Raw genomic sequence first — 57,671 nt, 5'->3', positions numbered from 1 at the left:
CACCGTGGAGAAGAGCGTTCAGGTGAATTCAAACCGAAGTTGGCCCACGCCCAACTCGTCCATAATGAGTTCTTTTGTTCTTCCTGATCTGAAAATCCTATAGAAAGACTGAGACTGGTACTTGTCGGCGATCTTAGAGATTACTTCCTGAGATCTCTGAACAAGTTCTTCGAAGCGACCCTCATCTGGCACGTTTACGTCTGATCTCTCTGCCAGCAAAGCGACGCAGTACATTATGTACCACTGCGTATATGCAATGAATTCCACGCTGCTGTGGAAATTTTCTTGATTTCGTAGCCCAACTAACTGATGTTCCCTCATGGAATTGACGTACAAGTAAAGCCTAGCTAGGCGGACCAAATAATCTCCGTCCAACCGCTCGGAAAATATCCGCTCATACATCGTTCCAAAGATCTCGTCCGATTGCGTTTTGGCGAGATGTGGCTCATGGAGTCGATAGGCAAGAATGGCTTGCCCAAGTTTTAGAGAATCAATCCGCTCTCGCGTGTCATCATTGTCAAACTGGTTCTTTTTGCGCTCGTAAAGCAGGCCATTCGCTTCAAAGACGGCGGCAATCTTCTTTTGAATGGCATCATTAGCCTTAAGGTCACGGGGAGCAATACGGGCTTGACTGTTTGTCGCTATGGCAATTTGTTCGGCAATGTCCGGACGACTTGAAGCGAAGATCTTGACTAAGAGAACCACTTCCGAAACCTTCTCAGGGTTGCGCTTGTAAGCCTCCAGAAGCGAATAGGAGGTCTGCGCCCCATTGACTATTTGCAGGTCGGTGAGGTGGATCTTGGACCCTCTTACCTTTTGATGCGTAAAGTCTTTAGCTATGATGGTGATGCCGTTGTTTAGATACCAGAATAGGTGATTATCCTCGGACAACGCGCTGTGGTGGATCTGACGATTGTAGCCGCCATCTAGGCCAAGAAAGCCACGTATATTCTCATCAAAAAGGTGCCTCTTAATAGCGCCTGCATCTGTCGAGATCATTTGAATGTATGAACGTGCATCGATGTTGGCTACTAGCCCGCGGATGTCGCAGTCTGACCTTTCGTATTTCTGAACATCTACCGTGTCTAAGATTCCATTTTCTTTTGCCCTTCCATCGGACGAGAGAAGACTGACGATGCTCCGGTACGAAATCTCCTCAAGCGAGACGAAATCATACTGCTCGCAGAAGGCCTCAAAACGCTTACGCTCGTGAACTATTAATGGAAGGCCGTTAGACACTAAGAAAACATGCAAATATAAGAGCTTACCAGCATCAACTAAGCGCCATATATCAACTATCTTCTGTTTCAGGAGCGGATTTACCGTGTCGAGCAAACCCGGTGCTCGGTCAGCCACGTCTCTAATCAGCGAGACAAGCTTATCTACCTCGCCTCCAGGGAAGTGCCGCTTTGCATTCTTGATGCTCGCAGCATATTTGCTCTGCAGTATGCTCACATGAACTGCGCTTCCCGCTTCCTGAATGTATACCGCGTCAACCCCTCGATCATTACCTCCATCAGTGATTAGTGAGGAGATCTCCTCGCCGGCCCGCGGAAATAGCGCGTCGAGCATTAGATACAAGAAAGCTGTCGAACGATCATCCACTGCGACCCTGGCGGCAGCGTGGCTTATTTTGCTTTCTAGGAGTGAGTATTCGAGTTCGGTGATCGGACGCATTAAGACACCATGATGGGTTAGCGAGCAGAATAGGTGCAAACATAGGTTGTTCAACTCCAGAATCTTGGAAGTCACCTTTATGCACGATCTTTCCCAAGCCGCTCCGGGCTATGCGGTAGCCAGAGTTACGCTTTTCCGGCGACGCCTTCTCCCGTCATTCCTGTGCTTGTCACAGGAATCCAGTAGCGCCGCGTCTGCGGCGCAGGACTCATAGACATCCAATGCCCACGAATGGTTCTCTCGCCGCGCAGACGCACGGCGGCTGGATCCCGGCTCGGGGCCGGGATGACGGGAGGAGAGCCATCCACCCCCCCAACCCGCGCCCTCTCCACCAAAAATCAACCACTTAACCCCCGCCACATCCCCGTCCCCGAAACCCGTGCCCATACTTGCCCCGTTCCGCCCTCGGATACACCAGCAGGCGTGCTGGCGAGGCGGAGCCGGCGCTGGTGGTGGGGAAACGACGTAAGTCCTCATCATCGGGGTCCGCGGAAAATGGTCTCCCTCCGGCGACACGGGGAGAGGCGAAGGGTTACGGACCAGCCCTCGTCTCTTGATGCCCGAACAGCGCGCCGGGCGTGCCTGTGCGGCACACAAGGGGGTCGACGGAGATGGTGTCGCCGGATTTTCAAGTCCGACGAGAGACCGGGGCGGAAAGCCTCGGGACCCGGGAAACCGGCGGAAAGCACCTCCCCGCAAGACCTCGACAGAGAGACCCAAGTCGCGGGGCAAAAACCGCCGAACGGGGCGCTGAGAGGTGCCACATAAACTAACTTTACGAGGCAGCTTTCAGCGCCCCGTCCGACTTGAAAATTCTCGAGATCGCCAAGGGGTTACCATGCCTGAAAACAAGCCGCCTCCCATCAAGACCCACATCGCCGCCCGCGCCGCCGAGATGCTCGGCCTGCCGCAGCTGGTCTGCAGGCGCCGCGACTGCCGCCGCAACCACCTTTGTCGCTGGAACTTCCCCTCCACGGGCGAGCCGTGCTGCCTCCGGAACCTGACGGTCGAACAACGCCGGCTGTTCGACGTCGTCTATCATGACGCGAATGCCGCGTCGCATTTTCTCGGCACCGATCCGTACCGGTTCGAGGCGCTCGCGGGGGCGCGACGGGCGGCGGAGGACCTGGCGATCGCGATTGCCCGAACCGACCCCCATCGTCGGCAGTGGCAGCAGTGGGATGCGGCGCGACGGGCGCGGGAAAAGCGGCTGGCGCAGTTCGACACGGAGCGGACGTCGGGGAAGGACGGATGACGGGTCGCAAGCGGGTCGAGGATGAGGAGCCGCGATCCGCATTCGCGTGGGAAGAGGGTCGAGAAGGACGCGCCGCCTCCGGCCCTGCGCTTCGGGCTCAGGGCCACGCGCCTTGCCGGCCCTTCGCTTCGGGCTCAGGGCGTTCGGCGTGGCAGGAGGCCGAGCATGACGCACCGCCCCCCGGCCCTTCGCTTGCGCTTCGGGCGTTCGTCACTGCAATCGATTCACTGGATCGATTGCTCGGGCGCCAAAGCGCGCGACCGTTCCTCACCCCACAAACGCCCGTTCGATGACGAATTCGGCTGGCTTGTTGTTGGCGCCTTCGGTCAGCCCGGCGGCCTCCAGCAGCGCCTTGGTGTCCTTCAGCATCTCGGTGGAGCCGCAGATCATGCCGCGGTCGGTCGCCGGGTCGAGCGGCGGCACGCCGAGATCGGTGTAGAGCCTGCCGCTTTCCATCAGGTCGGTGATGCGGCCGCGGAAGGGATAGTCCTCGCGGGTCACGGTCGGGTAGTGCTTCAGCTTGTCGCCGACGATCTCGGAGAGGAATTCGTGGTTCCGGATCTCCTCCATCAGGTCGAAGCCGTATTTCAGCTCGGCCACCTCGCGGCAGGTATGGGTGAGGATGACCTCCTCGAACTTCTCGTAGGTCTCCGGGTCGCGGATGAGGCTCGCGAAGGGGGCAATCCCGGTGCCGGTCGAGAACATGTAGAGGCGTTTTCCGGGCGTCAGCGCATCGAGCACCAGCGTGCCGGTCGGCTTCTTGCGCATCAGCACCGTGTCGCCGGGCTGGATCTTCTGCAGATGCGAGGTCAGCGGCCCGTTCGGCACCTTGATGGAGAAGAATTCCAGTTCCTCGTCCCAGGCGGGGCTGGCGATCGAATAGGCGCGGTAGATCGGCTTGTCGCCGACCATCAGCCCGATCATTGCGAATTCGCCCGAGCGGAAGCGGTATCCGGCGGGGCGGGTCATGCGGAAGCGGAACAGCCGGTCGGTATAGTGCTCGACCGACAGCACCGTCTCGGCATAGACATTGTCCGGGATGGCGGCCGGCTTGGTCGCGGACCCGGGGGCGACGAAAACATCCGTCTTGGCTGGAGCGTTCATGCGGCTTACGTCTCGCTTGGCTGTCGATGTCCTGGCGGGCGAGATATACCATCCGCGCCCGGATTTGAAGGCGTCCGCGTGGAAATGCCGCGGGTGCCGGGGGTCTTCTGGAGTGCGCGCCTCAGTTCTCGGCGCCGGGACTGTCGGAGCGCCGGCGCCAGCTGTAGCCCTGGGGATGGGCCGCGGGACGCGCCGTCGGCTGGTAGTGGACGGGGATCGCCGGCAGCCGGCCCTCGGCAAGCCGCCGCAGCGCCGTCTCATTGGCGACCGCGAAGCTGTCGATCCCGACCCGCAGCATCAGCGGCACCTGGTCGATCAGCACGTCGCCGACCGCCCGAAGCTCGCCCTCGTAGCCGAGCCGCTCGCGCAGCAGCGAGGCATGGCTGAAGGCGCGGCCGTCGCTGAAGGCGGGGAAATCGACCGCGACGATCGCCAGCCGGTCGAGATGCGGTTGAAGCCGCTTGACGTCGTCGGCGGGGCGGATGAGCACGCCGAGCCCGACATCGTTGCTCGCCTCGGCCCGCTCCACCAGCTGGTCGAGCGTCAGGAGCGGCTTCTGCCCGTCCAAAGCCGGCGCCTCCTCGGTCTCGATCACCCAGGGGTCGTTCTCGACGAAGCCGGTTTCCTTCCAGATCCTTGTCATCATCCCGCCCCTCAAGCCGCTTCCGCCGCCGAGCCGTAGAGCGCATCCTTGAAAGGCTGCGGCCCGACGCGCCGGTAGGCTTCCAGGAAGGTCTCCTCCCTGCCGAGGCGAAGGCCGAGATAGGTGTCGACGATCGTCTCGACCGCGTCGGTCACCTTGTCCGGCTCGAAGCCGCGGCCGATGATCTCGCCGATCGAGGTGTTCTCGTCGCCCGATCCGCCGAGCGTGATCTGGTAGAGCTCGGCCCCCTTCTTCTCGACGCCGAGAAGGCCGATATGGCCGACATGGTGGTGGCCGCAGGCGTTGATGCAGCCGGAGATCTTGATCTTCAGCTCGCCGATCTCCGCCTGCCGCTCGGGCGAGCCGAAGCGGGTGGAGATTTCCTGCGCCACCGGGATCGAGCGGGCATTCGCCAGCGCGCAGTAGTCGAGGCCGGGACAGGCGATGATGTCGGTGATCAGCCCGGCATTGGCGGTCGCGAGGTTCTGCGCCACCAGCGCCCGGTAGACCGGCTCGAGGTCGGCCCGCGCCACATGCGGCAGGATGACGTTCTGCTCGTGGCTGATGCGGATCTCGTCGAAGGCATATTCCTCGGCGATGTCGGCGATCGCGTCCATCTGCTCGTGGTTGGCGTCGCCCGGAATGCCGCCGATCGGCTTCAGCGAGACGGTCACCATGGCATAGTCGGGATGCTTGTGCGGCGCGACGTTCTGGTCCACCCAGCGGGCAAAGCCGGCGTCCTGCTTCTTCCAGCCGGCAAGCTGCGCCCAGCCTTCGGGGCGATCCGGCAGGGCGGGCAGCGCGAAATAGCGGGCGATGGCCTCGATGTCGGCCTCCGGCAGGGTCAGCTCGCTGCCCCGAAGGTGGGAGAACTCCTCCTCCACCTGGCGGGTCATTTCCTCGACGCCGATCTCGTGCACGAGGATCTTGATGCGCGCCTTGTACTTGTTGTCGCGCCGGCCGAAGAGATTGTAAACGCGCACGATCGCCGTCGTGTAGGTCAGGAGATCCTCTTCCGGCAGGAAGTCGCGGATCTTCCTGCCGATCAGCGGGGTGCGGCCCTGCCCGCCGCCGACATAGACGGAAAAGCCGAGTTCGCCCTTGTCGTTGCGCTTCAGGTGCAGGCCGATGTCGTGGACCTGGATCGCCGCCCGGTCGCGCGGGGCGCCGGTGACGGCGATCTTGAACTTGCGCGGCAGGAAGGAGAATTCCGGGTGGACGGAGGACCACTGGCGCAGGATTTCCGCATAGGGCCGCGGATCGGCGACCTCGTCGGCGGCCGCGCCGGCGAAATGGTCGGCCGTGACGTTGCGGATGCAGTTGCCGGAGGTCTGCAGCGCATGCATCTCGACGGTCGCCAGCTCGTCGAGGATATCCGGCGTGTCGGAAAGCTTCGGCCAGTTGAACTGGATGTTCTGGCGGGTCGTGAAATGGCCATAGCCGCGATCGTACCTGCGCGCCACATGGGCCAGCATGCGCATCTGCCGGGCGTTCAGCGTGCCGTAGGGGATCGCCACCCGCAGCATGTAGGCATGCAGCTGGAGGTAGACGCCGTTCATCAGCCGGAGCGGCTTGAAGGCATCCTCGGCAAGTTCGCCGGAAAGGCGGCGGTTGACCTGGTCGCGGAACTGCTCGACGCGGCTCTTGACGAAGGCGTGGTCGAATTCGTCGTAACGGTACATGACTTCCTCAGACTGCGATAAAGGCTGCGTCGGCGGGGCGGTAGCCGGCCGCATATTCCATGGTCGGGCCGGCGGCGCGGATGCGCTCGCGAAGGCGCACGGGCCAGAGCTGGCCCTTCACCTCGGTCACGTCGATGACGTTGACGTCGACCACCCGGTTGGCGGCGAAGTCGCGCTTGCCGATCGCCTCGAGCGAGGCGACGGCTTCCGCATGGCGGGCCACCAGCGCGTCCTGCAGGTTTTCCACCCATTGGCCGTTAGCGTCGAGCCATACGGCAATGCCGTCCGTCAGCCGGTTTGCGGTCAAGACCTTGTCCGTCATGCTTCCATTCCCATCTCGGCGCGAGCCTTTCCGGTCCAGGCGGAAAGGGGCTCGGATCTTGCGAAATTCGCACCGGCGACTGCCTCGCCGATGATGACCATGACCGGACCGGCGAGATCCTCCCTCGCCTCCAGGTCCGGGAGTTCCTTGAGCACGCCGTGAAAGAGGCGGCGATCGGCGCGGCTGGCATTCTCGACGACAGCCACGGTGGTATCCGGCGAAAGGCCGGCGACGATCAGCCGCCCGGCGACGGAGGCGGCAACGGTGCGCCCCATGTAGACCGCGATCGTGGCGCCCGACACGGCAAGGCTCGCCCAGTCCGGCAGGACGTCGCCGGAAAGGTCGTGGCCGGTAGTGAAGACGAGCGAGGAGGCGACGCCGCGAAGCGTCAGCGGCAGGTCGAAATCGGCAGCGGCCGCAAAGGCAGACGTGATGCCGGGAACGATCTCGTAGGAGATGCCGGCTTCGCGCAGCGCCGCCATTTCCTCCCCTGCCCGGCCGTAGACGAGCGGATCGCCGGATTTCAGCCGGACGACGCGCTTGCCGTCCTCGCCCAGCTGCACCAGCAGCCGGTTGATCTCGGCCTGCGACTTCGAGTGGCAGTTCTTGCGCTTGCCGACAGAAAGGCGCTCTGCATCCCGGCGGCCCATGTCGACGATGGCCTGCGGCACGAGCGCGTCGTAGACGATGACGTCGGCCTCCATCAGCACCCGCTGGGCCCGCAGCGTCAACAGGTCCTCGGCACCGGGACCCGCGCCGACCAGCCAGACGTGGCCCCGGACGCGACCGGACGAGGAGAGGAGTTCGTCGGCCTCCCGGCGCGCGGCGGCGGTATCGCCGGCATCGATGTTCGCGGCGACCGGGCCGGAGAAGAAGCGGCGCCAGAAAACCCGGCGTGACACGCCCTTCGGCACGAGACGCTCCACCGACTCGCGGTAGTCGATCGCAAGCGACGCAAGCCCGCCGAGCGATGGCGAGAGCATCTGGTCGATGCGGGCACGGATCATCTGCGCGAGAACGGGTCCCGCGCCCTCCGTGCCGATCGCTACGGCAACAGGAGCACGGTTGACGAGCGCCGGCGTGAGGAAATCGCAATGTTCGGGCTGGTCCACTGCATTCGCCGGAATACGGGCGGCTCGGGCGGCCGCGACGATGACCCGGTCCTGCACAGGATCACCGGTGGCGGCAAAGACGAGAGCGGCGCCGGTCACCTGGGAGGCGTCGAAGGGCGCCGAAACGACCTCGATGCGATCTGCTGCAAGGAAATCCCGGTAGTCGGCTTCCGGATCGTCCGCATGGGCGACGATCACCGCATCCGTGTTCCGCAGCAGGCGAACCTTGGCGAAGGCTTCGGCCCCGTTTCCGAAAACGGCGACCACACGCCCGCGCACCTTGAAGAAGATGGGAAACGCGGAAAGGCGGCGGGACTCGCTCACGGTGGGTTCCTTGGTCATCGCATCCTTATGACAGACCGCAGGCGCTGCATGAAGGAACGGAAATCCCTGAGTGCAGGTCGAGGGGCATTTCTGTTTCAACTTTGCGTCGGCGGCGAGCAAAAGGGATCGTCATCTCCAGACGTAATAAAGGCAAGCCCTGCCGTTATCCGGCGCCGCCGGACAAAGCGCCGATTGAAAAGCACCGGCAAACCCCGTAAACGACCGGCATATCAATGAAGTGCCATCATGAACTCCCATACGCATAGCCTGCAATTCTGGAAATCCCGTGAAGATACAGCTCTTTCCTCCGCGAAGGACATGTTGGGCGAGGTTATCAGCGAAAACATCGAGCATCTTGTCTCTTACTTCTACGAAATCCTGCTCAAGCACGAGCGGGCATCGCAGTTCCTCAATCACGCGATGGTGCAGGAGCGCCTGGGCGGCGCACTGACGAAATGGCTGCTGACCCTCCTCGATTTCGACCCGAAGAGCGACGCGGATGGTTTTTCCGAAACGCAGCGAACGATCGGCAAGGTCCATGCGCGCATGAACATTCCGGTCAACCTGGTGCTGGAGGGCGCGAGCGGGCTGAAGACCGCGATCTCTGAAAAGGTGCTGACCGGCTACCACAACCGGGACACCGCCGAGGCGATCGTGCTTCTCAACGAGCTCATCGACTACGCGATGCTGCAGATGAGCGCGGCCTATGTCGAGGGCATATCGCAGCATGCCAAGGTGGAGGAAGCCTACCGGCTGTTCACGCTCGGCCAGGACGTCGGCGTAGAGCGTGAAAGCCAGCGTGCGGCGCTGATGGAATGGAGCCAGGCCGCAATCTTCGGCCTGTTCGGCAGCGAGGGCAGTCCGCGCCTCGATGCAATCGGCAAGTCCGAATTCGGGCTGTGGCTTCGCCACCGCGGCAGCGTCATGTTCCAGGGCGCGCTGATGCTTAAGAAGATCGAAAAGGCGATGGAGGAGATCGACGGCGAACTCATCCCGCAGATCGAGATGCTCGAAAACGCCCGCGTGGCGCAGGCGGCACCCCTCGTGGCACGGCTGCAGGCGCGCATCGAGGAGATCAAGTTCCTGCTGGCCGACCTCTTCCAGAGCCTGTCGGCCTCCGCCAATGCCCGCGACCCGCTCACCAGCGCGCTGAACCGCAAATTCCTGCCGTCGATCCTTGGCCGGGAGGTCATGCTGAGCCTCCAGCAGGGCACGCCGCTCTCGATCCTGATGATCGATGTCGATCACTTCAAGACGATCAACGACACATGGGGCCATTCCGCCGGCGATCTCGTTCTGCGCCAGGTGGCAGAGACGATCGCCGACAACAGCCGCGCGGCGGACATCATCTTCCGCTACGGTGGCGAGGAGTTCCTCGTCGCGCTCGTCGAGACCGGCATCAAGCAGGCGAACGAGGTCGCAGAGCGCATCCGCGATGCCTTCATGGGGCGCGAACTGAAGCTCGCCGACGGAACGACGATCAATGCCACGGTCTCCATCGGCCTGGCGGAACAGAGCGGCCATCCCGACTTCCAGCACCTGATCGACGATGCGGACCGGGCACTTTACCAGGCCAAGAAACAGGGGCGTAACCGCGTCCAGGTCGCCTGAATCCGCCTTTTGCATTCTCCGAATAGCGAACGACGGAAATACCGCTTCCGCGGCGGACGATCGAAAACTAAAGTTCGGCCACGATAGAGGAGTCGACACGTGACCAATGCCTCCCTCCCGCTTCGTCTCCTCGACGTCATGGAGCAGGACATCCTGCCGCTCACGCAGCGCGGCGTTGCCGCCGGCAACAAGGTCTTCGGCGCGGCGATCCTGCGCAAGTCCGACCTTTCGCTGGTCATCGCCGAAACCAACAACGAGCTGGAGAACCCGCTCTGGCACGGCGAGGTGCACACGCTGAAGCGCTTCTACGAGATGGGCGAGAAGCCCGACACGAAGGACCTCATCTTCCTGTCGACGCACGAGCCCTGCACGATGTGCATGTCGGCGATCACCTGGGCCGGCTTCGACAACTTCCATTACTTCTTCAGCCACGAGGATTCGCGCGACGCCTTCGCCATCCCGCACGACCTGAAGATCCTCAAGGAAGTATTCGGACTGGAGCCCGGCGGCTACCGTCGCCAAAATGCCTTCTGGCAATCGCATGCGCTGACGGAGATGATCGAGGCGGAAGCCGAGCCGCTGCGCACGCAGATGAAGGCGCAGACAGAGCGTATCCGCGACGCCTACGACCGCCTCTCGACCGCCTACCAGGCCGGCAAGGACGGCAACGCAATCCCGCTTCGCTGAAGAGGACGCAGGAACGACCATGGAAGCCTCACGAGACATTTCCCGGCTGATCGAGATCATGGCGGCGCTGCGCGACCCGCAGACCGGCTGCCCCTGGGACATCGTGCAGACCTTCGAGACCATAAAGCCCTATACGATCGAAGAGGCCTACGAGGTGGCCGATGCGATCGAGCGCAAGGACCCGGACGATCTCTGCGAGGAACTGGGTGACCTGCTCCTCCAGGTCGTCTACCACGCGCAGATGGCCGAGGAGGCCGGCGAATTCTCGTTCGGCGACGTCGTCCACGCCGTGACCCGCAAGATGATCCGCCGCCACCCGCACGTCTTTGCCGTCTCGGACGCCGCGACGCCCGATGCCGTCAAGGTGCAGTGGGACGAGATCAAGGCGGAGGAGAAGCGCGAGCGCGCCGAACGGCGGCGCCAGCGCGGGATTACGGAGGACTTCCGCGACGGGTTCCTCGGCGGCGTCCAGCGCAGCCAGCCGGCCCTGACCGAGGCGCTGAAGCTGCAACAGAAGGCCGCCCAGGTGGGCTTCGACTGGTCCGAGGCCGAGCCGATCCTCGACAAGATCGAGGAGGAAATCGGCGAGCTGCGGGAAGCCCTTCGCGACGGACGCAAGGACGAGGTGAAGGACGAACTGGGCGACCTGATCTTCGCGCTCGTCAACATCGGCCGCCATGTGGACGCCGATCCCGAGGATGCGCTGCGCGGCACGAACACGAAATTCCGCCGCCGTTTCCGCCATATAGAAGAAGAGCTTAATAAAGCAGGTGAAACATTAAAGGCCGCTACGCTGGAGCGGATGGAGGAACTCTGGCAGGCGGCGAAGAAGGACGAACGGTAGCCGTTCACGCCACCAGCGGCTGTTCTCCAACTTCCTTCTGCCGCTCCGCGTAGCGCGACGGCGGGACGCCGACCAGGCGCGTGAAGGCCGTGCTGAAGGCGCTGGCGGACCCATAGCCGATGCTGTCGGCGATTTCCTGCATGCCCGCCTGACCCGCTTCCAACATGTCCTTGGCAAGCGCCATCCGCCACGAGGTCAGGTATTCCATCGGCGCCACGCCGACCATCCTGCGGAAGCGGTTGAAGAAGGCCGACCGCGAAAGGGCGGCGTCCCGCGCCATCTCCTCGACGGTCCAAGGTCTTGCCGGGTCCCGGTGCAGGCCGCGGATCACCTCGGCCAGGCGCGGATCGGCAAGCCCCCGGGCGATCCCCGGCGATGCGATCCCGGAGTCGGCCGCGGTCGACCGCACGGCCTCGACGAGCAGGACCTCCAGGAGCCGGGCGAGGATCATCTCCCGCGCCGGTCTTGCGCCGCGCGCCTCGTCGGTGATCAGGCGGACCAGCATGGAGAGCCGCATGTCGCCTCGGACATGCAGGAATTGCGGCAGAAGCGAAACGAGGAGATCGCTGTCCGGCGAGCCGAAGACGAAATGGCCGATCAGCAACCGCACGTCGGCCGGACCCTGCGGATTTCCGTGGCGCGTCTCCGTGTCGCGAACGGTGATCGTCCATTGCCTGCCGTCATCGGGCGCGGCGGCGAGGCTCGACATGGTGAAGCCGCAGGATGCCGGGATCAGGGCGAAATCGCCTTGTTCGAGGGTGACGGCCGGACCGCCGCGAACCGACAGCCGGGCACTTCCCTCCACCACGACGCAGTAGAAGGGCTCTCCGCCCGCCGGGCGATCGACGCGCCAGACGCCGGAGCCGGTGACGACCTTCGAAAGCGGCGGGCCCGGCCTCATCACTGCAATGATTTCCGCCAAGGGATCGCTCAAGCGATACTCCCGATAACAAACCAAGGACGTTGCGTTATAGCAGATCGCCCTGCTCTCCTCCATGCTGATGCCGAGCAATGAAGGAGAAAAGCATGAAGACCATACTCATCACCGGCTGTTCGTCCGGTTTCGGCGTCGAGATCGCACGGTTCTTCGTCGAGAAGGGCTGGAGGGTCGTGGCGACGATGCGCACGCCCCGGGCGGATATCCTGCCCGTCTCCGACAACCTGACCGTCGTGAAGCTCGACGTTCGCGACCCCGCGAGCATCCGCGCCGCGCTCGACCAGGCCGGTCCGATCGACGTGCTGGTGAACAATGCCGGGATCGGCTGGATGAACGTCGTGGAGGGGACGCCGGCTGATACGCTGCGCGACCTCTTCGAGACCAACACGTTCGGCACGATCGCCATGATGCAGGCGGTGCTGCCGCAGTTTCGCGAACGCCGAGAGGGCGTCATCGTCAACGTGTCCTCCGGCGTGACGCTGAAGCCGCTGCCGCTGCTGGCCGCCTATACGGCGAGCAAGGCGGCGGTGAACGCCTTCACCGAATCCGCCGCCATCGAGCTTGCGCCTTACGGGATAAGGCTCCGGCTTGTCCTGCCCGGACGGGCTCCCGACACGTCCTTCAGCCGGACCGCACGCGGCCGGCTGCAGGACGAGGGCGGCTTTCCGGCGCCTTACGCGGATTTCGTCAAGGAGATCTTCGGGGCGCGGGAACGGCAGGGGGACGGGCTGGTGACCCACCCGTCCGACGTGGTGGCGGCGGTCTGGCGGGCGGCGACCGATCCCTCCTCGCCGATGCGGATCCCCGCCGGGGCGGACGCGGTCGCGCTCGCCGCCTGACCACCAAAAGGGAGGGGCGGAGGGATGCCCGCCCCTCGCCCTACCGGTCATGCATGCCCTTCCCGGCGAGAATCCTGTCGCGGTTCCTGTCGATCCGCGAACGACGGGTCTCGGCCTGTTTCGGCTGGGAGAAGTGGAGGAGATAGCCGCGCCGGCGGCCGGGCGTCAGCGCCTCGAAGGCAGCCCGCAGTTCCGGATCCTGCCCGAGCGCGCCGACGAGTTCGTCCGGATAGGCGAGATCGTCCTTCGGGAGATCGACCGTGGCGCCCGCTTCCTCGAGCGCGATCGCCTCAGCCACGAGGCCGCGGATCGCGGCCTCGCGCTCGGCTATTTCCGCGGTGCTGGTAAAGCGCATCACGCGGGAGGACCGGGAGTTTTCGCCGGGCGCGGCAAGCAGGCATTGCGGATCGGCAAGGAGGACGCCCTTGAAGAAGCCGAGCGTGGCGCTGTCCTTGAAGCCCCAGACCAGCGCGACATTGCCGCCGGTACCTGCCGTGTAGCAGGGCGAACTCCACTTGAAGGTTTCGACAAGGCCGCAGTCGAGGAGGATTTTCCGCAGCGCCAGAAGCTCGTCGCGCCAGCGCATCTCGCCGTCGTAGAAGGCGTCAATCCCGGCGCGGTCACTGCCGTGGTCCCTCCGGTGGTCCTTCCGGTGGCCCCTCTGGTGGCCCATGGGGGTCTCATCGTCCATGGCGCTCCTCCACACCAGGAAATGCGGGTCATGCCCGCCGCGCGCCGCCGGTTGCCCTCACGGCGCGCCTAGCGCTCCCATTCTTCCTTCACGGGCTTCGGGCCGTTGCCGAGCCTGCGCTCGAGCGCCGCCGCCTGGCTTTCGGACAGCCTGACGTCGAGCTCGACGGCACCATCCTCCCGGTCGCGCCGTTCGTCAACGATGGCGTTTTCGTAGATCCAGGAGACGAGCGAGAGCTTGGTCGCCGGGATGACGACGGTGGTTTCGGTCAGGACCCCGGAGAGCCGGCGGGCGATCTCGTCCAGGAGCGCCTCGACGCCCTCGCCGGTCACCGCCGAGACGGCCATGATGTTGTCGCGGCCTTTCGCCCGTTCCGCCAGCGCGTCATGGGCTTCGGGGTCGAGCCGGTCGATCTTGTTCCAGACCTCGATGATGCGGGCTTCCCGCTCCTTCTCGTCGATGCCGAGGTCGGAGAGGATGCGCATGACGTCGGCCGACTGGGCGGCGTTGTCGGGGTCGGACATGTCGCGGACATGCAGGATGAGGTCGGCCTCCAGCACTTCCTCCAGCGTGGCGCGGAAGGCCGCGACGAGGTGGGTGGGAAGATCGGAGATGAAGCCGACCGTATCCGACAGGATGACGGTGCGCCCGTGCGGGAGCTTCATGCGGCGAAGCGTCGGGTCGAGCGTCGCAAACAGCATGTCCTCGGCGAGCACGCCCGCACCGGTGATGCGGTTGAAGAGCGTCGACTTGCCGGCATTGGTATAGCCGACCAGCGCGACGATCGGATGCGGCACCTTGCGGCGCTTGGCCCGGTGAAGCTGGCGGGTGCGCACGACCTGCTCCAGCTCGCGCTCCAGCTTGACGATGCGTTCCTGCAGGAGCCGGCGGTCGGCCTCGATCTGGGTTTCGCCGGGACCGCCCATGAACCCGGCGCCGCCGCGCTGGCGTTCAAGGTGGGTCCAGCTGCGCACCAGCCGGCCCTTCTGATAGTTGAGATGCGCGAGATCGACCTGCAGCGTGCCTTCCTTGGTGGAGGCGCGGCGTCCGAAGATTTCCAGAATGAGGCCGGTGCGGTCGATGACCTTGGCGTTCCATTCCTTCTCGAGATTGCGCTGCTGGACCGGCGTCAGCGGGTGATCAACGATGACGAGGCCGGCGTCGTGCTCATCGAGCAGTGCCTTGATCTCGGCGATCTTGCCGGTGCCCATCAGGGTGGCCGGGCGCGGCTGGGAGACCTGGACGACGAGGCCCTGCACGACCTCGAGGTCGATGGCCCGGGCAAGGCCGATCGCTTCCTCCAGGCGCGCCTCTTCCGAGCGTTGCGGCGAGGGTGCGGCTTCAGGCTGTGCCGAACGGGAGGCACGCGTAGCCTTCAGCACCGGCACGAGCACCACGGCGCGCATATCGTCCCGGCGACGGTCTGTCTCCGGGATCATCGATTCATTCGAGGTATCGCGATGTTTAATCGGTTGCTGTCCTGTCAGGCGGCGTTTTCTTCGCTCTCGAACATCTGCATCGGCTGGCCGGGCATGATGGTCGAGATCGCGTGCTTATACACGAGTTGCGAGTGGCCGTCACGGCGAAGGAGTACGCAGAAATTGTCGAAGGAGGTGACAACGCCGGTCAGCTTCACGCCGTTGATAAGGAAAATAGTCAACGAAATCTTTTGCTTACGGACAGTATTGAGAAACAGGTCCTGCAAGTTCTGAGAACGTTCCGCCATGGCGCCGCTTCTTTCTTTTTTGCCGGCATCCTGCCGGGATGATCTGATGACATTTCAGAGAAATAAGGGAAGCGCCCTCGTGCTTCCCTCCCCCCAATGAATTCCTCGTTATCAAATCGTCGTCTTTTCCGCAATGTGCAAAAAGGCACTACGCAGGGCGGCCGCCACGCTGCCGGGATGCCCGTTGGCGATGGTCCTGCCGTCGATCTCGACGACCGGAACGCAGGAACCCGTGGCCGAAGTGAGGAAGACTTCGCGCGCCGCGAGCATCTCCTCCACCGAGAATTCCCGCTCCTCGACAGGGATCGCGAGGCTCGCTGCAACGTCGAGGAAGGTCGTGCGGGTCACGCCGCGCAGGATGCCGTGCTCGGCCGGGCGGGTGACGAGCCTGCCGTCGGCGCTGACGATCCAGACATTCGACGAGGCGGCCTCGGTGACGTTGCCGGCCGTATCCACGAAGATCGCGTCCTGGGCGCCGGCCTCCCTCGCCTGCTGCTTGACCAGCACGTTGGGGAGAAGACCGACCGTCTTGATGTCGACGCGGTTCCAGCGGTTTTCCGGCACGGTGATCGCCTTGATGCCGGTCTCGTAGCGGGCGAGCGCAGGACGCGGATCGGCGGACTTCGCGGTTATCGTCAGGGTCGGCGGGGTGCCGGCAGCCGGGAAATAATGGTCGCGACGAGCCACGCCGCGCGTCACCTGCAGGTAGAAGAGGCCGTTGCGGACCCGGTTGCGGCGCAGCACCTCGCGGATGACGAGCTTCAGCGGCTCGCGCGCCATCGGACTGGCCATGCGAAGCTCGCGGAGTGACCTGTCCAGCCTCTCGAGATGGCGGGTGAGGTCGATGATCTGTCCTTCGCGGACCTCGCAGACCTCGTAGACGCCATCGGCGAACTGGAAGCCGCGATCCTCGATGTGGATCGCCGCGTCCGCATGGGGAAGATAGCGACCGTTGACATAGGCAATTCTGGACATGGATTGGCCGATCAGGTTGGGGCTAGAAGTACTGGATGGAGACGCGGAACATCTGTTCCACGTTCTTGACCGCGGCCGCGGTGGAAAACAGCACGACGCGGTCGTGCGCCTTGATCCTGGTGTCGCCGCTCGGGCGGATCACGGCGCCGCCGCGGTAGATCGCACCGATGCGGATGCCGTCGGGAAGATCCAGCTCACGGAACGGCCTGCCGACCAGCGGCGACGTCTCCAGCGCCTCCGCCTCGATGACCTCGGCCGAGCCCTGCTGCACGGCGTAGACAGAGCGGATGCGCCCCTTGCGGACATGCTGGAGAACGCGGGAAATGGTCACGGCGCGCGGATTGATCTGCGCATCGATGCCGAGCGACTGGGTGACCTTGTTGAGCGAGGAGCTGTTGATCAGGACGAGGTTCGACTTGCACCCGAGCGACTTCGCCATCACCGCGCCGAGGATGTTGATCTGGTCGCTGTTGGTGAGACTGACGAAGAGGTCGGCATCCTGGACATCCGCCTGCTGGAGGATGTTCTGGTCGAGCGCCGAGCCGTGCAGGACGACCGTGTTGCGAAGCTGCTCGGAAATCGTGGCGGCGCGTTCGCGGTCGCTCTCGATGATCTTCAGTCGCGTCCTCGGCTGGAGCTCCTCGATGGTGCGGGCGACATACTGGCCGATATTGCCGCCGCCGGCGATGATGATGCGGCGCGCCTCCTGCTCCTCGTGGCCGAAGAGGCCGAGCGTGCGGCGGACGTGGTCGCGCTGGCAGATGACATAGGCGAGATCGCCCACCTCCAGCTGGTCGGCGGAGCGGGTGATCGCAAGCCTGCCGTTGCGGAAGACGCCCACCACGGTCGCCATGAGGTCCGGGAAAAGCTCGCTCAGCTGGTTGAGCGGCGTGTTCAGGACCGGGCAGTCCTCCATGCATTCGATGGCCAGCATGGCGATCGAATCGTCGGCGAAGCGGACGATGTCGGTCGCGCCGGGGAAGGAAATCCGCCGCAGCACCATCTTGCCGACCTCGATTTCCGGCGAGATCGTCACGTCGATCGACATGTTCTGGCGGCTGAAGAGGTCGGAATATTCCGGAGCCAGGTAGCTCTGGGCGCGGATCCGGGCGATCTTGGTGGGGACGCTGAACAGCGCGTGCGCCACTTCGCAGGCGACGATGTTGACCTCGTCGTAGAGCGTCACGGCGATGATCATGTCCGCCTGCTCGGCGCCCGCCTTGGACAGGACGTCGGGATGGGCGCCGTGCCCGACATAGCCCCTCACGTCCAGCGTCTCGGTGATCGCGTTCACCAGCGAGGCGGATGTATCAATGACCGAGACGTCATTGTCTTCCTGGGAAAGGCGTTCGGCGATGCCGTAGCCCACCTGTCCCGCACCGCAAATGATGACTTTCATGGGTTGCTTTCATGGCCGCCCGGCCGAAGCCAGGCTAGACGCCGAGGGACTTGAGTTTGCGATGCAGGGCCGACCGTTCCATGCCGACGAATTCCGCGGTGCGCGAAATGTTACCACCGAAGCGGTTGATCTGCGCGATCAGATAATCACGCTCGAACATTTCGCGGGCCTCGCGGAGAGGCAGCGTCATGATGTGATGGTCGCCCTGGGTGGAGATCTTCGGAAGCATGTCGCCGAGATCGGTGGGCAGCATGTCGGCGGAAATAACCGCGTCGTGGCTGTCGCCCCGCGCCAGGATCATCAGACGTTCGATGTTGTTGCGAAGCTGGCGGATATTGCCCGGCCAGTCGTGGGCCTGCAGGACCGCCATGGCATCCTCGCCGATGCGGCGGGTACGGATGCCTGCCTGCTCGGAAATCTGGCGCATGAACATGTCGACGAGGAAGGGGATATCCTCGCGCCGCTCGGCCAATGCAGGCACCTTGACGGGCACCACGGCGAGCCGGTGGTAGAGATCCTCGCGGAAGATGCTCTCGGCGATCAGGCTCTCCAGATTGTATGCCGTCGACGAGATGATCCGGACGTCCACCTTGACCCGCTTCGAACCGCCGACCCGCTCGAACTGCTGGTCGACGAGGACGCGAAGGATCTTGTTCTGGGTCTCGCGCGGCATTTCGCCTACCTCGTCGAGGTAGAGAATGCCGCGATGGGCCTCTTCCAGGGCGCCGATCTTGCGCGCCTGGCCGGGCCCGCCCTCGGTGCCGAACAGGGCGATCTCCATCCGGTCGGGCGTTATCGTCGCGGCGTTGAGGGCGACGAAGGGTCCGCTGGCGCGCGACGACTTGCGGTGGATCATCCGGGCAACGAGTTCCTTGCCGGACCCGGAAGGGCCGAGGATCATGATGCGGCTGTTGGTGGGCGCGACCTTGTCGATGGTCTGGCGCAGCTGCGAGACGGCGACCGAGGTGCCGACCAGCTCGACCGCATCGCCCGTTCGCCGCTTCAGTTCGCTCACCTCGCGCTTCAGCTTCGAATTTTCCAGAGCCCGCTCGGCGATCAGGATCAGCCGGTCGGCCTTGAACGGCTTTTCGATGAAATCGAACGCCCCGCGCTTGATCGCCGAAACGGCCGTCTCGATGTTTCCGTGGCCGGAAATCATCACGACGGGAAGGTCCGGATGCCGGCTCTTGATCTCGTCGAGCAGTGCAAGTCCGTCGAGCTTCGAGCCCTGCATCCAGATGTCGAGGAAGACCAGCCGCGGCACGCGGTCGGAGATGGCGGCAAGCGCGCTGTCGCTGTCGTGCGCCGTGCGTGTCTCGTGCCCCTCGTCGGACAGGATTCCGGAGACGATCTCGCGGATGTCGACCTCGTCGTCCACGACCAGAATATCAGACGCCATATGCGAGTTCCCTATCAGTTCCAGTTCCGGTCCCGCCTGCACCGATGTGCGGCAGCAGGACCCTGATCATGGCGCCGCGGCCATGATCGAATTCAGGGGGCGCGTCATGCAGTTCGAGCTGCCCCCCGTGCTCCTCGATGATCTTCTTGACGATGGCGAGCCCCAGGCCGGTGCCTTTCTCCCGCATCGTCATGTACGGCTCGAGAATCCGGTGGCGGTTTTCCGCCGGAAGCCCGCTGCCGTTGTCGATGATGTCGACCACGAATGTGTCGCGATCGCGGTCGTAATCGGCCCGTACCCAGACCTTTCGCCCGTCGCGCTCCTGATCGCCCGGCACCGCCTCGATGGCTTCCACCGCGTTCTTGACGAGGTTGCCGAAGGCCTGGCCGAGCATGCGCGCGTCGAACATTCCGACGAGCGGCTGATCCCCCAGTTCGCGCATGAACTCGACATGGGTCGTGCCCATTTCGCGCAGGAAGACGGCATCGCGCAGGATGTCGCGCAGGTCCGTCTCTTCCTTTGCGGGCTTGGGCATGCGGGCGAAGGCGGAGAATTCGTCCACCATGCGGCCGATATCTCCGACCTGCCGGACGATCGTGTCCGTACACTGGTCGAAGACCGCCCGGTCGTCGTCGGCGATCTGCTTGCCGTAGCGGCGCTTCAGCCGTTCGGCCGAGAGCTGGATCGGCGTCAGCGGGTTCTTGATCTCGTGGGCGATGCGGCGCGCAACGTCGGCCCAGGCCGTGGAGCGCTGGGCGATGACGAGGTCGGTGATGTCGTCGAGGGTGATGACGTAGGAATCGCGCGACGTGCTCTGCTCCTCGCGGGTCACCTGGACGCTCAGCGTCCGCTCCTTGCCGCCCCGCATCACGTTGACCTGCTTGCGGAAATCGTTGCGGGCACGGGACGCGGCCTCGGAGAGCACGCTGTCGATCTCCGGCACGACCTCGGAGAGGCTGCGGCCGATCAGCCGCTCGGCCGACAATCCGAGAAACGCCTCGGCGGAGGGATTGACGATGGTGATGCGCCGGTCATCCTCGACGCCGATGACGGCGGCGGTCACGCCGGAAAGCACCGCCTCGATGAAGCGGCGGCGGTCATCGACCTCGTCCTTGGCCTCGAGGATCTCGTCGCGCTGGCTGCGGATTTCCGAGATCATCTTGTTGAAGGTGCGCGACAGGCTGCCGACATCGCCGTCGGCCGCCCGCACCGGGACGACCACGTTGAGATCGCCGGAGGCGACGCTGTCGGCGGCGCTGATCAGGAGGCGGATCGGCCGGACGATACGGTCCGCGACGGCGATGGCCGTCCAGATCGCCGCCAGGAGAACGATCAGCGCGAAGCCGAGATAGACGACGGCGAACGCGAACTGCAGCGACATCCGCCCGGCCTCCATGGCCTGGTACTCGGCGGTATTGTCCTCCATCTGGCGCATCGCGGCCATGACCTTCGGATCGACCGCGCGGATGGTGTAGAGGAACGTTCCCGGAAGGGCGTCGAGCTTGATGATGGCGCCGACGAGATTGGTGACGCCCGGCGGGATCAGCGTCGGCTGCCCCGCGGCGGCCTTTTCCAGGGCGTCCCTGGGGATGGCCGGCAGCGGCCGCTCGGTCGCGATATCGGCCTGGGCGATCGCCGAACCGTCGGCCTGGACGAGGAAGGCGCCGAGCAATCCCCTGCCCCGCGCCTGGCGGGTCATCAGGTCGACGAAGCCTGTCCGGTCGAGGTAGAAGGTGGCCCGGTTGCGCTCCAGGTCGTTGGCCATCGACACCGTCTGGCCCTGCAGGTAGCTCGCATTCTCCATCATGTAGGCCTGCGCCACGTCGGTGGAGGAACGGACGATGGACTGCGTGCGGATGGAGAACCAGCGGTCGAGGCCGGCGCTCAGCGTGATGCTGGCGAAGAGCGCGACGAGGACCGCGGGCGTGATCGCCACGATCGAGAAGAGCGCCACGACGCGGATGTGAAGGCGCGCGGCCGCCCGGCCGCGGTTTCGTGCCTTCAGGAGCCGACTGAGTTCGCGCCCGATGAGATAGAGCAGGCCGACGACGAAGATGCCGTTGAGCACGGCCGAGGCGATGACCACGGGCGTCGTCGGCGCAACCGGGGTGAGGCCGAGCAGCACGAACAGCGTGAGGATGGCGCAGAGCAACGCGCCCCCGGCCAGGAGGAGACCCGGCAATGCGAAGGAGGCGCGACGATCCTGGGCTTCAAGATCCGATCCGGCTTCCTCCGCGGGCGAAAGGACGCCCTCGATCATTGCTAACTCCTCGCGCGCGGCAGATCAGGCCAGTTGCCCGCTGCGCCACGCCCCAATGTGTGTCAACCGCGAGCCCGGGCCCGCATCGGTGAGATCCGTTGCCAATAAGCAACGCATTGTGGCGAAAGTGCAACGGAACTGCGTGGGGTGTCAACGGGGCGTTGGTTTCGCCCCGTCACAATGGACCGATGTCCCGATCAACGCGACGCGTTGTCCCTGAACCGGCGGCCGCGATTCCAGAACCGATTGAGCGGCAATCGGTTTTAATTGTTAAGAGACTGACGAGACTGATCTTTTTCGATCCGGGATCTAACAGAGCTACGGAACCAGTCAGAAAGCTCAGACTGCTGTCTACCGATGGGGGCGGCGCCGTCCGGCCGTCGCTCTACAGCGATCGTCCCGCTGCCGGTGTGAAGCCGCGGCTGCCAGCAATCGGTCGATGTCGACTGCCAGCTTGTTCATTATTTTTTTGGACTACGGGTACTACTTCCCTCACCTGCGCATCGCCTAGACAAGGCGGCCGGCGGGAGAGCACGATGAATTACAAGCGCAAGCTGAACGAGCTTCAGGAGGGCAAGGTCCTGCTGATGACAGAGGATGCGGCCGCCACTATCGAGATGATACTCGGCTTCCCGGACGATATGGATTTTCTGGAAATGTGTCGGCGCCTAGGCTTCGACAAGGCGAAGGACTTCACCTATGCCAACCTCGCAGCCACCGACTTCAAGGATGCCGACCTCGCAGGCTATGACTTCACAGGTGCCGACCTGCGGTCCTGCGACTTCAGCCGTACAAAGGTAGAAGGCATGATCTACTGGGGAGCGGATATAGAGAACGCAAAGTGGCCTCCAGGATTTGTGCCGATAGCACGCTGAACGATCCTTACTGAACATTGCCGCTCTGGCCGTCCGCCTCCCGAGCCGATCAGGAGTGCGGTTGATAGTTTGGAGTGGATGGCAACTTGAGCTGCATTGGGTGATCTCCTGGAGGTTTGTACCGGTGACAACGACGCCGTCACACTGTTCGTTCGTGAGGCGTATTGACTTGGTCTCGGAGAGGTATCGAATGGACGCCTTGATCGTGATCCTTCGCCCTTCTGAGAACCTTTCTCCGGAACCATTGCCGCTCGGCCTCCGGCTCCGCAGTTTCCTCCATGCGTTCCTTGAGCTGGAACACGAAGGCCAGCGATCCAATTTTGACGATGCCATCCGCCAGTTCGACCTCCACCTTCGGCCGAGCAAACGCTCGACGTCGCCTGCCAGCTTGTTCAATGTTATTCGGACTACAGGTACTACTTCCCTCACCTGACCATCGCCTAGAAAACGCGGCTGACGGGAGAGCATCGAAGACTGACCGGCGGACGTGTGGTCTTATGCAGCAATAGCCACCAACTTTCACCTCAGCAGCATCGGTTCGTCTTCCAGGATGAAGTTCATGTGACCTAATCGATATGCTCGGTAGGCCACGTTGGCGAGTGCGTGGCCTAGATGGTGGCAAGAGGCACCTCCCTTTAGATCAGGGCTTCCGCCATCGGCTCTTGCCGCATGCTCCGGCCTCAGCCAGGATTGAGTGATGCAGACATCACCAGAAAATATGACCATGCCGCCGCCTCCGCCCGATATGACACGCATCGTCGTACTCAATAGCATATCTGTTGGGGACATCGAACCCACTGCCTCGACCCTCATTTTCCACTTGCGCACCGAGCAGGGCGAAGGTTTCAGCCTCGATCTCCACATGATGTTGCGCTCGCTTCTTCTGTGTTGCGAATTCGGTGGGCTTCCTCCATTGCCTTTGGACTGGACAGTTCAGGCAGCGGGGATACATGGCGAGGCGTTTCAGGAAAATGCGTGAGGACACGGCCGATTACGAGGTTTCCAAGGAGAACGCAGAGACCATCCTTGGCAGAAGCTTTCCCTGGTACCAACGCGCCGCCAGTACAGGAAAGCAAACCTATTTCGCTGTATGCCCCCGGTGCGAAAACCCGATCAAGCTTGTCGCAATATACACCATGGACATGACGGCGCACGGACGTCACGAGCCTGCTCCTGTGCCGGGATTCGATCATTTCGATCTCGATGACATGACATGGTGCGCGACGAGACTTCCTAGATCTCCCGTCAAAACTGAAAGACGGGCGCTCACTCCGCTTGCCAAGGCAATCATCCGCGTCATGATCCAGGACTTTGATCGAGCGATCCGCGTCCTCAGCGATAGCGTCGGTTTCAGAATTTCGGAGAAGCTCGCTAGAGAATTTCTTGCTAGCTGGTTTGATGCGGAAGGTTACCGATACGTCGGTGCCAACGTCATGAACATCCCTTGGATGCTCGCCTATTTCAGTCCGACAAAGTCCCTTGTCGGCCGCTATATCCATGACAATGAAGATCTTGTGGCTCACATCCGAGAACGGGTCGACGGCGCGGTGATTACCGATGATCGCAGACTAGAACAGGCCCCGAAGACATTCACCTCCATCACGTTCGAATTCATCGGTCATGAGGTCATCCGTGGTGACGACGGATCGGTTGCCGAATCCATGATCATGAGGGTTGCGCGTAATTCGCACGCGCGGAATAGACGAGAAATGGTTCCGTTGCTGCGCCAGACAATTGAGTTCGATGAAGCACGGTTTTCTGCTCTCCGTTCTGTGCCTGCTGAAAAGGCACGGAGAAACGAGGGCCTCTTGAAGATCGCCGAAGACATGGCAGTGGCACGAATGGGAGAGGATTGGAAGAATGAGTAGCCGGTCAACACTTGTGGAATTCGAAACGCCCTCCGGGAACCTGCTTGTGTCCTCAGCAACGCTTTTGCAGTGCCTGCAGATCGCGGTCGACGAATATCGGCTTCCACCCCTTGACGATGATTGGCTAGATCGAGCCACCAGGGCTGCAAGCACACTCGCTTCAACCGCCCTTAATCGAAAGGACGTGGTCGAAAATGGACCTCTCCACCCAGATTGCTTTCGTTGAACGACGAGCGAAGACCTCGCTTCATCCGGGACAAATCGCCTCAAAATCGCCCTCTCCGCCGCCATCGACCCCAGGCGCGGCAGCAACTCCGTGCCGTGCTGCGCGTCAATCCTTTGGAAACGCAGAAATGCTAAGCGGCTCGTTGTGTGTAGTTGAAATCCCCTCCATCATCTGCCTGTAGGACTCATACTTGGAACGCCCTCAATGCTGCGGCCGGACTGCTCACTCGATCAATATTTCACCATCGGTTCGGTAAGCGACCACCTCGTCAGTCTTTTCGACAGCCCCGTCGCCTCCAACATACTCGATCTTGGCGCGGGAGGAGGATCGCTAGCGGCCGCAGCGGTTCGCCGCTGGTCGGAAGCATCCGTCACAACCGTCGACATCGACCACCGGGTCACCAATCATCTCCATGCTAGCTTGCAGGCTACGGCAACCGCCCGCCACACGCATCATGTCGCCGACGCCCTTGATGCGGACCTGCCTGTCATGTTCCAAGGCAGGGCATTTGAACTTGCTGTCTGCAATCCCCCTTATAGCAGAATCCCTTGGCGCGACGGGTTCGCGCGAATCCTGTCCGAGGCAGGTCTGGACGATCTGCATGCCATTCCTCGGGAGGCCCTCACGTCCGACGTGCTGTTTCTAGCGCAGATACTCCGCCTCGCCAGACCCGGAGCGGAGATCGGCGTCATCGTTCCCGACGGCCTCGTATCCGGTCTGCGAACCAGACCGATACGCGAAGCCCTGATGCGCAGAACGGAAATCATGCGGGTTGTCGAGCTACCTAACGGATCCTTCAAGGGAACTGAAGCCAAGGCCCATGTCGTCGTACTCCGGAACAGGCCACCTTCGGATCGGCCAATCCTGGTCGGACGGTTGGACAAGGGCGCCGTCGGGTCGATGGTCCGGGTCCGTCCGACACAAGCCGTAGAGCGCCTTGATTGGACGCACTACTCGGTAACCGTGGGGCGGAGCCGTCCGACGTTGAGGGAACTCGGGGCGAACGTAGCACGCGGCAACCTATCCTCCGTCGAGATCAAGGATGCGAAGGGGCCGGTTTTTCACACAACCGACTTTCACGCAGTTGCCGACAAGATGTGCAGGCTTGCCGAGAGCGAGGTTTTCGAGACACGTCACGTGACGGCTTCCCCAGGCGATATTTTGCTGGCGAGAGTCGACAGGAAGCTGCAGGAGAAGGTCTGTATGGTTTATTCCGGATCAGCGGCTTTGAGCGACTGCATTTTCCGCATCCGCCTGCCATCGGAGCTTCGGAGCAGGGTTTTCGACTTCCTTGCTTCTCCAGCGGGAAGAGATGCTCTCCAGAGCACCGCCAGAGGCGTAGGGGCAAGGATGATTTCCAAGACGGCCCTGCTTGACATGAGGATCGATCTGGATGAGTGAAGACGCCGATCTGGACCAGGAACTGCCCTTCGATGAGGAGTTCGAGGAGCGTGCCGATCATGTCGAAGAAGACGTGCTTCGGGATGGCACTGCAACAAGCGATCATTTCGACGAGGTGGTTCGCGATCTTCTAGGCCGGGGCCTTGTTCTTCTGGTCGGTCCGCGGGGATGTGGCAAGACGCACCTGATGCGCTACGCATGGCTCACCGCGATCGGCGATCCCACCAAGCCCTTCTGCGTCTACACGACCTTGAATCGATACCTCAGCTTGGAGCCTCTCTCTACCTCCCGTCGCGACGTGAATGCGTTGTTCCATACCTGGGTGCTAGCTCGCATCCTTGAGGCAGCCTCCGAGGCGCTGCAGCGTATCAACGGTCAAAGCTTCGATCTCGCCGGCGCCCTTCAGCTCGAAAGGGCTGACTTGAAGAAACTCCTGTCGACGTTGGAGCGCAATTTCCCGCTCGATGAAGACGATGAACATCTCCATCGAGCGCTGTCGATCCAGGTCGTTCAGGCCATCCTACGCTCGATGGCCGAAGCTAGCGGTCGCAAGCGGATTGTTCTTCTGCTTGACGACGCCGCCCTAACGTTGTCCCCGGCGTTCCTTACCGAGTTTCTCGACCTCTTGCGCGTGGTCAAGGCTCCGGACATCGCCCCAAAGTGCTCCGTCTATCCCGGCACCACCGTGTACGGCAGCCGGTTTCACGCGGACCACGAGGGCAAGTTCGTTTCCGCATGGATATCCGCGTATGGCGCTAACTACAGGTCGATGATGCAGACCATCGCCGAGCGGCGCTATCCCGACGGACTGCAGGGCATTTCGCCTGATGCGAACTCGCTTCTTCAATACGCTGCATTCGGCGTTCCGAGAGCATATCTTACTCTCCTCCGAAACGTCCGGGCCAACAAGTCGGTCACCCAGGCCGTCCTGACGCGGGTCATTCGCGCGCATCATGACAATCGCATCAGCGAGTTCAGGTCGTTGGGTGACAAGGTCGTCGAGCTTCGAACATTGGTTCGGGCGGGCGAGACCTTCTTTCAGAAGGCGGTGGAAGGCCTGCGCGACTGGAACGATGCGAACGCGGACAGCAACACCAAACAGGCCGTCATCGGGATCAACGACGACGAGCTCAATCCGCTAAGCGAGCGAATGATCGACCTCCTGACAGAGGCTGGCCTTCTTTACCCTGCGACGGAGGTCTCGCACGGCAAAGGCCGGCGCTACCGGAGATACGAGCCACATCTGGCTTCTCTCATAGCGGAACGTGCCTTCTCTGGCTCTCGCCGCGGAACTTCAGCCGCGCAGGTGGTCGAATTTATCGAGAGGCCTTCGCAGAAGCACCCGTTGCGAAGAAGCCCCAAGACCATCCTGGGCAAAGACGGCTTCGGAGGCCTAAAGCTCGACCTGCCCCCCTGTCAGAACTGCCAGACGCCGAGAGACAACGAACGTCAGCGCTTCTGTCACCAATGCGGAACACGCCTGGTCGAGGAGCTCACCTACAATCGCATCATGTCCTTCGAGATCGCGGACGTCCCATCGCTCTCCACATTCCAGAAAGGCACGCTGCGCAACAGCAGCCTAAAGACCGTCGGGGACCTCCGGGCTCTGCGTGATCCAGGAAGCGAGCTTCGGAAGCTCCCGAGGATAGGCCAGTCCTACTCGAACAAGATTCTCGACAGGATTGAGGCGTACGTCGACGAGATGATGTCATGAGCGAGCAGGCGCATCTCGCGATCGTTGCTCTTGCGCCCTCTGATGACAAGGCGCCGGTCGTCACAAAGGACTTGTTCAGGGAACCCGCGTCACAGGGAAGCCCGATCGACAATTTCATCGCGCACACCAACGCGATCAACAAGCTCCTCGCAAAAATCGAAGGGGAGCCGGAACCGGAGGTGTGTTCCGTAGTCCTCCTCGGATACCTTTCAGCGGTGGAAACGTACTTCAGAACCCTGCTAAGCCGGCTCGCGCACACCGACGTCGTCACCGGACAGATGCTCGGCGACAAACCCCTCACCTATGCAGTTGCGATCTCTCGTCCTAGGGAGAGCTTGGCTGAAGCCCTCTATGAGGACTCGTTCGCGTCCTCGAAGGAGCTTTCGAAGCGCCTTGGGGAGATCGGCTTCAAGATACCTCAATCAATGGACCAGGATCTGAAGGAGTACGACAACATCTGCCATCTGCGGCACTGCTGCGTCCATCGCTTCGGCTATCTTGGAACCAAGAACGCCTACGAGCTGGGGATCCGAGAGCATCGGCAACTCATCGGTCACGTGTTCTCAGCGACTTTACCCGAGCTGGACAACATTGCCGACTCTCTCCAGCAGTTCGTGAAGCAGTGCAACAACCACCTCTACAAGTTTGTAGTCGACAGGACGATCGATTTCCAAAACAGACACGACAACCCCTTCGACTGGAGCTGGACATGGCAGTGGAAGGCTGACAAGCGAAGATTCACACCCTACTACGACCTTTTTGCTCTCCAGAACACGAAGCCTTCGACGCCTCCCGTCAAGGAAGTATACGAAGCTTTTCGTACTATGAATGCGAAAAAGGTGAAGGCGATGAGCGCTCGAAAGGGGAAGCAGGGAAGCGACGCCCAATAGCGTTCGCAGCGAATGCCCAACTGAAACCAGCTAGTGGAGCAAGTCTCCACTCACATGCTCGGGTAGACCGGCCCCTCGCCGCCCTGCGGCGGCACCCAGTTGATGTTCTGGTTCGGGTCCTTGATGTCGCAGGTCTTGCAGTGGACGCAGTTCTGCGCGTTGATGACATAGACCTCCTCGCCGTCCTTCTCGACCCACTCATAGACGCCGGCCGGACAGTAGCGGGTCGAGGGACCCGCGTAGACGCCGAGCTCGGAGCGCTTCTGCAGGTCCATGTCCTTCACCTGCAGGTGGACCGGCTGGTCCTCCTCATGATTGGTGTTGGACAGGAAGACTGAGGACAGGCGATCGAAGGTCAGGACCCATCCGGCTTCGGATAAGCGATCGGCTTGTGCCTGGCAGTCGGCTCCAGCGCCTCGGCATCGGTCTTGCCGTGCTTCAGCGTCCCGAAGAAGGAAAATCCGAAAAGCTGGTTGGTCCACATGTCGATGCCGCCAAGCCCGACACCAAGCGCGGTGCCGAACTTGGACCACAGCGGCTTGACGTTGCGCACCCGCTTCAGGTCCTTGCCGATGTCGCCGTCGCGCCATTCGTTCTCGATCTCGACCACCTCGTCATTTGCGCGGCCGGCCGCGACTGCATCGGCGATCTTTTCCGCCGCCAACATCCCCGAGAGTACGGCGTTGTGGCTGCCCTTGATGCGCGGCACGTTGACCATGCCTGCCGAGCAGCCGATCAGCGCGCCGCCGGGGAAGGAAAGCTTCGGCACCGACTGGTAGCCGCCCTCGGTGATGGCGCGTGCACCATAGGAGATGCGCTTGGCTCCCTCGAAGGTACCGCGGATCGCCTCGTGCGTCTTGAAGCGTTGGAACTCCTCGAAGGGGTAGAGATAGGGGTTCTTGTAGTTCAGGTGGACGACGAAGCCGACGGCCACCAGGTTATCGTGCAGATGGTAAAGGAAGGAGCCGCCGCCGGTGCTCATGCCAAGCGGCCAGTCTCTGCAGCTTCTGTTGAACGCCAAGCCGGAACTTCGGGCGCCGCTGGAGGAACGAAGCGACCATTACGCCCTCGTCGAAATCGCCACCGCCTCGCCGATCCTGAACATCGAAGACGCCGTTATCGAGATGCTCGCCGAGCTACTCGAAAAAGGTACTGTGCTTGACGGCACCATCGCGGCGAGCGAGCAGCATAGGGCGAGCTTCTGGAGCCTTCGAGAAAGCATCCCCGAGGCGGAGGTCCATCATGGAGGGTCCGTAAAGCACGACATCGCCGTCCGCACGTCTAGGCTCGCCGATTTCGTCACCTCCGCCTCTGACGTTGTTGCGCAAAACGTAGAGGGCGCGATCCTGTCGATATACGGCCATGTCGGAGACGGGAACGTGCACTTCAATATCGTTTGTCCCCCAGCGCTCGACAGGGAAGCCTTCTTCAGGCGCATCGAGCAGGAGGTGTCTCCTCTCGTCTATGAACTCGCCAATTCAATGGGTGGCACATTCAGTGCCGAGTATGGGATTGGGCGTAAGAAGCTTGAGCTTCTGAGACGATACGGGGCACCAGGAAAGATCGAAGTGATGCGTCTTCTCAAGGATGCATTAGACCCGTCGGGGATCATGAACCCCGGAAAGGTGGTACCGTAGTCCCACTACAGGTTCCTTCGCCAAAGCGCGGCAGGCAGAGCCCGAACGCCTTGATTTTAGATTCATTTTGAGTCGGAACGAATCACTTGGATTCCGATTGAGTCGCTAGTCAAGTGATTCGGAGTACAGCGTAATGGCAGGGCATCGGGCGCAATGGAAAGGCTTCGTGAAGTTTGGCGAGGTTAGCTGCGGCGTTAGCCTCTACACGGCCGCCAGCACCTCTGACCGCCTCGCCTTCAACACCATCAACACAGCCACCGGCAACAGGGTGAACCGCGTCTTCATCGACAGCGAGACGGAGGAGCCTGTTCCAAAGGAGGCTCAAACCAAGGGGTTCGAGGTCGACAGCGGCCAGTACATCATGATCGACCCCGAGGAGATTGCAGCGACGATCCCACAGAGCAACAAGACGCTGGAGATCGAAGCCTTCATCCCGTGCCGGGAGGTGGATGACGTCTACTTCGACAAGCCCTACTATCTTGTGCCGGACAAGACGGGCGCGGACGCGTTCGTTGCTTTGCGCGAGGCGATGAGCAGGTCCAAGGTGGCCGCAATCGCCCGGACGGTTCTCTTCCGCCGGATGCGCACCGTGTTGATCCGGCCGCACGGCAATGGGCTGATCGCGACCACGCTGAACTTCGACTACGAGGTGCGTTCGAGTGCGCAGGCCTTCAAGGACATACCCAGGATGAAGATCGAGGGCGAGATGCTCGACCTCGCCAAGCATATCATCGGGACGAAGAAGGGCCGATTTGATCCCGCAACCTTCGACGACCGGTACGAAACGGCACTTGCCGAACTCGTCAAGGCGAAGATCGAGGGCAAGGCCCTGCCGAAGCGTAAAAAGATAGAGCCATCGAAGCCGAACGACCTGCTCGCGGCGCTGCGCGAGAGCGCAGGGATGATGAAGACTGCAGACGAGAAGCCGAAGCGGACAGCCGCCAATGCCAATGCTGGCCAGGGGCGGCCACGCGCGCCGCGAGGGACGGCTGGAAAAGCTGCCGCAAAAACCCCCTCGCAGCGCAAAGCCGGTTGAGGGATCGTCATGGCAATCAGACCATACTGGCGCGGCTACCTGAAGCTTTCCCTGGTGACATGTCCCGTCGCGATGACGCCGGCCACCAGCGAGAGCGAGAAGGTTCGCTTCCATACGCTGAACAAGGAGACGGGCAATCGCGTCGTATCGCAGTACGTGGATTCCGTCACGGGCAAGCCTGTGCAGAACGAGGACGAGGCGAAGGGCTATGCCCGCGGCGAGAACGACTATGTGATCCTGACGGACGACGACCTCGACGCCGTCCACCTCGACACGGTCAAGACGATCGACATCGAAAAGTTCGTCCCCGCCGACTCGATCGAGTGGGTCTACCTGGAGAAGCCGCACTACCTGGCCCCGGACGATCCCGTAGGTCAGGACGCCTTCGCGGTCATCCGCGACGCCATGAAGTCCGACGACGTCGTCGGCATCTCCAAGCTAGTGATCGGACGGCGCGAACGGGCGGTTGTGCTGGAGCCGCGCGGCGAAGGCATCGTGCTCTGGACGCTCCGCTTCGGCGACGAGGTGCGCCAGGAAGAGAGCTACTTCGAAGACATCGATGACGACGCCGATCCAGAACTCGTCCCCCTCGTACAGAAGCTGATCAAGCAGAAGACCGCGCGTTGGTCGCCGGAAATGGTGAGCGACCCTATCCAGGAGGCGCTGCTGTCGATCATCGCGGAGAAGAAGAAGGCGCTCAAGCCTGCGAAGAAGGCCAAGGCGAAGGCCGAGCCAGCTCCCACGTCCAACGTCGTAGACATTATGGCTGCACTCAAGCAGAGCCTCGCGGCCGAACGCAAGAACGACCGAAAGGCGGGCTGATGGCGTTCGGCTGCGACAACTGCAGCGGCGTCAGATGGGGGTGTGACTTCCGTCCGAGGACGCCATGGGGAGCCGTGAAAGGCTTCAGATGCGATGGTGCCGGGATGCCCTGCCCTGTCTGCAACAGCAATAGGCCTGCCCTGCACCCAAGTTGGTCACAGGAGGCGAACGACCGCGGTAGGAGAAGCGAATGAAGGATCTAGCGGATCTCGTGCTCTGCGAGCCGGCTCCCTTACTGTTCGGCGCGAACGGCCACCTCACAGTGACGAACGGATCGTCCGTCTGGGTCGTCGTTGTGACGTGCGAAGCTATTCCCGCGACCGAGAGGCTGCCTGATTTCCGCCCGGTTGGATGAAGGCTCCTTCTCCTCAGGACGGCCAGCCAGGCCGCCTGCCGTCACGGACGGCAACGTGGACGAGGATCCGTAGTCGTCAGACCTTCGCATGCTGGCGTTGCGCGAGGGACAACTGACGGGAAGCCGTCAAAAACGGGCTCGTCCTGCAGGCGATCTTCTAAATTGTTCTGGATGCCGCCCCACGATCCTGAGCCGAAACGACACCCCTTATCAATTCTTCGCCTCCAGATCAGCCTCGACCTTGTCGCGGCTGTTTCCGACCTTCTTGACCGACTTCTTCACGGCCTCCTTCGAGACCCCCTCCTTCTTTGATTCATAACGGACTTCGTGCTCCTGCCCGCCCGCAACCCTTGCTCGGTCCTGCGCGCGTCCACGTGTCGTTGTAGCCATCGTTGCCTCCTGTCGGTTCCGATGCATAAACGGGCAGGGAATCTGTATGTTCCACCTGGGCGCCGCAGGCTCCGAGGCGCCAGACGTGCGACAGCATAGGGAACTTAAGCGGGATGCCGTCAAAGATGCGGTCAGCGTACGCTACTTTCGTAACAGCCCGTTCAGGTGCTTGAACGCCGCCTCGAAGCGGTCCTTCGTCTCGTTCGACACCTTCGGCCAAAGGGTGGCGAGTTGCTCAGTGAAATAGCGCGCGGGTCTGTAGTGGCCGAACGTACCAAACTTCAAGGGGTTGTCCGCCAGCCAGGCATCAATTGCGCGCAGCGTCCGCGGCACATTCTGGTTGAGCTTTGCGAGCGTGATCTTTGACCCAAGCTGTTTTCCGTACTCGCTGTTGACTAGATCCAGGTAGAACGACCGATCAAACATGTCCTCCACATCAGCTTCAGCCGTGCCGGTGAAGTCCGCGTAGGTCGACACCTGCTTCTTGCTGAGCAGATTCTTCTTGTACAGGTCTTCAATGAGCTGCTTGTCGCTGTTCTGGAGGTCTAGCAACGTCGCTACGTTGATTCCCTTCTGCGAGCCAAGAAGCGCCACGAACGTGGGCACTTTCCCGCTTCCGCCCACGGGCGTGATGGTCCATTGCTCAGACAAACCCTCGCGACCTTCGCGCTCTAATTGCGCCGCCACCGCCCGCAGGTACAGCATGTCGGCGACTCCCTCAACGATGAGCGAGTTAGGCCCGATGAAAAGCGTCTGCTGGATTTCATAGCCGAGCGCGCCCTGTAAGGGGAACAAGCTGTCATCTGTGGCGTCGAACACATTGGCCAGCACCTTGGTACCGTCTTCCTCCTTGGGAAGAGCCTCGGGGGCATCGATGCCTAAATCCTGCACGATGCGGACCCGCTCGAACTTGGTCGGGTCGATCATAAACGGTGAGTGCGTGGTGTACAGGAGTTGGTGGTTTGACAACTCAGCGTCGAAATAGCGCAACAGATCGGCCTGAGCACGACCGTGCAATGATAGCCCAGGCTCGTCCAGCAGCAAGATGACATTCTGTCCTTGGCGTTTCACGTCCTCGTACCATGCAAGGAAGGAGAAGAACCACACGAAGCCCCGCGAGCGGTTGCTCAATGGGGTGGTAGCCCAGTGCACGGCGTCGTAGACCTCGCCCCATACGTTGACCCCCTGCTGCATCCCTTCGGGGTCTCCAGCTTTGGCATCACGCACGTCGAAGCGCATTTGTATGTGCCTGTTCTGAGACCAGTACTTGACGATTCGCTGGGTCAGATGGTTCCCGGCACCTTGCAGCTTGTTCTTCAATTCCACCGTGTTGTTGGTGGCTACAAGTTTGCGGTGGTCGAGGCGCGCGAGGTTGATCAGGCCGATGAGCGGGTAGTCCGAATCGAGGAGCTCGTCGTCGTCTTCGCGTGCGATAAGGGCGTTGAGGTTGGCCTGCCCCTCCATCTGGTAGTACTCGTCGAAGTACAGGAACTTCGGCGCGCGGGGCCAAATGAGAGAATAGAAGATGTAAGAGCGCAAACCATTTTCGCGCACCTTCGTCACAAGCTTCTTGAGTGCCACAACTGCTTCCGTGGCTTCCGCAGCATTGAGCACAGCTTCGAAATCAGCCCAGGTTTGCGTCGCTGCAAGCTCCGTTTTCAGGTCATCCGAAAGTGCGGGGTTTTCCGACAGGTGCTTGCGAGCACCGGAGTCGTTCACGTCAAGAAAAGCCTTGCTGTTCGACTTGCCGTAGTAGGTTTCACGCCTGAAAGTCTTGTCGGTGAAGGCCTCTGGACCGAACACATCTTCAATTACTTTGAAGTCGGCCCTCTCTAGCTCGTAGGTGCATTCTACTACGACGGCTTCTTCGCGCTCGCTGTTCTCGACGGCGAAGCGGTAATCCTCGACCTCCCGCTTCGGATAGTCGTAGGTCTCGTCAAAGACGGCATCGGCCTTGCGGATAGGATTAGTCCTGTAGAGCGCGGTGAGGACGGTGGTCTTACCCGCCTCGTTCTTTCCTACGAAGCAGGTGGTCTGGCTATCAACCTCGATCGGACCGCTGTCCCAGATGCTGCGGAACTCTCGGACCCTGTACTGCTTCAGCTTCATCTCGAGCCTCCGTTGCTTCCGTGCGCGGCGATCGCAACAGCATCTATGAAGGAACAGAAGTCGAACAGCAAGATTACAACCTGCTGGTTTATGATCAAGAGCGTGGAAAAGCCGGAGGAAAATCGACGCTAAGCAACAGTCAGCCGTTGATGCAGCGACAGTCCAGAATCTTGTCTCACCGGACCAGAAGTTGGACCGCCGGCAGGTAGGCTAGCTTGGACTCATGGGATGGCAGCCTTTGTCAGGTGAAATTTCTTGCCTTCACCTTCAGCGTGTCAATGTGCAGGTCGGGGACGAAGATGTCCCGCGGCCGAGCCGCCTGTGCGGGAGTGACGGGAGGGACCTGCGTTCCGCCCGCAAATTCGTCGCCGCGTCCTGCCGGAATTATCAGGTCGACGTCCAGATCCGACAGCCTCGCCAGGTCGCCCGACAAGTCTTCGAGCTGCCTCGCTATGAGATGGACGACTTCCCCTTCCCGCTGTACCTTTCCGTGGATCGCCATCATGGAGGATCCGAGCACGACGCGCCGCCGCTTCTCGAACAGGCTCGGCCACACGACGATGTTTGCCGGGCCCGTCTCGTCTTCGATGGTGATGAACATCACGCCCTTTGCCGAACCCGGCTTCTGCCGGACGAGCACCAGGCCGGCGGTCATGAGCCAGCTCCCGTCTCTCGCGTTCATGGCGTCCTGACAGGTGACGATCCTTCTCCTTCGCAGGTCAGTCCGCAGGAAGGAGACCGGGTGCTCGCGCAGCGTCAGTCCGACATGGCCGTAGTCTTCGACGACGTTGTGCCCCTCGGTCATCTGGCGGAGTTCCACCTCCGGCTCCTGCTGTTCGACGACGGCTCGCCTTTCGCGCTCGGCGGCGGCGGCAAACAGCGGCAGCGGCTCGTCGCGCAGCGCCTTGATAGCCCAGAGCGCATCGCGACGCTCGATGTCGAAGGCCGGGCGGAAGGCGTCGGCCTCCGCAAGCTGGACGAGGGCCTCGGTCGGCACCTCGGAACGCCGCCACAGGTCGTCGACGGATTCGAAAGGCCGCTCGGTTCTCGCGGCCACGATCCTCGCCGCGTCGGCGACGGCAAGGCCCTTGACCTGCCTCATGCCGAGCCGGACGGCATGGCGCGGCGTGCCAGGAACTGCTTCCAGCGTGCAGTCCCAGCGCGAATGCTGGACCGAGACCGGCCTGATCTCGACCCCATGCGCGCGGGCGTCGCCGACGATCTGCGCAGGGGCGTAGAAGCCCATCGGCTGCGAGTTCAGGAGTGCTGCGCAGAACGCGTCTGGGTAGTGGCATTTCACGAAGCAGCTCGCATAGGCGATCAGGGCGAAGGAGGCCGCATGGGATTCCGGGAAGCCGTAGGATCCGAAGCCCTCGAGCTGCGTGAAGGTCTTTTCGGCGAACTCGGGCGTGTAGCCGTTCCTGACCATGCCGGAGATCAGCTTGTCCTTGAAGCGGGAGACCCCGCCCGTGAACTTGAAGGTCGCCATGCTCTTGCGGAGCTGGTCGGCCTCCCCTCCGGTGAAGCCGGCGCAGACCATCGCCACCTTCATCGCCGACTCCTGGAAGAGCGGGACGCCCAGCGTCTTCCCAAGGACTGCTTCGAGTTCCGGAGTCGGATACTCCACAGGCTCCTTTCCCTCGCGGCGGCGGAGATAGGGATGCACCATGTCCCCCTGGATGGGGCCGGGCCGGACGATGGCGACCTGCACGACCAGATCGTAGAAGGTACGCGGCTTCATGCGCGGCAGCATCGCCATCTGGGCGCGGCTTTCCACCTGGAAGGTGCCGAGCGTGTCAGCCTTGCGTATCATCGCGTAGGTCGCCTGATCCTCCTGCCGGACCTTCGCCAGATCGAGAACCTCGTCCTTGTATTCGCGGATCAGATCGAAGGCCTTCTGCATGCAGGTGAGCATGCCGAGGGCCAGGACGTCGACCTTCATCATCTTGAGGGCCTCGACGTCGTCCTTGTCCCACTCGATCACCTGCCGATCTTCCATCGCGGCCGGCTCGATGGGAACGAGGTCGTCGAGGCGCGAGCGCGTCAAGACGAAGCCTCCGACATGCTGACCGAGATGCCGAGGTGCGCCCATCAACTCGCGTGCCAGCCGCAGGGTCATCACCAGCCGGTAGTCCTCCGGGTTCAGGTTCAGCTCCCGCACGTTGCGCTCGGTGATCTCCTCTGACCAGGACCAGAGGCCGGACGAGAGCGCCTTGGTCACGTCCTCAGGAAGGCCCATCGCTTTGCCGACGTCGCGGATCGCGCCTTTGGCCCGGTAGCGGGTGACGGTGCAGACAAGCGCTGCCCTCTCGCGGCCGTAGGTCTGGTAGATCCACTGGATCACCTCCTCGCGGCGCTCGTGCTCGAAATCGACGTCGATGTCCGGCGGTTCGTTGCGCTCTCTGGAAACGAAGCGCTCGAACAGGAGGTCGTTGGTATCAGGATCGATCGAGGTGATGCCCAGGATATAACAAATCGTCGAGTTGGCTGCCGATCCCCGTCCCTGGCATAAAATGCCGCGGCTGCGCGCGAAGCGGACAATGGAGAAGACCGTCAGGAAGTAGGGCGCGTATCCCATCTCCTTGATCAGGTCGAGCTCGTGCCTGACCGCCTTCAGCACCTTCTGGGGCAGTCCTTCGGGATAACGGTCGGGGATGCATTCACGCACGTAGTGCTCAAGGGATTGTTGGGCGTCCATGCCCTCGACGATGGTCTCCTCCGGGTACTCGTAGGTGAGTTCCTCAAGACTGAATCGGCAGCGGTCGACGATCTCCATCGTGCGCGCGAGCGCCTCGGGGTAGCGCGGGAAGAGCCGGGCCATCTCCTCGGGCGGCTTCAGGTATCGGTCGGCATGGCGCTCGCGGTCGAAGCCGACGTCGTCGATCGTGGTGTTGTTGCGGATGCAGGTGACCACGTCCTGGAGCTGCCGCCGTGACGGTTCGTGGAAGAGCACGTCGTTGGTGACGACCGTCTTCACCTTGTGGCGCGTCGCGAGGTTCGACAATTCGTGGAGCCGCATCTGGTCGTTCGGCCGACGGCGGAGGCTCAGCGACACGTATGCGCGGTCGCCGAACAGCCCGACCATCTTCCTGAGCTGCACGCCGCAGGTCTCGTCCGGAAGGTCGGGCACGAGTATGCCGATCAGCCCTTCGGAATAGAGCTCGAGGTCGTCCCAGTGGAGAATGCAGTTGTTCTTCCCGCCCCTGCCCTTGCCGAGCGTCAGGAGGCGCGTGAGGCGCGAGTACGCGGACTTGTCCGTCGGGTAGACCAGGATCGACGTCCCGTCCTGCAGGTCGAGGCGGCAGCCGACGACGAGGCGCAGGCCGGTCGCGCGGGAGGCTTCCAGCGCACGGACGATCCCGGCGAGGCTGTTGCGGTCCACGACGCCGACGGCCTCGATACCGAGCAGCTTGGCGGTGGCGAAGAGTTCGTCGGCGGATGACGCGCCACGCAGGAAGCTGAAATGCGTGGTGACCTGGAGCTCGGCGTACCTCATGCGAAGATCCCGTGCATGAACCAGCGGTGGCTGCCGGTCTCCGGATCGACGCCGTCGCCGGCACGGAAGATCCAGAAGCGTTCGCCCGTCTCGTTCTCGACAACGAAGTAGTCGCGGACGGCGTCCTGCTCGCCCGGACGCTTCCACCACTCGCCGAAGACGCGCTCGGGGCCGTCCGCCCGCACGACGCGATGGCGCTTGCCGCGCCAGGTGATGCTGCGCGGGGGATGGTCCGGCAGCAGCGCGATGGCCTCCACCTGCTCGGGGCGATGGAACAGTCGCACCGGGCGCGGCCATTGGCCCGGCCAGCTCTCCGCCGTCTCCTCCACGACTGCCGAAACCCGCATGACGCTCCGCTCCGGCACGTCGGACGCGACGGGCGCGAGGCGGTAGACCCGCTGGCCGCGGTTGCCGAGGACGTCGATCAGAGGCGTGATGTCGCGATCCTCCTCCTCGACCAGCGACGACGCCCTCTGCTCCTCCTCTAGCGGTTCGGCCGCTACGGCCACGAGCGTGAGCCTCTCGATGCCGAATCCGGGTTCGATCTTCTCCGTCCGGTCTCGGAAGAGCTTCGTCAGCCAGGCGACGTCGCGGGCGGGCCTGGCCGTTCCCGCCCGGATGGCCTGTATCGTGTTGTCGACCTTGTGGACGATAAGATCGGTGCGGCGCGCTCCCAGCCCCTTCTTTTCCAGCTCCGCGCAGAGTTGCACCACGAGACGGCCGACGTACTTGTCGATGGTCTCCGCAGCGCCGATGGGTTCCTGGAACGAACGGGACACCTCCACGAGCTCGTCCGTACGGATGGGATCGATCGGTTCCCCGACGCGTCCGAACATCTGGTCGAGCCGCCGCCCCACCTCGGGGCCGAAGCGCAGCGTCAGGGGCGCGCGGGGAGTTGCGGACAGCTCGCCCACGGTCTGGAAGCCCAGCACCCGCAGATCGGCCACGACCTTCTCCGGAAGTCGCAGGAGGGAGATTGGCAGGCGCTCGACAGCCCGCGCCGTCTCTTCGCGCGGAACGACCACCGTCTCGCGGACGATGGCGCGGGCGCAGGCATGGGCCGCGCCCCACGTATCGGCGACCGCCACCCGTGCGGTCAGCTTCCTGCCGCGGAACTGGTTGCATATCTTCGCGACCATCGGCAGCTCTCCGCCCTGGAGATGGTCGGCGCCCTCCGTGTCGAGGACTATCCCGTCCGTGCCGTCGACGGCGACGATCGGGGAATACTGGCGCAGCGCCCAGAGGGCTATCGCCTCCAGGGCCGCCTCGTCGGCGACGGGATCGGCGTCAACGAGCATCAGGCCCCGGAAGATCGCCTGCGCCTTGGCGGCCGGCATCCCGACGCGCACTCCGATCTGCCTTGCCGCAGCGTCGGCGGCGGATACCCAGCGCTTCGAACCGCTCTTCGCGATCACGGCGACAGGCTGGTCAGCCGAAATGGAGGGATCGTCCCGACGTATTCGATCCGTCGGCAGATCGGGCAGATAGATGGATACGACCCTGCTCATCGCATGCTCCTACGCAAAACTCGGCACACTCTCCCGCCTTCACCCGCATCAGTTCCAGAAACCATCTGGGGCGCCCGACGCCCGGCACCGGCAGCTCTTCGGAGGGCAGCACGCTCACCCTCCATCTCGTCGTCGAAGCGGTCGGCTGTCCGAAGTCGTTGGCCTCCGTCTGCCGTCGCCAGCGCCGGACGACGATCCCCATCGTTCCGGTCTTCTCGGCCGCAAGCTGAAGCCGTCTCGAGGACACCATCGGCAGACGGACGAGTTCGCCTACGACGGCCCCAAGACCGCCGTAGGACAGCGCCTCCTCCATTGAGGCCAGCACGTCCTCCTCCTTGTCCGCCTCAACGAAGATGACCCTGCCGTGACGGAGCCCGGCCTGCTCGAGCGCTGGGAAGAAGAGGTCCGGCCGTGTCATGCACCAGACCACCTTGCCCTTCGTCCGTGCGGCGACTCCCGCCGCGAAGAGGGCTGCAGCCGCGCCGTCGATCGTTCCCGATCCGCCTCCCGCGAACTCGTGGATGCTGCCGAACGGAAGGCCTCCGCCGGGAAGCGCGGCGTCGACCTCAAGGACGCCGAAGGGTAGAGTTCCGACCTGGCGCGCGGGTCCGGCCCCCAAGGTGGCGATCCGTTCGCGTAAATCTGCGATGACATTCTGGCGGGCAGCCGACATCGGTCACGAATCCTCTGAAATCGCGCTTGAACTGGACGGCGTCATGCCATCTGAACATAGATTGTTCGTGTTCTGTTCCGTTCTAAGGCAGGCGTCAAGACGGTGGTTTTGCGGGAAGACGTCCGAGAGAATTAGCGATTAGAAAAATTCGAGAAGGGAATCAGCCTGCTAGCGAATTCGGTAGCGGCTCGTGCCTGTTTTAAAATTTCTTGTGTCCAATGATTGCTGCTTCAGTGGCGGACGGTCTGCGCGGATAGTCACCCGCGACCCGTGCGGCATCGTTCAACAGCGCGTAGAAAATCCGCATATTACCTCAGGATCCCGCAGCCGGTTTGCTTCATTCTAGCTACCAAGGAATAAAGGCGTATTCCGCGAAGCGGGGACGGCGACCACCGCGCCGCCCAAGCGGGCGCCGTGCTGGAGGTACGTAGCAGATGGAGCTTTGTTGAGCCTGCGGCGACAAAGTCACTGCCCGGCTCGACCCATTAGTCTTTCGCAGACCACCTTTCGGGGAGCGCATGCGAGCCGACCGACGCCGTAGCGAGGACCTCGGCCAGGGTCGGCGCCGGCTCCGCCAAAACCTCCACAAGGTCTTCCAGCGCCATCATCACGACGACGCCGTCCCCATGAACGGCAACGAGCCTCGGCCTCCCGCCAAGGGCATCTAACGCCATCAGAAGGAAGCCCCTCCTTGCCGTTCGCAAAGGGACCTCCTCCCCCGCCTGCTCACGGAGGACGTTCTCCATCAACCGCTTCCTGTCCGGGTCGATCTTTGACTTCAGGCCCTTGATGACTAGCTTCCATAGCAGATCAGTCATGGCTCAGCCTCCCCCGACAGGAGCCGGGCGACCTCCTCTCCGGAGACGTGGCCCTTCGTTTCCAAAGCCTCGGCAACTGCTTCGACGGCTTGACGATATTTTCGGACGATCTCCCGACTCCTCGTCATCTCGCGGGAGAGCACGCGTTCCACCCGAGCGGCAACAACCCTATTGCTCCGCCGAATCCGATCCCTATCGGCGGGCGTCTTGGCATCGAGGTAAGAAATGCCCTCCCCCATCCCGAGTTGGATCTCCATGAAAGTAACGAGATCGGTCGCCTGGTGCAGGTCCGAGCCCTCTCCGCCGCCTGCGCCCACGTACGCTGTCTCAAGAACTTCTTCTTCGGCCGCCCGACCACCTAGCAACATAGCGACCTGGTCGAGATAGGACATCCGGTCGCGTTCCTTATCGTTCTTGATCTCGAAGTGAGCGAAGCCGACCGGTTGCGCGCCGCGGACCTCCCAGGGCACCGCAGCGAACTCCAGTTCACCGACTTTCAGATGGACACCCACGATCGCATGGCCGGCTTCGTGAATGCTGACGGCGCGCCTGCGAGTTCCTTCGATACGGAAGGTCTGCGGCAGGTTGCGGAGGATAGTGTCGGCAGTGACTGGTGCGCCAGTTCGGCGCGCTTCTCTCCTCGCTTCCCTCCCGACTTTGGCGAAGTCTGCGCCGCTGAAGCCGGCCGTCGCGACGGAGATCGCAACTAGCTCATCTTCCATAAGATGATCGCCGAAGTAGGTGCGGGCGAAATGCCGTCTGGCTTCCGCATCCGGAAGCGGGATTCGGATATGGCGGTCGAGTCGGCCGGACCTCATTAGAGCCGGGTCGATCGCCTCCGGGTGATTGGTCGCGCCCACGACAACTACGCCGTCGAGGCGTTCGTGGCCGTCCACAAGCTCTAGAAGGGAGTTGACTACCTGTGTCCAGTAGATTGCGTCCCTTCCGGAGAGGGTGGCACGGTTGCCAATGGAATCTAGTTCGTCGAGAAAAAGGATTGACGGCTTCCTGGTGGCCGCTTCCGAAAAGCTGGCTCTCATGGCGGCCAAGGTGTCCCCGAGATGTCCGGCAGACTGCCATCGGCTTACTGACGCAGCGACAAGATGGGCGTTGCAAGTGCTGGCGAGAGCGCCTGCGAAGAGCGTCTTTCCGGTTCCCGGCGGCCCGCTCAGGAGAATACCGCGATCGACGTCCTGCCAAGAAATGCGGCCCTGCTTCCAGAGACCAATGTCGGTCGCGAGGGAAAGACCCCAGTCTCTGGCCTCCCCGTATCCAGCCATATCTTCGAGCCGAATGGCTTCATACGAGCTTCGGATAGTCGTGGCCTGCTGCAGCCGGTCCAGGACAACATCCAGCTCTCTACCTGGACGAAGGGCGGCGAACACGACTTCCGGCGGGTGCTCGAGGATCCTCGTAGCGTCGGCAAGGCCGACGCTGTAGCCGAGCACCGCCTTTGCCGCGGCGACGAGATGAAAGGGACGGACCGGATCGACATCGAACAGATGGTCCGCGGCGACGACAATGCTCCTGGGGATGACGTGCCCCGGAGGCCAAAGAACGAGCAGTGACGAGCCGGTCTGGATCTGATCCTCGACCGCGGCGGTGTCAAGCACTCCTTTCCGGTTGGCCCTCGGCACGACGACGCCGAGCCTGTGCAGCGCCTCCATCTCCCCCAACATCACAACTGCGGCGGCCTCGTACCGGTGTGGTACGGCACCTTCCGGAAGTTTCAGAATGATGACGACCTGGCGCGCATGCTGCCGGAAGGCGCCGCCGACACGAGCCGCCTTCTTCAGTGCGATACCATATGCGACATCTTCCAACGTCACCGGTCGGCGACTTCTGCTTCGCGCGTTCATGGCCGAACCTCAGCGTTGGAAACGACGAATGGCGGTCTCCGGCCCGAGCGGAGCGGCGTCGAGGTCGGCGCTGATGAACCGATGAAGGATCATCCAGGAGATCGCCGCCATCGGGCGCGTCTCCTGAAACAGATTTAATGTTTCGGCGATGGTAAGAGACCCCGTCTCGTCCAGCGCCGCCAGCAGCCTGATCCGGTCGTTCAGCGGCGTCCTTCTGCAGGAATAGCGAAGCAGGTCCTTGGCGTTCTGGAGTCGGTGGCCCTCCTCGATCTCCATCCGAGGGACGAAGCGATGGTGACGACGCATGCAGGCGAGCGTCTCGGTAACAAGAGGATCTCCTCCGATCTCCACGGCGTCAAGAAACTCCCGCCTGCCGTCCAGATAGTCGACCATGAAGTCGGGGACGTGCAGACGCCCGTCGAGGAATACGCCAAAACAGACGGGTGACCATGCTCCGACTTCGTCATCGACGTCCAGAAGACACGCCAGGTCGCGCGCGAGCTGTGTTCTGAAAACGGGACCGTCCGGGCATCGAACGGTCGCCTTGGGAAAGAACTGCTTGACCGACGCCTGGCGATACACGGCATCGAGGTGGCGCCTATCTGCGAGAATCCTGTCCAACATCTGCTATATCCACATAACGAGGAGCTTCTGCCGCTGGCGGAGCGGCGGTGAAGGTCAACGTATGCTGTATATTCGCAGGACTTGGTTCATGCTGGAACATATAGCGAACGCCTGACGCAGTGTCAACGCGTTGCCGCATCATTATAGGACATCGGAAGATAGCCTCGTTCGCCCTGCTTCGACGCCAGCCGTCTTAGGTGCGGCGTCGCGCCGTAGCTCAGAAAACGGTCCAAGTTGTCGCTCCATCGGGTGTGCGGGAACGTTTCCCTTAACCTTGCCGCCGTTTTCCCGTCACCTCGCCGACATGGGCTGGACAACTCTTCGATTCTGGGAGCATGAGGCGGTCGAAGCGAACATGAGGAGGATCGTTTCGACCGTCGAAGAATATAAAGCAGCGAACCCTCACCCGGCAGCAGCGCGCGCTCGTTGCAGGACGTGAAGCGGGCGCCTGGACAATTCGAAGCTGTCGACAGGGACGTAGTTTCGACCGAGATCCAGTCGGTCGATAAGCTTCTTCGCGTCCCATAGGGGATAGACGAGCACGCCCCAATGGCTGTTGTGCTCGTTGAGGGAGAAGATCGGGATATCGGGCCTCCCCTTCACGCTCGAGACCGTGTTGCCGGGGATGAACGTATTGGTCTGACGCGCAAGGTCCATGGCTGCCGACGGCCAGTCGCCGAGTTCGAAGTGGCCGTAGTCCCCGTCGATCCCGCACTCGTAGCAGGGATCGACCATCGCTCGCAGGTAGGAAAGCCCCAGCCGCCAGTCGAGTAAACCGTGGAAATTCCTATTGTTATACCTCTGCAGGCACCTGTAGCAGGAGGACCCACACCGCTTCATGTGATCGGTGTTGGCGACGTCCGTTCTCGGCCATGCCCCTTCTTCATCGAGGATGCTGTGGATCAGGGCGGAGACCGGAATTGTGCTGTCACCCAGAAGGTGTCGGCAGAAGCCGGAGCCGTTCGGCAGCGCGTCCGATATCTGGAGATATGGCAGACGCTCCCCGCTCGGAGAGATCATGATGTTCGGCGCCAGCGCGTCGAATTCCTCCGGGGCGATGTCGAGATCGAGGGCTGCGCGCTGGACGATGATCTCTGTCGCCGATATTGCCGCGGCGCGGACGCTTGTGCGGGACGGGTCGCGTCGTCCCATGGAGAGGCCGATGTCCATGTCGAGCAGGCGAAGGTTGGGGTTGATCTTGACCGGTCCGATCTGGAGGGAGTTGGTGACCTTGGTGGAGGCGAGCCAGGCGCTGACCGACGGCTCCTCGACAGCCCTGTATCGGCCGTTCTGGTCATCGGCGAGGACATCGGTGGCAATGGCCTGCCCCGAGAGCTTCAGAAGGGGCTTGTCGGCCCACCACCAGATGCGCTGCGTGTTGGTGTCTACCACCTCCTGCACCTCGAACCCGGTGAAGTCCGTATCGTCCCTGAAGCCGGGATTGACGAGGAAGATTTCCGACTGCTCGGCGAAGTTCACGCTGAGATTGGCGTCTGTCTTCGTCTCGTCGGGTCTTCCCAGACTTGCGAGCGTCATGCGCTGGCCCACCTTGGCCGCAAGGTTCTCGTCAGTGGGGATCAGCTCGGTGCGGTAGGCGGCCGGCGTGATGCACCGGATCGCGGTGTCAGAAAGAGGAGCGTCGCAGGCGTGGCAGGTGGTGGTGTGCTCGGTGCCCCGGCTCCACGCGCCGCACTGGCCGCAGAACCGGAGATGGAAGTCGTCCTTCTTCCAGTCCGAGATCGGGCTGACCGGGCCATCGAAATTCGTCGCATGCTGATCGGGATCGAGAAGCACGCCCGTGAAGCCGATGCAGCGGTGACGGAGCTTCTCGCGGGTGCGGACGCTGCCGGGCGCGAAGTCGAAGATCGCCATGTCCTGATCGCGGTCGATGGTGTCCCATTCAGCCTCGAAGTTGCCCTTCCCATTCGCCTTCTTGAGCTCCACGTAGAGATCGCGCGACCGGGTCGGCATGCCGTAGAGCGGCAGGAGGCCGCGTTCCGACAATGCCGCTGCAATGCCCACAGCCTGCTGGTCGAACTCATCAGCCAGATTGTCGATATCGGCGAGGACGGTTTCGGCCGAAACCTTGTCCAGGATCCTCTGCACCTCGCACCCGGACACCGCGGCGAGGATGGTCGCCAGCCGGATGCGGCGGTGCTCCGTCCGTTCCAGCGCGTCGGCCAGTCGGTCCCGCCAGCCCGCGTTCTGCCTGAAATACTCCCGGCAATAGAGGAACTCGCCATGGATGTCGCCGGGAACCATGTCGTCCCCTGCCCATGCGTTCCCGGCCTCCTCGCGGAGAATGCGGAATGCCTCGACCAGCCAGAACTTGCGCAGTAGACGCGACGGGATGTCGGTCAGTCCGGTCGTGATGAATGGCGGGGGCGGAGCCGATCCGGTGATCTCGATCGGATTGTGGAAGTAGTGGATGTCGTGGCTCTTGCTCCGGCAGACCGTGAGAACCGTGGAGAAAGCCTGTCCGCGTCGGCCTGCGCGACCGACACGCTGCTGGTAGTTGAAGCGCTGCGGAGGCATGTTGGCCTGATACACCGCTTGGAGGGATCCGATGTCGACGCCGACCTCCATGGTGGTCGTGACAGAGATGAGGTCGGACGTCTCGAACAGCTTCCGCCAGCGGAAGTCTTCGTCGCTCTCGCCGTCTTCCTTGACGAACACGCCCTTGAACTGCTGAAGCCGTTCGCCAGGATTGTTCGTCTGGCCTGTCAGCTCCTCGCACTTGAGCCGGAAGAGCTTGTCTCCGCTGGAGATCGCGCGCATCACCCTGCGTCCGAGAAAGTTCCCCGACGTGATCTGTGATGCGGTCAGATCTTCAGGGCGGGAGAGCGTCACGCCGCAGCGCGTGCAGCGTCCGAAACCTGAATGGAGATGGACTCGGCCGCAGCGCGTGCACCGCCATGCAGGTCCGGAAGGGTCTGCGGCGCGGAAATGAAGCATGCTGATGTCGATCGATCCGTCGCCGCGGGTCTGTCCGAGCGTGGTGCGCAGCTTGTCGAGGAAGGCGCCGCATTCCTGCTCGGGATGCTGGAGTATCTTGTCCATAAGGCGGCGGAACTTGTTGTCGCCTCTGCCTAGCATGTCGAATGCATTGCTCCAGGCGTTCTTCGTGATGTCCTGGAACTGGTTCGGCGTGATGCGGTAGGCGTCTGCGAAGATGCGCAGCATCGCGTCATCGCGCGACTTCTCAACCGTGTATTCCTCGGGTCCGTAGAAGCTCGGCCAGCCGAGCCCGGTCTCCTCGAGGGCGAAGTATGTCTTGCTGAACAGCAGGTCGGTGGCATCCGGCGGCTGCTCGTCCTGTACCCGCTCGCGCGCCTTCCGGATCAGCTTGAGCTGCTCTTCGGGGACGTCGTGCTTCCAAGAGATATGGCCGTCGCCGTCGCGGTTGAAGAACTCGTACCATGCGTGCCGCTTGTTGATGCGGTTGAGCTTGGTGTCGGCTCCCTCGACCGGGGTGGATCCGAGCTTCATCAGTTCGGACAGGATCGGCCGCGTCTGGGTGCCGACCGTGTCCCGCTCGAACTCGAACAGCTCCTTCAGCGGGATGCTCGGCGGGTTCCCGGCTGCGTCCTTGCGCTTCTTGAGGGCATTGAGCAGTGGCTGGAGATGGCCCGTGCCCTTGTCCTCTATCGTTAGTTCGATGACTTCTCTCTTGAGGCGCTGGTATTCGGCTTCGTCCTGCGGCCCGTAGGAATAGGCGAGCGCGATGCGGGTTGCTTCGGAAATCAGGATCTCTCGGCGCAGGTCGCGCTGGTGCTGGACTTCGACCTCCAGTGCAAGGTTGGCCGCGTCTTCGCGGCTGTCGGAGAAGGCGACGAGCTTGCCATCCCCGCCCTGCGACTTCAGCGATGCAACAAGTTCGGTCGCGAGAAGCTGGGAGGTCTTGCCAAAACCTGTCCTGAAGCTCCGGATCGGCGATAGTCGGCCCTCGCGCCGCTTGGAGTTCGCGGCCCTATATCGACCTGAATAGTCGGTGCCGCACTTCGCACAGCAGAATGGCACTGCGGTGCCATCGTCTTCGACCGTGCGGCTCTGGAAGCCGTCCGTGCCAGACCAGCGGAGCAGATGACCGGGAACATCGCCGCTCTCTTCGTTTTCGCTTACGACGCCCGTGCGCGGATTGAGGTATCCCGGCGTCCAGCGATACGGCGTTCGACCGGGGCGGATCTCGACCTCCGGCTGGCTCTGGCTCGGCCAGAAGAGAGCGAACTCGCGGAAGCTTGCATCCTCGAACCGGATGGACGAGGCGCTTTCAGGAAGCTTCTCCAGTTCCTGCGGAGCCGGAAGCAGCGAAACCCTGCGTGATGAGCCGGGATCGGCCTCGCCCCGCTTGCCACCCAGATAGAGGTCGCCGCAGGCTTCGCAGTAGAGCATCTCGAAAAGACGCTTGCGACCTTCCAGATCCGTCTCGCCATCGTAGTTCTGGCCGCGCTCGATACCGGGTGCTCCCCAGATGACCGATCCCTCCTCGTCGCGATGGATGGAGGCGAACAGGCCTTCGATGTTGCGGACGAAGCAGTGCATCCTAAAGCCGGGTAGCGACGCTACAGCCGAACGGTGTGGAGCAAGCTCGGATGGCAGCACTTCTGACGGAAGATCGGGGATCGCGCGCAGGGCAAGCAGGCCGCGGACGGCGAGCCTGTCATCGGTCCCGTAGAGCGCATTGCCGATGTCGGCGACCGTGCGCGGGCATTTGGCTCCGGGCCTGTCGGGGTTCTGCAGGGCGAACTCGAGCATGGCGGCCGCAGTCGCCGTGGCTTCCTCGAGCAGCGCAGCCTCCGTCTTTCCAGCCGCACCGGGAATGGTGGCCGCCGCCGCGAGGAAGCGGGCGAGAAGTTCTCTCGGGTTACGGCGATGGTCGAGTTCCTCCAGTGCGCGGGCGAGATCCGCCAGGCTTTCGCGCGAGGGCACGGCCTCCGGCCGCTGGACTTCGATAGGGCGGCCCGTGACGACGCTCTGCCGCCAGGCGTCATCGAGGTCGGCGGCTCCGGCGGTGCCTGCGTCAACGAACATGTTCTTCAGGTAGTCGATGCTGGCCGCCGCATTCTCCTCGTCCATGGGAAGCGATGCCGACGAGGCGAGGATGCGGAGCTTGTGTGCGTGGGCCGGGTCTGTCAGGCCGAGCCGTTCCAGCAGCACCTTTAGCAGGCCCGCCATCTCCGCACCGGAGGATCCGCGGATGAGGTGGAGTTCGTCGAGCACGAGATAGAAGCGCGCATCATTGTCCGCCATGAGCCAGTCGTGCGTCTGCGTCAGGATCTTGTCATCGACCTCGCGCACCAGCATTGCGTTGAGGATCGACTGGTTGGTGACGAGGATGTCCGGAGGTGTTTCCTGCATGTCCCAGCGGGAGATCAGCTCGGCGCCGTCCGTCGTCGGGAAGATGTAGCGAAGATCCGGATCGTTGTCGCCGACGAGGCGCTGCTGGATGGACTGGTAGCGCTGCAGCTCGGTCTTCAGCTCCCTGCGGGAGCGGGAGTTGCGTTTCTTCCACGCCTCGTCCTTGGCCTTGCGCGGATGCTGCAGGAACCCGGTGACAGGTGACTTGCCCGTGTAGCGGCCGAAGAAGATTCGGTTGCCGTTGAAGTGGCGCGCCATGACTTCCTGCGCGTCGTCGGAATCGAGGGCCTTGCGCAGACGCACCATCTGGTCTTCGACCAGAGCGTTGAGCGGGTAGAGGATGAGTGCGCGAACCGCCTTCGGCCTGTCGGGGTGCTCGTTCCGGCGGTGATGCTTGAATTCCTTGCCCTTCTCCAGCCAGTTGTCATCGAGCGGCTGGAGCGGCGCTGGCCACGTCGTCGCTTCGCGGGCGAGCTGTGCGAGGATCGGCAGCATGAATGATTCAGTCTTGCCGGAGCCTGTGCCCGATGTGACGATGCCGGGGGTTCCGTCGCGCGCGCCCTTCTCGAGCATCTCGACCTGATGGAGGTAGGGCGAGTAGGCCCCCTTGATGACGCTGCTGGACTTGTCGCGGTCGAAGAGGCCGGACAGTGCAAGCTCCACGAAAGCCTGACGTTCGTCTCGCGTGTAGTGCGGGAGCCGACCTTCCGGATCATCGATCAGGGTTTCGAGGCCGTACCCCGCGGATTCATAGCGTGGCACCGTCTCGAAGATCGGATCAAGAGCTAGCTGTCCCGGTTCGGAGAGCAGCCTTCTTCTCAGTGCCGATACCTGGGGATCGTCTATGCGGTATGCAGTGTCCAGATAAGCCAGGAACTGTTCGATCATCCTGTTGAAGCCGCCGATGGGGTCGAACATGCTCACCTCTCCTTGAGTTCGAAATATTTCTTGTCGTCATGTTCTGACCCCGAGAGCGCCGCCTCGAGCCACCCCGCCTGGCGTTTGAAAACGTCAACGAGATCGGATGCACGTATCCATTCGGGTGCACGGGCAAGCGTTTTCGCTGCTTTCTGGAGCGCCACCCCTTCCAGTCCGGCGTCGACGAGAACGTCCAGCGCCTCTCCGAACCTTTCCCTTTCTGCCGCTGCGGGTGCTGGCCACGCCCCTTGATGGACTGCGGAACCAGGACGTGCCGGGTTGGCGGGTGTCAGGGGGAAGAGATGGCGAAGGACAGACCCCGGCACCGGAACTCTGGTGCCATCGGTTCCCGCGCTGGCGACGATGGCGAGGTTCCGGGGCAACCTTCCGGCGCGCCTCATTTCAACGATCTGTGGCAGCCAGTATTCGCAAGGGCCGTTGGTGATCCCGCAAAGGGCGGCGGCCGCGATTACCTCTGGATTTCGTCTCGCAGAGTCGATGGCGGCCTGCAGTCCCGAGTTCTCATCGAGAAGAAGATCCGAGAGCGATACACGCGTCGGGTCGCAGAAGACAACCGCAGCCCTCTCCCCCGCTAGCGCGGTGACGATGTCGACTGCCGCCGCCGCGCCGTCGTCTCCAAGAATGACCGGAACCGTCTCCGTCGATGACGCGATGACTGCCGCGACCTGCGAGGAGGAGAGACCGGTGGCGACCGCCATCTCCCGCAACGCCGCTTGCCGCTGCTCCGGGCTGGCGAGCGGGGGAGCCGACGGTGCTGTTTCCGCGGCACTGGCTGGAATGTCATGCGCCTCTTCTCGCGGCGCGTCCTCCTTGGCCGCGACTTGCGACACTTCCTCCCTCAGCCGCGCGACTTCCTCGCGAAGCTGCCGCGCCGCCAGGTCGGCATCGTCCCGGATGGAGAGCGCCGCTTTATCGATCCTGCGGCGCAGTTCTTCTTCATGACGCTCCGTCTCCGACCTCAGAAGTGCTTCGCGGTGCGTGAACGTTTCGATCTTCGCCTCTGCCTCGGCGATCTGTCGGCGGAGTTCCGCCAGCCGGGAAAGACCGTCCTCGCTCTGGATCCTCACCTTCTCGTCGATCTCGGCCGACAGGCGGGTCTTCTCCCGCTCCTCGAAGGTCGCCATCATCTCCCTGAAGGTGGCGTGTCGCTCCATGATGGAGGGAAGAATGGCGAGGAGATCCTCCCTTTCCGACAGGATCGCGGCAACCGCTTCGAGATCCGCCTTTTCATCGCTGCTCACCTTGCTGTCGACCAGCATCCGCAGGATTTCGGATGGCGGGGCAGAGATGGAGGAGCCAGCGAGATCCACTGCCGACCGGATCCGCGAAAGCCATCTGTCAGCCGCCTCGATGATCTCGCCGTGGGGCCGCAGGTCGGTGATCCTGGCCTCGCCCCATCTGGGTGAGGATACGAACACCACTACGCCGCTCGAGAGCCTGATCATGTCAGGACGGTTCTCCAGGGTGATCGTCGGAACTTCGCGCAGTGAAATTGAAGTGAGCCGGAAGCATCCGGCTGCCGTGATCTCGAAACCGGACCTCAGCCACTGCCCTGGCCGGATCTCGATTGCAGAGACGTGGGTCTTGAGAGGCGCGCGCAGAGTTCCCTGAAGCAGCTCGGAGAGTGTGGCGTCGTCATTCCCAGGGGCTGGACTGAAGCCGATTTCCAGGCGGGTCGCCGCGGCGAAGGAGACGGCGTCCAGTTTTCCTGAAGCCGCGTTGTCATTCGTCAGGCTCGGCAGATCGAAGACCGATGCGCCTTTCATGAGTGTGGCCATGGGCGAAGTCATCGTGGGGATCGACTTGGAGAAGGCAGGAGCCGCTCCCACATCCTGAAGAAGAGGGTGCTTCTTCTCCTTCTTCTCACCGCCGACGAGCCAGAAGCTATCGGCTCCTCCGAGGGTCATGCGCGTGTCGCGGGTCTCCCTCACCTTGCCGCCGTTCGACTCGCCCTCCTTGACCTCGGAAATGATGGCGACTTCGTTCGCGACAAGCTGCCTGACCCTGTAGACCGTCTTACCTGACAATGACATTCCTATCTCTTTCCGGACATGCTGCGGACGGTATGCACCGTCCTGGTTCTGCCGTCGTACACCGCCCGTCCGCGGTTCGAGGCTGACGAGAGAAAGAGCTGCACCCATGGCGTAGCCAGTGGAGCCGCGGCGTCGCTGATCGTGACAAGCGCGGAGAGCGCAGCAAGGGATGACTGCCCGACGGGATACGCGTACATCCATTTATCATCGGACGGCATCGGCCCCGGATTGCAGAGGATCCTGTCGGACATCCATCTGGCCCAGCTCGACGGCATCAGTAGGCGCGGGCGGGTCGATGTGATGACTCCGTGCTGGTGAACGAAGACGTTGCCGCCATTGCGGAGATGATGGGACAGGATCGCCACCGAAGCGGACACGTAGTTCTGCGGCGGCCTCCCGTTCAAGATGGAGCGGTAGAGGAACGGGTTGCGCGACTCCTTCCGTTCGAGCCTGTAGAGTCCTGATTTAGTTGCGTCGCCAAACCGTACGGCGAAATAGCCCCGGTCCTCGTCGAGCCTTCCGATTACGTCGTAGCCGTGCACGCCGTTCGTGTCCGCCAGGTCAGGGACGGCCGGCTGCGGAGCCTTCCTCTGCTGGATCGCCATCCTCCTGATGAAATCCTGGCGGCTGCGCTCGGATGTGGATCTGATCACGTAGCGCGGAAGGGCCCAGGGTGAGGCTCCGTTCCAGATCTCGACAACGGTTCCGGATGCTTCGGCGGCGGAATGCAGCCGTTCGACGACGGCGATCGGAGTGGGACCGGAGATCCTGACGAGGTTTCCGCCAATGCATTCGGCCTCGACGGGGTTCTGGAGTATCCGCCGTGCGGGGAAGTGGCGCAGCAGGGTCAGTTCGATCCATCCGGCATCCGCAAATGACCTCAGCAGATCCCATTCTGAAGGAGCGTTCCTACCTGCGGTCACCCGGAGGACAATCTCGATCGCTTCGGAGAAGGACATGCCCCGTGCGCTCCGTTCGTAGAGAGCTTCCGAGATCGTGATCAGATCATCGCAGGGAGGAACCCGCTCGCCATTCCAGTTCTCGATGCCTCTCTCGGGCGAAGGAGCCGTATCTCTGTGGAATTCGTCCTCGGAGACCTCGCGCGAGAAATCGAAGTCGAGACGGCGTATGTCGCCCACCTCGTTGGCCCTCGGCACGAGAAGGACCTCCCTCTTCTCCCGAAGGTAATGGGCGGTGAAGGTTCCCGAGTGGATGCCGCGCGGCAGAGAAAGCCCCTGTTCGCACGGCGTCATCTCGATCTGCTTCCCGGACTTCTCCACCCGGACGGTGTTCTGCAGAGGCGCGATGAGGAGCGGAGCAAGGGGGGGGCGTCCGAGGTAGGCTCCGCCGACCCTGATGCCGTCCCGCCATGCGAATTCACGGGGAGTGCTGTCGGGACTTCCTCCGTCATCGATGCGGAAACGGAAGGTCGCGACCACCCAGCCGGAGTTCAGCCCCCTGACGGATCGCAGGACATCCTTGTCGCACTCCTGCAGTTTCGAACTCCGCATCAGCAGGATGTTGGAGGCGGTGCTCGATGACGCCCTGTACCTGCCATACCCGAGGTTCTCCAGAAAGATGGTTCCGCCTCGGATGAGCTTCGCCAGAGGTTTCGGGACGTAGCGCAGCGCCTCTTCAGGCGTGGCGATGGCGACCCTATCGCCCAGAGGCGAGACCCTGAAGAGTTCATGCTCGCCGAAATCTCCCTCGGCCACCTCGAGGTCCTCCAGCGCGGCCTGCTCGGCGACGATGGAATACCAGGCCTGCCAGAAGGGCGTCTCCATGTACTCACGTCCACCCCGCTTGCGGGCGCGTTCGAACATGGCGAAGTTGTATTCGAACGACTGCATCGTTTCGCCGATGAGATGCCTGGAGGTTCTGATGCGGTTCGAGACCTGCAGCGGATCCAGAAGGAGAGCGTCCGGCAGCGCCCCGCGGAGCTTTCGGAACGCGGCACGGTCCCTCCATGTCGGAAAGGCGATCCTGAGGGTCCGGCCGATCTGGCTGTGCGGATGGATGCCCGGCAGGACCAGATCGATGGCATGCTCCCGTGCCAGGTAGTCGCGCAGATGCTCCCACATCCGGTTGAGGCCGCTCATGTTGGAGCCCTGGAAGCGCTCTCCGAACTGCTTTTCGAGAAGCTCGCGGAAATCCCTATCGCCGCGGATGCGGGTCTTAGTCGTCTGCATCCAGCACAGGAAAACGAGTATTCTGACGTATTCAGGGGGCTTCCCTGTCGTCGGCGAGAACTCACCTGAGAACCACGCCCTGAGCACCGAGATGTGCGGAAGCGACCTCAGAAGCGCCTGCCGCGCAACAGAGAGGTCATCGACCGAGAAGATCTCGAGAAGATCCTCGTCCGCCACATAGATGCTCCCTATTGGCCCGGTGCTGCCGGGCTCGAGGAAGTACCTCTCCATGCATTCAGATTCGAAACTTCTCAAGCCGTCCCCTCCCCGGACCCTCGTTGATGCCTCGTCTACAGCTACCCCGGATTGCTAAGCTGCGCGGCAAGAGCCGGACAAGGGAGCTTCGTGGCCGATCTCAGGACGAGATGCGGAACCAGGGCCGACGTCCGTCCGGAGATGTCCGTGTCTTCGAACGTAAGTCTGGCGGGCATCGGCGGCGCCGCCGGGTCGCCGACGCTGATGTTCTCGCCATCGTCTGGAACGGACAGCGTCGGAAGATCCGCGACGCACCTTTCGGAGAGCTGGTCGTGGAGCAGTCTGAGCCGGGCGCGGACATAACGGACAGGGACATCGATATCCATGCGGCCTGGCAGTCCGGCGGCGACCGCGAGAAGCTGGACGATGGCCCGGTCGATCGCGTCCACGTCGCCCTCGCGGGTCAGGGGGAACGTCACCATGCTGTCGGACGGTGTCTCCTTGCGCCGCTGCTCCTCGTAGACCGCGACAAGATCCTGATGGGCGAACCTGTCTCTGGTAGCCCGCCATTCGTCACGTCGGCGGTAGCGGGGTTCTGCGGTGCTGATGCGGTAGCCGTTGGCGGCGACTGCGTCCGCGGGGATGGGTTCGCCCCAGCCTGCCGGCCAGTAGGTGCCGCTTCCGTATCCGTCCCGCGACCTTTTGGAATCGTTCTTCTTGTCACGATACCGCTTCACCATCGGGGGAAGCCTGCGGCCGCTCGAAATGGCCTCGGAAGTGATGCGTGCCGGCACGCCGTCCTCTGCGCCGTCCAGCAGGTGTTGGACTAGCTGCATCATGAAGAACGGGGGAACTGCATTGCCCACCTGCCGATACTGTGCATCTCGGGAGCCGTGGAACTCGAACGTGTCGCGGAACCCCTGGAGCCGCGCCCCTTCCCTCACGGTGAGCGCGCGGTCGTGATGCGGATGGGTGAAGCATCCGGACGTGACGTTGCCGAAGCCTGCCGAGATCGTGTAGGCGGGGGTCTCCTCATGGAGCCTGCCATAGAGGGTCGCGTAGTCGGTGAGACGGACGCGCCGGAAACGGTCGGGAAGAAGATCGCGTGGGATGTCCTTCCAGCTCCCGCCCTGCGGCACTTTCGATACCCGTTTCCTGTTCAGATCCGAAAGCTCGTAGGCATGATGGTTGGCCACACGTCCATTCCCGTCACGAACGAACTGCTGGAACGGGGTGGGCCTCGAAGCGGCGGGGATGTTCGCAACGGACTCCCTGTCGGTGGCGCAACTCGACAGATCTCCGATGGCCTCCCGCACGCTTACATACGGTGGCATCCCCTCCGCGGCGGACGAGGCATGGGTCTGGCGGGGGAATGTCTGCGGGATGGCGTCGACGGTCGCGACGAGAATGAAGCGGTGGCGTAGCTGCGGCAGCCCGTAGTCCGCCATGTTGACGACGTCGGCGAAAACGTTGTAACCGCGATCCTCGAAAAGGGTGAACAGTTCCTTCACGATGACGAGGTTCTTGCCGTAAACGACGCCCGGAACGTTCTCCATGATAACGCGCTGCGGACGCCGTCCAGCCGCCGTAAAACCGTCCAGCAAGCGGATGAAATGTACGAAGAGCGCGTTGCGGGGATCATCGAGGTGGAAGACGCCCATCGTGCTGACGGCCTGGCATGTCGGGCCTGCGAAGAACCAGTCGATCTTCTCAATTTCAGCGCGCTCAATCACGTCGGTCGCCGACACCAGCGAGACGTCGCAGCAGTCGACTAGCGCTTCTGGATGAGCGTTCTTGAAGGTCGCCGTCGCATTTTTGTCAATATCGAGCGCCCATTTCACTTTGAGATCATGGATTGCAATGGCAGCGCCAGCCGACATTCCGCCGCAGCCGGAATAGAGATCGATAGCAGTCTGCATGATTCCCCCAAACTTCTCGCGGTACCCTATCAGGACCAATTGCATTCGCGATAGCATTTGAAGTGACCGGACTAAATTTATACGTGTATCTGAACAGAGGAGTCCGCCCAGTGAGTACTGTCCGGACGCAGACTTGCAAATCCGCAAGGATCTTCGATCAGATGCTTAATGGCGCTGCACGCGAAATCTTGCCTTGGCATCGCACCCATGACGGATGTCGACGCCGCCTTCTCGGGTGGGAGATTGTCGGAGCGCGCGCATGGACCCGAGCAAGGATTGGGTACTTCCTCGGCTAAGCGAGGTGCCAAGGCCGCTCGGTCTGGATCCGACATCCACTCACGACGTTCCGCAAAGCTAAGGAAGAAGGAGACCTGATCAAACGCAGTCATCCGGAAACCGGGGAAATCTTCGCTTAGGCCGCTAAGGTGACAGCAGCTTGCAGCTCGCGGATCCACCCCTCGCCCCTGCGAAGCACAACATGCGAGCAACGCAATTGCGTCGGATCGAAAATGAATTCAGTGAATTCCGTGCGACGCGGTTAGTCTCTGAGGATGCGTCGACGGGAACTACCAACCGGGTGGTTTCGATCGCCCCTGAGGAAAATCCTGCTGTAGAAAGCACTCGGGCGCTCGGTGATGCGGATGCTCGCTTCCAGAACCACTTCTCGTCGGGTGTCGAATCGCGCCCTAAACAATCCCGCTGAACTTCTCTCTATGCCGCGCCACGTACGCCGGGTGCGGCCACAGTCGCTCATCCGCAGGCAGGTGTATCCGATCCATCTGCTTCGAAAACAGCGTCTGCAACTCCGATGGCACTTTGTTGTGTGAAACGAGGATGCGGTAATCGTCGGTTAACGAGATCAGATGCCTGTCGAAGAGCCAGTGCACGGTTGCCGACAGCGCGATACCATTCTGCACGACATCAGGTCCGCCCTCGGCGACCGACCAAATATGCGCCGCCTGGGCCTCGGACTTTCCGCCGCCATTGACGATTCGCAGCCCTGTGATCGCACAACGGTTGTCGTAGGCATCACAGACCTTCCGGCGAAAGCCGGCCTCCCGGATTTTACGGTTCATGAGGATCTGCTCGATGCGACGTTCCTGCTCTTGGATCGGGAGGTCGAGCAGCTCTTGTGTGCGATCATCGACATGTTTCGTGTGTTTAGGCGTGGAATATTGACCCCTCTGGCGGGGTGACCGGCGTCCAATTTTGACCCCCCACCTGTTTCGTCTGACCATCCGCCTTTTGCT

The 57,671-nt window shown here is 62.5% G+C and carries 42 protein-coding genes and 1 pseudogene; 15 read left to right on the top strand and 28 right to left on the bottom strand.

Features of this window, described 5'->3' with window-relative positions; genetic code table 11:
* Positions 1-18 precede the first annotated feature (18 nt).
* Positions 19-1,677 (bottom strand): AIPR family protein, encoded by a 1,659-nt coding sequence (locus ACWGPT_RS18585; protein ID WP_452607122.1) that lies wholly within the window; start codon positions 1,675-1,677, stop codon positions 19-21.
* A gap of 838 nt (positions 1,678-2,515) precedes the next feature.
* Here ACWGPT_RS18585 and ACWGPT_RS18580 point away from each other — a divergent pair.
* On the top strand, positions 2,516-2,932 hold the full coding sequence (locus ACWGPT_RS18580) for a hypothetical protein (protein ID WP_452607121.1): 417 nt from the start codon (positions 2,516-2,518) through the stop codon (positions 2,930-2,932).
* A gap of 267 nt (positions 2,933-3,199) precedes the next feature.
* Here the strand turns inward: ACWGPT_RS18580 and ACWGPT_RS18575 are convergent, their stop codons facing one another.
* From ACWGPT_RS18575 to cysG, 5 genes are all read right to left on the bottom strand, one after another.
* Positions 3,200-4,036 (bottom strand): ferredoxin--NADP reductase, encoded by an 837-nt coding sequence (locus tag ACWGPT_RS18575; protein ID WP_452607120.1) that lies wholly within the window; start codon positions 4,034-4,036, stop codon positions 3,200-3,202.
* 121 nt (positions 4,037-4,157) lie between these two features.
* Positions 4,158-4,679, bottom strand: coding sequence for a DUF934 domain-containing protein (locus tag ACWGPT_RS18570; protein WP_452607119.1), 522 nt, complete (start codon positions 4,677-4,679; stop codon positions 4,158-4,160).
* An 11-nt stretch (positions 4,680-4,690) separates the two neighbouring features.
* Entirely contained in the window at positions 4,691-6,361 is a 1,671-nt protein-coding gene (locus ACWGPT_RS18565; RefSeq protein WP_452607118.1) for a nitrite/sulfite reductase, read from the bottom strand.
* Between the two features lie 7 nt (positions 6,362-6,368).
* Positions 6,369-6,683 (bottom strand): DUF2849 domain-containing protein, encoded by a 315-nt coding sequence (locus tag ACWGPT_RS18560; protein WP_452607117.1) that lies wholly within the window; start codon positions 6,681-6,683, stop codon positions 6,369-6,371.
* Positions 6,680-8,119 carry a siroheme synthase CysG gene (cysG, locus tag ACWGPT_RS18555; RefSeq protein WP_452607116.1) on the bottom strand — a complete coding sequence of 480 codons (1,440 nt, stop codon included), beginning with the start codon at positions 8,117-8,119 and terminating at the stop codon, positions 6,680-6,682. The genes ACWGPT_RS18560 and cysG overlap by 4 nt, the downstream gene beginning before the upstream one ends.
* Before the next feature lie 318 nt (positions 8,120-8,437).
* Here cysG and ACWGPT_RS18550 point away from each other — a divergent pair, with 318 nt between their 5' ends.
* The 3 genes from ACWGPT_RS18550 to mazG all read left to right on the top strand — a co-directional run bounded on the left by ACWGPT_RS18550 (position 8,438) and on the right by mazG (position 11,261).
* Entirely contained in the window at positions 8,438-9,730 is a 1,293-nt protein-coding gene (locus tag ACWGPT_RS18550) for a diguanylate cyclase (protein ID WP_452607115.1), read from the top strand.
* A 138-nt stretch (positions 9,731-9,868) separates the two neighbouring features.
* Positions 9,869-10,417 (top strand): deaminase, encoded by a 549-nt coding sequence (locus ACWGPT_RS18545; protein WP_452607200.1) that lies wholly within the window; start codon positions 9,869-9,871, stop codon positions 10,415-10,417.
* A 19-nt stretch (positions 10,418-10,436) separates the two neighbouring features.
* On the top strand, positions 10,437-11,261 hold the full coding sequence (mazG, locus tag ACWGPT_RS18540) for a nucleoside triphosphate pyrophosphohydrolase (protein ID WP_452607114.1): 825 nt from the start codon (positions 10,437-10,439) through the stop codon (positions 11,259-11,261).
* 4 nt (positions 11,262-11,265) lie between these two features.
* On the opposite strand, the gene ACWGPT_RS18535 is transcribed toward mazG, so the two are convergent.
* Positions 11,266-12,195, bottom strand: coding sequence for an AraC family transcriptional regulator (locus tag ACWGPT_RS18535; RefSeq protein ID WP_452607113.1), 930 nt, complete (start codon positions 12,193-12,195; stop codon positions 11,266-11,268).
* Positions 12,196-12,287: 92 nt separating this feature from the next.
* Between ACWGPT_RS18535 and ACWGPT_RS18530 the strand changes: the two genes are divergently transcribed.
* The gene (locus ACWGPT_RS18530; RefSeq protein WP_452607112.1) at positions 12,288-13,037 is read left to right on the top strand and encodes an SDR family oxidoreductase; all 750 of its coding nucleotides are present in this window, start codon (positions 12,288-12,290) and stop codon (positions 13,035-13,037) included.
* Between the two features lie 40 nt (positions 13,038-13,077).
* Here ACWGPT_RS18530 and ACWGPT_RS18525 read toward each other — a convergent pair whose 3' ends face one another.
* The 7 genes from ACWGPT_RS18525 to ACWGPT_RS18495 all read right to left on the bottom strand — a co-directional run bounded on the left by ACWGPT_RS18525 (position 13,078) and on the right by ACWGPT_RS18495 (position 21,487).
* Positions 13,078-13,728, bottom strand: coding sequence for a YdeI/OmpD-associated family protein (locus tag ACWGPT_RS18525; protein WP_452607111.1), 651 nt, complete (start codon positions 13,726-13,728; stop codon positions 13,078-13,080).
* 68 nt (positions 13,729-13,796) lie between these two features.
* Entirely contained in the window at positions 13,797-15,167 is a 1,371-nt protein-coding gene (gene hflX / locus ACWGPT_RS18520; protein WP_452607110.1) for a GTPase HflX, read from the bottom strand.
* Positions 15,168-15,211: 44 nt separating this feature from the next.
* The gene (gene hfq, locus ACWGPT_RS18515; RefSeq protein WP_037155370.1) at positions 15,212-15,454 is read right to left on the bottom strand and encodes an RNA chaperone Hfq; all 243 of its coding nucleotides are present in this window, start codon (positions 15,452-15,454) and stop codon (positions 15,212-15,214) included.
* A gap of 111 nt (positions 15,455-15,565) precedes the next feature.
* Positions 15,566-16,429: a D-amino-acid transaminase gene (locus ACWGPT_RS18510; protein ID WP_452607109.1), complete on the bottom strand. Its 864-nt coding sequence runs from the start codon at positions 16,427-16,429 to the stop codon at positions 15,566-15,568.
* 22 nt (positions 16,430-16,451) lie between these two features.
* Positions 16,452-17,828, bottom strand: a complete 1,377-nt coding sequence (gene trkA, locus ACWGPT_RS18505) for a Trk system potassium transporter TrkA (RefSeq protein ID WP_452607108.1) — start codon at positions 17,826-17,828, stop codon at positions 16,452-16,454.
* 34 nt (positions 17,829-17,862) lie between these two features.
* Positions 17,863-19,227 carry a nitrogen assimilation response regulator NtrX gene (ntrX, locus tag ACWGPT_RS18500; RefSeq protein WP_452607107.1) on the bottom strand — a complete coding sequence of 455 codons (1,365 nt, stop codon included), beginning with the start codon at positions 19,225-19,227 and terminating at the stop codon, positions 17,863-17,865.
* A complete protein-coding gene (locus ACWGPT_RS18495) occupies positions 19,217-21,487 on the bottom strand; it encodes an ATP-binding protein (RefSeq protein WP_452607106.1) in 2,271 nt (756 codons plus the stop codon). The genes ntrX and ACWGPT_RS18495 overlap by 11 nt, the downstream gene beginning before the upstream one ends.
* Positions 21,488-22,023: 536 nt before the next feature.
* On the opposite strand from ACWGPT_RS18495, the gene ACWGPT_RS18490 reads away from it, so the two are divergent.
* The 7 genes from ACWGPT_RS18490 to ACWGPT_RS18460 all read left to right on the top strand — a co-directional run bounded on the left by ACWGPT_RS18490 (position 22,024) and on the right by ACWGPT_RS18460 (position 28,461).
* Positions 22,024-22,362 carry a pentapeptide repeat-containing protein gene (locus tag ACWGPT_RS18490; RefSeq protein WP_452607105.1) on the top strand — a complete coding sequence of 113 codons (339 nt, stop codon included), beginning with the start codon at positions 22,024-22,026 and terminating at the stop codon, positions 22,360-22,362.
* 190 nt (positions 22,363-22,552) lie between these two features.
* The gene (locus ACWGPT_RS18485) at positions 22,553-22,795 is read left to right on the top strand and encodes a hypothetical protein (protein ID WP_452607104.1); all 243 of its coding nucleotides are present in this window, start codon (positions 22,553-22,555) and stop codon (positions 22,793-22,795) included.
* A gap of 264 nt (positions 22,796-23,059) precedes the next feature.
* Positions 23,060-23,341, top strand: coding sequence for a hypothetical protein (locus ACWGPT_RS18480; RefSeq protein WP_452607103.1), 282 nt, complete (start codon positions 23,060-23,062; stop codon positions 23,339-23,341).
* Positions 23,334-24,230 (top strand): hypothetical protein, encoded by an 897-nt coding sequence (locus tag ACWGPT_RS18475; protein ID WP_452607102.1) that lies wholly within the window; start codon positions 23,334-23,336, stop codon positions 24,228-24,230. The genes ACWGPT_RS18480 and ACWGPT_RS18475 overlap by 8 nt, the downstream gene beginning before the upstream one ends.
* Positions 24,231-24,660: 430 nt before the next feature.
* Entirely contained in the window at positions 24,661-25,857 is a 1,197-nt protein-coding gene (locus ACWGPT_RS18470; protein WP_452607101.1) for an N-6 DNA methylase, read from the top strand.
* A complete protein-coding gene (locus ACWGPT_RS18465; protein ID WP_452607100.1) occupies positions 25,850-27,571 on the top strand; it encodes a hypothetical protein in 1,722 nt (573 codons plus the stop codon). The genes ACWGPT_RS18470 and ACWGPT_RS18465 overlap by 8 nt, the downstream gene beginning before the upstream one ends.
* The gene (locus ACWGPT_RS18460) at positions 27,568-28,461 is read left to right on the top strand and encodes a hypothetical protein (protein ID WP_452607099.1); all 894 of its coding nucleotides are present in this window, start codon (positions 27,568-27,570) and stop codon (positions 28,459-28,461) included. The genes ACWGPT_RS18465 and ACWGPT_RS18460 overlap by 4 nt, the downstream gene beginning before the upstream one ends.
* A 50-nt stretch (positions 28,462-28,511) precedes the next feature.
* Here ACWGPT_RS18460 and ACWGPT_RS18455 read toward each other — a convergent pair.
* Positions 28,512-29,455 (bottom strand): annotated as a pseudogene (locus ACWGPT_RS18455) (electron transfer flavoprotein-ubiquinone oxidoreductase); the annotation flags it as partial.
* Here ACWGPT_RS18455 and ACWGPT_RS18450 point away from each other — a divergent pair.
* From ACWGPT_RS18450 to ku (ACWGPT_RS18440), 3 genes are all read left to right on the top strand, one after another.
* A complete protein-coding gene (locus ACWGPT_RS18450) occupies positions 29,442-30,098 on the top strand; it encodes an FAD-binding oxidoreductase (protein ID WP_452607199.1) in 657 nt (218 codons plus the stop codon). The pseudogene ACWGPT_RS18455 and the gene ACWGPT_RS18450 overlap by 14 nt on opposite strands.
* A 133-nt stretch (positions 30,099-30,231) precedes the next feature.
* The gene (ku, locus tag ACWGPT_RS18445) at positions 30,232-31,134 is read left to right on the top strand and encodes a non-homologous end joining protein Ku (protein WP_452607098.1); all 903 of its coding nucleotides are present in this window, start codon (positions 30,232-30,234) and stop codon (positions 31,132-31,134) included.
* 9 nt (positions 31,135-31,143) lie between these two features.
* Positions 31,144-31,956, top strand: coding sequence for a non-homologous end joining protein Ku (gene ku / locus ACWGPT_RS18440; protein ID WP_452607097.1), 813 nt, complete (start codon positions 31,144-31,146; stop codon positions 31,954-31,956).
* Between the two features lie 565 nt (positions 31,957-32,521).
* Here the strand turns inward: ku (ACWGPT_RS18440) and ACWGPT_RS18435 are convergent.
* The 13 genes from ACWGPT_RS18435 to ACWGPT_RS18375 all read right to left on the bottom strand — a co-directional run.
* Complete coding sequence (locus ACWGPT_RS18435) at positions 32,522-32,701, bottom strand: DUF3606 domain-containing protein (protein ID WP_452607096.1); 180 nt, start codon at positions 32,699-32,701, stop codon at positions 32,522-32,524.
* A gap of 141 nt (positions 32,702-32,842) precedes the next feature.
* A complete protein-coding gene (locus ACWGPT_RS18430; protein WP_452607095.1) occupies positions 32,843-34,810 on the bottom strand; it encodes an ATP-dependent nuclease in 1,968 nt (655 codons plus the stop codon).
* Between the two features lie 241 nt (positions 34,811-35,051).
* Positions 35,052-38,306: an error-prone DNA polymerase gene (locus ACWGPT_RS18425; RefSeq protein ID WP_452607094.1), complete on the bottom strand. Its 3,255-nt coding sequence runs from the start codon at positions 38,304-38,306 to the stop codon at positions 35,052-35,054.
* Positions 38,303-39,814: a Y-family DNA polymerase gene (locus ACWGPT_RS18420; RefSeq protein ID WP_452607093.1), complete on the bottom strand. Its 1,512-nt coding sequence runs from the start codon at positions 39,812-39,814 to the stop codon at positions 38,303-38,305. Before ACWGPT_RS18420 ends, ACWGPT_RS18425 begins: the two co-directional genes overlap by 4 nt.
* Entirely contained in the window at positions 39,735-40,487 is a 753-nt protein-coding gene (locus ACWGPT_RS18415) for an ImuA family protein (RefSeq protein ID WP_452607092.1), read from the bottom strand. Before ACWGPT_RS18415 ends, ACWGPT_RS18420 begins: the two co-directional genes overlap by 80 nt.
* Positions 40,488-40,972: 485 nt before the next feature.
* Complete coding sequence (locus ACWGPT_RS18410; protein ID WP_452607091.1) at positions 40,973-41,305, bottom strand: hypothetical protein; 333 nt, start codon at positions 41,303-41,305, stop codon at positions 40,973-40,975.
* On the bottom strand, positions 41,302-43,134 hold the full coding sequence (locus tag ACWGPT_RS18405) for an AAA family ATPase (RefSeq protein WP_452607090.1): 1,833 nt from the start codon (positions 43,132-43,134) through the stop codon (positions 41,302-41,304). Before ACWGPT_RS18405 ends, ACWGPT_RS18410 begins: the two co-directional genes overlap by 4 nt.
* 39 nt (positions 43,135-43,173) lie before the next feature.
* Positions 43,174-43,785 carry a hypothetical protein gene (locus ACWGPT_RS18400; RefSeq protein ID WP_452607089.1) on the bottom strand — a complete coding sequence of 204 codons (612 nt, stop codon included), beginning with the start codon at positions 43,783-43,785 and terminating at the stop codon, positions 43,174-43,176.
* Positions 43,786-44,190: 405 nt separating this feature from the next.
* The gene (locus tag ACWGPT_RS18395) at positions 44,191-50,064 is read right to left on the bottom strand and encodes a DEAD/DEAH box helicase (protein WP_452607088.1); all 5,874 of its coding nucleotides are present in this window, start codon (positions 50,062-50,064) and stop codon (positions 44,191-44,193) included.
* 2 nt (positions 50,065-50,066) lie between these two features.
* Positions 50,067-52,118, bottom strand: coding sequence for a hypothetical protein (locus tag ACWGPT_RS18390; RefSeq protein WP_452607087.1), 2,052 nt, complete (start codon positions 52,116-52,118; stop codon positions 50,067-50,069).
* A gap of 2 nt (positions 52,119-52,120) precedes the next feature.
* Entirely contained in the window at positions 52,121-54,484 is a 2,364-nt protein-coding gene (locus ACWGPT_RS18385; protein ID WP_452607086.1) for a hypothetical protein, read from the bottom strand.
* A gap of 119 nt (positions 54,485-54,603) precedes the next feature.
* Positions 54,604-56,421 (bottom strand): DNA cytosine methyltransferase, encoded by a 1,818-nt coding sequence (locus ACWGPT_RS18380; RefSeq protein WP_452607085.1) that lies wholly within the window; start codon positions 56,419-56,421, stop codon positions 54,604-54,606.
* Between the two features lie 686 nt (positions 56,422-57,107).
* The coding region (locus tag ACWGPT_RS18375; RefSeq protein WP_452607084.1) for an HNH endonuclease at positions 57,108-57,671 on the bottom strand (564 nt) is incomplete at its 5' end.

The sequence above is a fragment of the Pseudorhizobium sp. NPDC055634 genome (assembly GCF_053618655.1).
The sequence above is the reverse complement of the archived record's forward strand: the minus strand, read 5'-3'. Positions and strand labels throughout refer to the sequence as shown.

Bases quoted from the DNA above. Each gene is read 5' to 3' on its own strand.
- trkA (WP_452607108.1), bottom strand. From the start codon at position 17,828: ATGAAAGTCATCATTTGCGGTGCGGGACAGGTGGGCTACGGCATCGCC.
- ACWGPT_RS18490 (WP_452607105.1), top strand. From the start codon at position 22,024: ATGAATTACAAGCGCAAGCTGAACGAGCTTCAGGAGGGCAAGGTCCTG.
- ACWGPT_RS18475 (WP_452607102.1), top strand. From the start codon at position 23,334: ATGCGTGAGGACACGGCCGATTACGAGGTTTCCAAGGAGAACGCAGAG.
- ACWGPT_RS18470 (WP_452607101.1), top strand. From the start codon at position 24,661: ATGCTGCGGCCGGACTGCTCACTCGATCAATATTTCACCATCGGTTCG.
- ACWGPT_RS18460 (WP_452607099.1), top strand. From the start codon at position 27,568: ATGAGCGAGCAGGCGCATCTCGCGATCGTTGCTCTTGCGCCCTCTGAT.
- ACWGPT_RS18430 (WP_452607095.1), bottom strand. From the start codon at position 34,810: ATGAAGCTGAAGCAGTACAGGGTCCGAGAGTTCCGCAGCATCTGGGAC.
- ACWGPT_RS18550 (WP_452607115.1), top strand. From the start codon at position 8,438: ATGTTGGGCGAGGTTATCAGCGAAAACATCGAGCATCTTGTCTCTTAC.
- ACWGPT_RS18395 (WP_452607088.1), bottom strand. From the start codon at position 50,064: ATGTTCGACCCCATCGGCGGCTTCAACAGGATGATCGAACAGTTCCTG.
- ACWGPT_RS18560 (WP_452607117.1), bottom strand. From the start codon at position 6,683: ATGACGGACAAGGTCTTGACCGCAAACCGGCTGACGGACGGCATTGCC.
- ACWGPT_RS18485 (WP_452607104.1), top strand. From the start codon at position 22,553: ATGGACGCCTTGATCGTGATCCTTCGCCCTTCTGAGAACCTTTCTCCG.
- ku (WP_452607097.1), top strand. From the start codon at position 31,144: ATGGCAATCAGACCATACTGGCGCGGCTACCTGAAGCTTTCCCTGGTG.
- ACWGPT_RS18525 (WP_452607111.1), bottom strand. From the start codon at position 13,728: ATGGACGATGAGACCCCCATGGGCCACCAGAGGGGCCACCGGAAGGAC.
- ACWGPT_RS18425 (WP_452607094.1), bottom strand. From the start codon at position 38,306: ATGAGGTACGCCGAGCTCCAGGTCACCACGCATTTCAGCTTCCTGCGT.
- ACWGPT_RS18420 (WP_452607093.1), bottom strand. From the start codon at position 39,814: ATGAGCAGGGTCGTATCCATCTATCTGCCCGATCTGCCGACGGATCGA.
- hflX (WP_452607110.1), bottom strand. From the start codon at position 15,167: ATGATCCCGGAGACAGACCGTCGCCGGGACGATATGCGCGCCGTGGTG.
- ACWGPT_RS18580 (WP_452607121.1), top strand. From the start codon at position 2,516: ATGCCTGAAAACAAGCCGCCTCCCATCAAGACCCACATCGCCGCCCGC.
- ACWGPT_RS18575 (WP_452607120.1), bottom strand. From the start codon at position 4,036: ATGAACGCTCCAGCCAAGACGGATGTTTTCGTCGCCCCCGGGTCCGCG.
- ACWGPT_RS18545 (WP_452607200.1), top strand. From the start codon at position 9,869: ATGGAGCAGGACATCCTGCCGCTCACGCAGCGCGGCGTTGCCGCCGGC.
- ACWGPT_RS18435 (WP_452607096.1), bottom strand. From the start codon at position 32,701: ATGGCTACAACGACACGTGGACGCGCGCAGGACCGAGCAAGGGTTGCG.
- ACWGPT_RS18565 (WP_452607118.1), bottom strand. From the start codon at position 6,361: ATGTACCGTTACGACGAATTCGACCACGCCTTCGTCAAGAGCCGCGTC.
- ACWGPT_RS18410 (WP_452607091.1), bottom strand. From the start codon at position 41,305: ATGACTGATCTGCTATGGAAGCTAGTCATCAAGGGCCTGAAGTCAAAG.
- ntrX (WP_452607107.1), bottom strand. From the start codon at position 19,227: ATGGCGTCTGATATTCTGGTCGTGGACGACGAGGTCGACATCCGCGAG.
- mazG (WP_452607114.1), top strand. From the start codon at position 10,437: ATGGAAGCCTCACGAGACATTTCCCGGCTGATCGAGATCATGGCGGCG.
- ACWGPT_RS18530 (WP_452607112.1), top strand. From the start codon at position 12,288: ATGAAGACCATACTCATCACCGGCTGTTCGTCCGGTTTCGGCGTCGAG.
- ACWGPT_RS18495 (WP_452607106.1), bottom strand. From the start codon at position 21,487: ATGATCGAGGGCGTCCTTTCGCCCGCGGAGGAAGCCGGATCGGATCTT.
- ACWGPT_RS18510 (WP_452607109.1), bottom strand. From the start codon at position 16,429: ATGTCCAGAATTGCCTATGTCAACGGTCGCTATCTTCCCCATGCGGAC.
- hfq (WP_037155370.1), bottom strand. From the start codon at position 15,454: ATGGCGGAACGTTCTCAGAACTTGCAGGACCTGTTTCTCAATACTGTC.
- ku (WP_452607098.1), top strand. From the start codon at position 30,232: ATGGCAGGGCATCGGGCGCAATGGAAAGGCTTCGTGAAGTTTGGCGAG.
- ACWGPT_RS18480 (WP_452607103.1), top strand. From the start codon at position 23,060: ATGCAGACATCACCAGAAAATATGACCATGCCGCCGCCTCCGCCCGAT.
- ACWGPT_RS18415 (WP_452607092.1), bottom strand. From the start codon at position 40,487: ATGTCGGCTGCCCGCCAGAATGTCATCGCAGATTTACGCGAACGGATC.
- ACWGPT_RS18570 (WP_452607119.1), bottom strand. From the start codon at position 4,679: ATGACAAGGATCTGGAAGGAAACCGGCTTCGTCGAGAACGACCCCTGG.
- ACWGPT_RS18380 (WP_452607085.1), bottom strand. From the start codon at position 56,421: ATGCAGACTGCTATCGATCTCTATTCCGGCTGCGGCGGAATGTCGGCT.
- ACWGPT_RS18450 (WP_452607199.1), top strand. From the start codon at position 29,442: ATGCCAAGCGGCCAGTCTCTGCAGCTTCTGTTGAACGCCAAGCCGGAA.
- ACWGPT_RS18585 (WP_452607122.1), bottom strand. From the start codon at position 1,677: ATGCGTCCGATCACCGAACTCGAATACTCACTCCTAGAAAGCAAAATA.
- ACWGPT_RS18390 (WP_452607087.1), bottom strand. From the start codon at position 52,118: ATGTCATTGTCAGGTAAGACGGTCTACAGGGTCAGGCAGCTTGTCGCG.
- ACWGPT_RS18465 (WP_452607100.1), top strand. From the start codon at position 25,850: ATGAGTGAAGACGCCGATCTGGACCAGGAACTGCCCTTCGATGAGGAG.